At 70.3% G+C, this 57,671-nt stretch carries 44 protein-coding genes and 2 pseudogenes (2 of these 46 cut by a window edge); 16 read left to right on the forward strand and 30 right to left on the reverse strand.

The genetic code is table 11. From position 1 onward, the window contains the following. Positions 1-185 carry the start of a peroxide stress protein YaaA gene (gene yaaA / locus H9L41_RS20485; protein WP_187523554.1) on the reverse strand. Its footprint begins 610 nt before the window's first position, so the window shows 185 of its 795 coding nt (coding positions 1-185); its start codon is at positions 183-185; its stop codon lies beyond the left edge, outside the window. Positions 186-530: 345 nt separating this feature from the next. On the opposite strand from yaaA, the gene H9L41_RS20490 reads away from it, so the two are divergent. Further along, positions 531-1,436: an HD domain-containing phosphohydrolase gene (locus tag H9L41_RS20490; protein WP_051318717.1), complete on the forward strand. Its 906-nt coding sequence runs from the start codon at positions 531-533 to the stop codon at positions 1,434-1,436. A 512-nt stretch (positions 1,437-1,948) separates the two neighbouring features. Here the strand turns inward: H9L41_RS20490 and H9L41_RS20495 are convergent. From H9L41_RS20495 to H9L41_RS20530, 9 genes and pseudogenes are all read right to left on the reverse strand, one after another. Continuing rightward, positions 1,949-2,215: a TOBE domain-containing protein gene (locus H9L41_RS20495; RefSeq protein WP_187523555.1), complete on the reverse strand. Its 267-nt coding sequence runs from the start codon at positions 2,213-2,215 to the stop codon at positions 1,949-1,951. 32 nt (positions 2,216-2,247) lie between these two features. After that, the gene (locus H9L41_RS20500; protein WP_187523556.1) at positions 2,248-3,048 is read right to left on the reverse strand and encodes an ABC transporter ATP-binding protein; all 801 of its coding nucleotides are present in this window, start codon (positions 3,046-3,048) and stop codon (positions 2,248-2,250) included. A gap of 215 nt (positions 3,049-3,263) precedes the next feature. Continuing rightward, on the reverse strand, positions 3,264-4,148 hold the full coding sequence (locus tag H9L41_RS20505) for a carbohydrate ABC transporter permease (protein WP_308417297.1): 885 nt from the start codon (positions 4,146-4,148) through the stop codon (positions 3,264-3,266). Continuing rightward, positions 4,141-5,052 carry a carbohydrate ABC transporter permease gene (locus H9L41_RS20510; protein ID WP_028444834.1) on the reverse strand — a complete coding sequence of 304 codons (912 nt, stop codon included), beginning with the start codon at positions 5,050-5,052 and terminating at the stop codon, positions 4,141-4,143. The genes H9L41_RS20505 and H9L41_RS20510 overlap by 8 nt, the downstream gene beginning before the upstream one ends. A 159-nt stretch (positions 5,053-5,211) precedes the next feature. After that, positions 5,212-6,453, reverse strand: coding sequence for an ABC transporter substrate-binding protein (locus H9L41_RS20515; protein WP_028444833.1), 1,242 nt, complete (start codon positions 6,451-6,453; stop codon positions 5,212-5,214). Positions 6,454-6,868: 415 nt separating this feature from the next. Then, positions 6,869-7,096, reverse strand: a complete 228-nt coding sequence (locus H9L41_RS25205) for a sensor histidine kinase (RefSeq protein WP_308419543.1) — start codon at positions 7,094-7,096, stop codon at positions 6,869-6,871. Positions 7,097-7,401: 305 nt separating this feature from the next. Then, positions 7,402-8,343, reverse strand: a pseudogene (locus H9L41_RS25210) (sensor histidine kinase N-terminal domain-containing protein); the annotation flags it as partial. Between the two features lie 159 nt (positions 8,344-8,502). Then, complete coding sequence (locus tag H9L41_RS20525; protein WP_211236810.1) at positions 8,503-11,226, reverse strand: bifunctional acetate--CoA ligase family protein/GNAT family N-acetyltransferase; 2,724 nt, start codon at positions 11,224-11,226, stop codon at positions 8,503-8,505. Between the two features lie 73 nt (positions 11,227-11,299). Beyond that, entirely contained in the window at positions 11,300-11,506 is a 207-nt protein-coding gene (locus tag H9L41_RS20530; RefSeq protein WP_028444830.1) for a heavy-metal-associated domain-containing protein, read from the reverse strand. A gap of 200 nt (positions 11,507-11,706) precedes the next feature. On the opposite strand from H9L41_RS20530, the pseudogene ppa reads away from it, so the two are divergent. The 3 genes and pseudogenes from ppa (at position 11,707) to H9L41_RS20545 (ending at position 15,531) form a co-directional block, all read left to right on the forward strand. Further along, positions 11,707-12,230: pseudogene (ppa, locus tag H9L41_RS20535) on the forward strand (inorganic diphosphatase). A 587-nt stretch (positions 12,231-12,817) separates the two neighbouring features. Then, complete coding sequence (locus H9L41_RS20540; protein ID WP_028444828.1) at positions 12,818-14,830, forward strand: M13 family metallopeptidase; 2,013 nt, start codon at positions 12,818-12,820, stop codon at positions 14,828-14,830. Positions 14,831-15,006: 176 nt separating this feature from the next. Continuing rightward, positions 15,007-15,531, forward strand: coding sequence for a hypothetical protein (locus H9L41_RS20545; protein WP_051318716.1), 525 nt, complete (start codon positions 15,007-15,009; stop codon positions 15,529-15,531). Positions 15,532-15,590: 59 nt separating this feature from the next. On the opposite strand, the gene H9L41_RS20550 is transcribed toward H9L41_RS20545, so the two are convergent. The 3 genes from H9L41_RS20550 to H9L41_RS20560 all read right to left on the reverse strand — a co-directional run bounded on the left by H9L41_RS20550 (position 15,591) and on the right by H9L41_RS20560 (position 18,062). Beyond that, positions 15,591-16,706, reverse strand: a complete 1,116-nt coding sequence (locus H9L41_RS20550; protein ID WP_028444826.1) for an alkene reductase — start codon at positions 16,704-16,706, stop codon at positions 15,591-15,593. Between the two features lie 193 nt (positions 16,707-16,899). Continuing rightward, on the reverse strand, positions 16,900-17,322 hold the full coding sequence (locus H9L41_RS20555; RefSeq protein ID WP_034606060.1) for a VOC family protein: 423 nt from the start codon (positions 17,320-17,322) through the stop codon (positions 16,900-16,902). Further along, positions 17,319-18,062: an SDR family oxidoreductase gene (locus H9L41_RS20560; RefSeq protein ID WP_028444825.1), complete on the reverse strand. Its 744-nt coding sequence runs from the start codon at positions 18,060-18,062 to the stop codon at positions 17,319-17,321. The genes H9L41_RS20555 and H9L41_RS20560 overlap by 4 nt, the downstream gene beginning before the upstream one ends. 100 nt (positions 18,063-18,162) lie before the next feature. Here H9L41_RS20560 and H9L41_RS20565 point away from each other — a divergent pair, with 100 nt between their 5' ends. Both H9L41_RS20565 and H9L41_RS20570 read left to right on the forward strand, forming a co-directional pair. Further along, positions 18,163-19,077 carry a LysR family transcriptional regulator gene (locus tag H9L41_RS20565; RefSeq protein WP_028444824.1) on the forward strand — a complete coding sequence of 305 codons (915 nt, stop codon included), beginning with the start codon at positions 18,163-18,165 and terminating at the stop codon, positions 19,075-19,077. A gap of 242 nt (positions 19,078-19,319) precedes the next feature. Further along, positions 19,320-20,354: an aldo/keto reductase gene (locus H9L41_RS20570; protein ID WP_028444823.1), complete on the forward strand. Its 1,035-nt coding sequence runs from the start codon at positions 19,320-19,322 to the stop codon at positions 20,352-20,354. A gap of 305 nt (positions 20,355-20,659) precedes the next feature. On the opposite strand, the gene H9L41_RS20575 is transcribed toward H9L41_RS20570, so the two are convergent. The 13 genes from H9L41_RS20575 to H9L41_RS20635 all read right to left on the reverse strand — a co-directional run bounded on the left by H9L41_RS20575 (position 20,660) and on the right by H9L41_RS20635 (position 34,778). Further along, positions 20,660-21,367 carry a class I SAM-dependent methyltransferase gene (locus H9L41_RS20575; protein WP_051318715.1) on the reverse strand — a complete coding sequence of 236 codons (708 nt, stop codon included), beginning with the start codon at positions 21,365-21,367 and terminating at the stop codon, positions 20,660-20,662. 1 nt (position 21,368) lies between these two features. Beyond that, positions 21,369-22,292 carry a glycosyltransferase family 47 protein gene (locus tag H9L41_RS20580; RefSeq protein ID WP_028444822.1) on the reverse strand — a complete coding sequence of 308 codons (924 nt, stop codon included), beginning with the start codon at positions 22,290-22,292 and terminating at the stop codon, positions 21,369-21,371. 261 nt (positions 22,293-22,553) lie between these two features. Next, positions 22,554-23,498 carry a UDP-glucuronic acid decarboxylase family protein gene (locus tag H9L41_RS20585; RefSeq protein WP_034606057.1) on the reverse strand — a complete coding sequence of 315 codons (945 nt, stop codon included), beginning with the start codon at positions 23,496-23,498 and terminating at the stop codon, positions 22,554-22,556. 212 nt (positions 23,499-23,710) lie between these two features. Next, entirely contained in the window at positions 23,711-24,607 is an 897-nt protein-coding gene (locus H9L41_RS20590) for a hypothetical protein (protein ID WP_028444820.1), read from the reverse strand. After that, the gene (locus tag H9L41_RS20595) at positions 24,604-25,374 is read right to left on the reverse strand and encodes a class I SAM-dependent methyltransferase (protein ID WP_051318714.1); all 771 of its coding nucleotides are present in this window, start codon (positions 25,372-25,374) and stop codon (positions 24,604-24,606) included. The genes H9L41_RS20590 and H9L41_RS20595 overlap by 4 nt, the downstream gene beginning before the upstream one ends. Then, positions 25,371-26,015 (reverse strand): class I SAM-dependent methyltransferase, encoded by a 645-nt coding sequence (locus H9L41_RS20600; protein ID WP_034606053.1) that lies wholly within the window; start codon positions 26,013-26,015, stop codon positions 25,371-25,373. The genes H9L41_RS20595 and H9L41_RS20600 overlap by 4 nt, the downstream gene beginning before the upstream one ends. 281 nt (positions 26,016-26,296) lie before the next feature. After that, complete coding sequence (locus H9L41_RS20605; RefSeq protein ID WP_187523557.1) at positions 26,297-27,544, reverse strand: HlyD family type I secretion periplasmic adaptor subunit; 1,248 nt, start codon at positions 27,542-27,544, stop codon at positions 26,297-26,299. Between the two features lie 85 nt (positions 27,545-27,629). After that, complete coding sequence (locus H9L41_RS20610) at positions 27,630-29,312, reverse strand: type I secretion system permease/ATPase (protein ID WP_034606049.1); 1,683 nt, start codon at positions 29,310-29,312, stop codon at positions 27,630-27,632. Continuing rightward, positions 29,312-30,253 carry a glycosyltransferase family protein gene (locus tag H9L41_RS20615; protein WP_084299906.1) on the reverse strand — a complete coding sequence of 314 codons (942 nt, stop codon included), beginning with the start codon at positions 30,251-30,253 and terminating at the stop codon, positions 29,312-29,314. The genes H9L41_RS20610 and H9L41_RS20615 overlap by 1 nt, the downstream gene beginning before the upstream one ends. A gap of 85 nt (positions 30,254-30,338) precedes the next feature. Next, positions 30,339-31,439, reverse strand: coding sequence for a CgeB family protein (locus H9L41_RS20620; RefSeq protein ID WP_187523558.1), 1,101 nt, complete (start codon positions 31,437-31,439; stop codon positions 30,339-30,341). A gap of 192 nt (positions 31,440-31,631) precedes the next feature. Beyond that, positions 31,632-33,233 (reverse strand): class I SAM-dependent methyltransferase, encoded by a 1,602-nt coding sequence (locus tag H9L41_RS20625; protein ID WP_169730138.1) that lies wholly within the window; start codon positions 33,231-33,233, stop codon positions 31,632-31,634. After that, the gene (locus H9L41_RS20630) at positions 33,218-33,913 is read right to left on the reverse strand and encodes a class I SAM-dependent methyltransferase (RefSeq protein ID WP_028444815.1); all 696 of its coding nucleotides are present in this window, start codon (positions 33,911-33,913) and stop codon (positions 33,218-33,220) included. The genes H9L41_RS20625 and H9L41_RS20630 overlap by 16 nt, the downstream gene beginning before the upstream one ends. 25 nt (positions 33,914-33,938) lie before the next feature. Continuing rightward, the gene (locus H9L41_RS20635; RefSeq protein WP_028444814.1) at positions 33,939-34,778 is read right to left on the reverse strand and encodes a class I SAM-dependent methyltransferase; all 840 of its coding nucleotides are present in this window, start codon (positions 34,776-34,778) and stop codon (positions 33,939-33,941) included. Positions 34,779-35,045: 267 nt separating this feature from the next. Here H9L41_RS20635 and H9L41_RS20640 point away from each other — a divergent pair, with 267 nt between their 5' ends. The 10 genes from H9L41_RS20640 (at position 35,046) to H9L41_RS20685 (ending at position 40,903) form a co-directional block, all read left to right on the forward strand. Next, positions 35,046-35,429 (forward strand): hypothetical protein, encoded by a 384-nt coding sequence (locus H9L41_RS20640; RefSeq protein ID WP_028444813.1) that lies wholly within the window; start codon positions 35,046-35,048, stop codon positions 35,427-35,429. A 734-nt stretch (positions 35,430-36,163) separates the two neighbouring features. Further along, positions 36,164-36,400, forward strand: coding sequence for a hypothetical protein (locus tag H9L41_RS20645; RefSeq protein ID WP_187523559.1), 237 nt, complete (start codon positions 36,164-36,166; stop codon positions 36,398-36,400). Positions 36,401-36,483: 83 nt separating this feature from the next. Continuing rightward, positions 36,484-36,822, forward strand: coding sequence for a hypothetical protein (locus H9L41_RS20650; protein ID WP_157461858.1), 339 nt, complete (start codon positions 36,484-36,486; stop codon positions 36,820-36,822). Between the two features lie 139 nt (positions 36,823-36,961). Beyond that, complete coding sequence (locus tag H9L41_RS20655) at positions 36,962-37,456, forward strand: cupin domain-containing protein (RefSeq protein ID WP_028444812.1); 495 nt, start codon at positions 36,962-36,964, stop codon at positions 37,454-37,456. 25 nt (positions 37,457-37,481) lie between these two features. Further along, positions 37,482-38,270, forward strand: a complete 789-nt coding sequence (locus H9L41_RS20660) for a hypothetical protein (protein ID WP_028444811.1) — start codon at positions 37,482-37,484, stop codon at positions 38,268-38,270. Positions 38,271-38,383: 113 nt separating this feature from the next. Next, complete coding sequence (locus tag H9L41_RS20665) at positions 38,384-38,746, forward strand: GFA family protein (protein ID WP_028444810.1); 363 nt, start codon at positions 38,384-38,386, stop codon at positions 38,744-38,746. Between the two features lie 50 nt (positions 38,747-38,796). After that, the gene (locus tag H9L41_RS20670; RefSeq protein ID WP_051318713.1) at positions 38,797-39,291 is read left to right on the forward strand and encodes a DUF6265 family protein; all 495 of its coding nucleotides are present in this window, start codon (positions 38,797-38,799) and stop codon (positions 39,289-39,291) included. Positions 39,292-39,427: 136 nt separating this feature from the next. Beyond that, a complete protein-coding gene (locus H9L41_RS20675) occupies positions 39,428-39,796 on the forward strand; it encodes a hypothetical protein (RefSeq protein WP_051318712.1) in 369 nt (122 codons plus the stop codon). Then, complete coding sequence (locus H9L41_RS20680; RefSeq protein WP_211236808.1) at positions 39,793-40,281, forward strand: antibiotic biosynthesis monooxygenase family protein; 489 nt, start codon at positions 39,793-39,795, stop codon at positions 40,279-40,281. The genes H9L41_RS20675 and H9L41_RS20680 overlap by 4 nt, the downstream gene beginning before the upstream one ends. Before the next feature lie 76 nt (positions 40,282-40,357). After that, entirely contained in the window at positions 40,358-40,903 is a 546-nt protein-coding gene (locus H9L41_RS20685; RefSeq protein WP_028444808.1) for a hypothetical protein, read from the forward strand. 18 nt (positions 40,904-40,921) lie between these two features. Here H9L41_RS20685 and H9L41_RS20690 read toward each other — a convergent pair whose 3' ends face one another. The 4 genes from H9L41_RS20690 to H9L41_RS20705 form a co-directional block, all read right to left on the reverse strand. After that, on the reverse strand, positions 40,922-41,983 hold the full coding sequence (locus tag H9L41_RS20690) for a glycosyltransferase family protein (RefSeq protein WP_028444807.1): 1,062 nt from the start codon (positions 41,981-41,983) through the stop codon (positions 40,922-40,924). A 238-nt stretch (positions 41,984-42,221) separates the two neighbouring features. Further along, positions 42,222-45,773 carry an O-linked N-acetylglucosamine transferase family protein gene (locus tag H9L41_RS20695; RefSeq protein ID WP_169730137.1) on the reverse strand — a complete coding sequence of 1,184 codons (3,552 nt, stop codon included), beginning with the start codon at positions 45,771-45,773 and terminating at the stop codon, positions 42,222-42,224. Positions 45,774-45,906: 133 nt separating this feature from the next. Continuing rightward, a complete protein-coding gene (locus H9L41_RS20700) occupies positions 45,907-50,037 on the reverse strand; it encodes an O-linked N-acetylglucosamine transferase family protein (protein ID WP_051318710.1) in 4,131 nt (1,376 codons plus the stop codon). A 490-nt stretch (positions 50,038-50,527) separates the two neighbouring features. Then, positions 50,528-57,671, reverse strand: the 3' portion of a protein-coding gene (locus tag H9L41_RS20705; RefSeq protein WP_187523560.1) for a hypothetical protein. 4,955 nt of this gene lie beyond the right edge of the window; the window shows 7,144 of its 12,099 coding nt (coding positions 4,956-12,099); the start codon falls outside the window, past its right edge; its stop codon occupies positions 50,528-50,530.

The raw sequence follows: 57,671 nt of genomic DNA on the forward strand, positions 1-57,671 counted from the left end.
GAGACGTTGAGCGCAGCCAGCGGCTCGGAGATCGACATCAGGCTGCCGATCTCGGCCGGGCTCTTGCGCTTGAGGATCTCGATCAGCTCGGCCGAGCGCTCGACGAAGGCCGGCCGGGTATGGCGCTCGACGTGGGGCGGGGTGTCGTAGTCGAGGGTCTTGGCGGGGGACAGGACGAACAGCATGGGGCGACTCGTGGCGGAAACGGCCGCGATTCTACCGCGCCGCCGGCCGCGATCCGCTCCGCTATAACTATCGAGAAAGCGGCTCGACATCCAACTCCGCGATCCGCCCGGCTGAGCCGGGCGCTTTGGTGCGATGCACATCGACGACTCATCGCCGATTAATTCCACTGCCCCGCACTGGCCGCCACCGGGGTTCCCGCGAAGTCGCAGGGGGGGTGGTCCAGAGGGGATCTCGCTGACGCGAGATGCGTACCTTTTTCCAACAGCCGGGCAGGAAGGCGTGCGTAAGCGCCGCTCCGTCCGGCCGACCAAGCATCCATCCCACCCTGTCCTCCGGAGCATCCCATGGCCCGCCCTGCCCTCGTCGAACCGCTGCTCAAGAGCCTCTACGTGATGGCGGCCATGGTGGAGGCGCGCGACCCGTACACCGGCGGCCACCTGTGGCGGGTGTCGCAGTTCTCGCGGCTGCTGGCGCTCGACCTGGGCCTGCCGGCCGCCGACGTGGCGCGCATCGCGCTCGGCGGCTTCCTGCACGACCTGGGCAAGATCGGCGTGCCCGACGCGGTGCTCAACAAGCGCGACAAGCTCGACGACGCCGAGTACGCGGTGATCCGCACCCATCCCGAGATCGGCATGCGGCTGCTGGCCGGCCATCCACTGGCCCGCCTGGTCGAGGCCGCGGTGGCGATGCACCACGAGACGCCGGACGGCCGCGGCTATCCGGCCGGCCTCCAGGGCGAGGCGATTCCGCTCGACGCGCGCATCGTCGGCCTGACCGATGCCTTCGACGCGATGACCAGCAACCGGCCCTACCGCCGCGGCATGCCGATCGAGCGCGCGCTGGCGATCATCGGCGAGAACCTGGGCAGCCAGTTCGATCGCGCGCTGGGCGAGCGCTTCATCGCGCTCGGCGGCCGCGGCGCGCTGGAACACATCGTCGGCCATACCGAACCCGGCATCCCGCTGTTCGAATGCCCGATGTGCGGCCCGACCATCGTGGTGCGGCGCGGCCAGGCGGCCGGCGAGACGGTGTACTGCCGCGCCTGCGGCAACGAGGCCGAGGTCGAGCGCAGCGGCGGCACGGTGAATGTGCACGGCACCGGCCGGATGGGCGACGCGCGTGCGCTCGAGCCGGAGATCGACGAATTGCTGATCGACGAACTGTCGGCCGAGGCGGGCCGCTACCTGGCCGTCGCCCGGCCGCCGCGCGGGCCGCTGGGGTGGTTGCGCGGAGCGTTGGGCGGGGGCTGACGGGCATTCGCCGTTTGCAGGCTAGAGGGGAGCGGCTTTCCGTCCCGTCTCCCGCGCGCGAAGACTCAACGGCTGCGCTTCCAATAGCTGGTACCCACCCTGAACCACCGCTCCCTCACCCTACCCTCTCCCGGAGGGAGAGGGTGGCGCAGTGAAATGTCGCGGCCAGTCGTCATGCCTGCCTTGCCCGCCGAATTCAAACCGTGTCCCTGCGAGACCGCCCTGTCGTCCCCTCCTCCCGCCGGGAGAGGGTTAGGGTAAGGGAGCGCCCGTCGAACGCCACATAACCGGTCGAGCGTTCTCGCCACGCACGGGAGAGGGGGCTACCAGTGCCAGGCGCCGCCAGGGTGTAGGGACGAGTCCCAAAAAATAGGGCGCGATTCGCATCGCGCCCCTCGGAGTGAGACCCTGATATTCGCTGCCGGGGCAGCGGCGGCATCAGCACCGCCTGCGGAACCGGCCATCCGGCCGGCCCCCGCATTCCTTTCGCCTTCTCGGGCGATTCCGCCCGCTCAGGCGATGCGGTTCTCGCTGGCCGGATCGAACAGCAGCGTGCGCATCGGATCGAGCACCAGCTGCACCTGCTGGCCCGGCAGGCCGGCGCCCTGCGGGTGGCAGCGCGCCACCGCCTTGACGCCGTTGAGCATCACCGTCGCCAGCGTGTCCGGACCGGTCGGCTCGACGATCTCGATCTTCGCTGCGATGGTCTGCAGGTCGGGCTGGTCGCGGTTGGCGCTGGCCGGGTCGGTCAGCTGCTCGGGCCGCACGCCGAGGATCACCTGCTTGCCGACGAAGCCGCGCTGCGCCTCGCTCAGGGGCCGAGCAGCACCTTCTGGCCGTCGAGCGTCACCGTCGCGCGGCCGCCCTCCTCGCCCAGCGTGCAGGGGATGAAGTTCATCGACGGCGAGCCGATGAAGCCGGCGACGTAGAGATTGGCCGGCGTGTCGTAGATCTGCTGCGGCGAGCCGAACTGCTTCACCTCGCCGTCCTTCATCACGGCGATGCGGTCGCCCAGCGTCATCGCCTCGATCTGGTCGTGGGTGACGTAGACGATGGTGGTGCCGAGGCGCTGGTGCAGCAGTTTGATCTCGGTGCGCATCTCGACGCGCAGCTTGGCGTCGAGGTTGGACAAGGGCTCGTCGAACAGGAACAGCGTCGGGTTGCGCGCCAAGGCCCGGCCCATCGCCACGCGCTGGCGCTGGCCGCCCGACAGCTGGCTCGGCTTGCGGTCGAGCAGGTGTTCGATCTGCAGCGTCTTGGCGACGCGGCCGATGATCTCCTCCTGCTCCTTCTTCGGCACCTTGCGGATGTCGAGGCCGAAGGCGATGTTCTTCTTCACGCTCATGTTCGGATAGAGCGCGTAGCTCTGGAACACCATGGCGATGTCGCGATCCTTGGGCGACAGCTTGTTGACCACCTGGTCGCCGATCACGATGTCGCCCGAGCTGATGTCGTCGAGGCCGGCGATCATGTTGAGCAGCGTCGACTTGCCGCAGCCCGACGGCCCGACCAGGATCAGGAACTGGCCCTTGTCGATCTCGATGTCGATGCCCTTGAGGATGTGGGTGTCGCCGTAGCTTTTCTTGACGTTGCGGATGCTGAGTGCGCCCATGTGTCTCTCCTGTTAGGTGTGAGGCGTGAGGGGTGAGGTGCTGACCCCATCCCCCACCCGGCCTCCCCCTTGAAGGGGGAGGAGCGGGGCGCGCCAATTTCGTTCGTCAGTGATCGTCTTTCGTCTCGCGATGCGGCTCCCTCCCCTTCAAGGGGAGGGCTGGGGCGGGGATGGGGTCGACACCTCACCCCTCACGCCTCACCCCTCACACGCCGTCAGCCCTTGACGGCCCCAGCCGTCAGCCCGCGCACGAAATACTTGCCGCCGACCACGTAGACGAACAGCGTCGGCAGCGCCGCGATGATCGCGGCCGCCATGTCCACGTTGTATTGCTTGACCCCGGTGCTGGTGTTGACCAGGTTGTTGAGCGCCACCGTCATCGGCTGGCCCTCGCCCGAGCTGAACACCACGCCGAACAGGAAGTCGTTCCAGATCTGGGTGGTCTGCCAGATGATGCAGACGCCCACCGTGGGGATCGAGATCGGCAGCAGGATCTTGAAGAAGATGCGGAAGAAGCCGGCGCCGTCGATGCGCGCCGCCTTCACCAGTTCGTCCGGCACCGTCACGTAGTAGTTGCGGAAGAACAGCGTGGTGAACTGCAGGCCGTAGATCACGTGCACCAGCACCAGCCGGCCGGTACTGCTCTCGATGCCGGCCATGCCCAGCACCTGGGCCATCGGCAGGATCACCACCTGGAACGGCAGGAAGGTGCCGATCAGCAGCGCCATGAAGAAGGCGTCGGAGCCGCGGAAGCGCCACTTGGACAGCACGTAGCCGTTGAAGGCGCCGACCAGGGTCGAGATCAGCACCGCCGGGATCACCATCTTCAGGCTGTTGGAGAAGTAGCCGCCGACGCCGTTGCAGTCGACCCCGGTGCAGGCCGAACCCCAGGCGGTGCGCCAGGCGTCGAGGTTGAACGCGCCGGGCAGCGACAGCAGGTTGCCGGCGCGGATCTCGTCGAGCGTCTTGAAGCTGGTCGACAACATCACGTACAGCGGCGCGAGATACCACAGCGCCATCAGCACCAGGATCGCGTAGATCACATAGCGGCCGAAGCCGGCGCCGCCGCGCGCGGACGAGGCATGGGCGAGATCAGCCACGGCGCTCCCTCCTCAGTTCGGAATACAGGAAAGGCATCACCACCGCGCAGGCGGTGAACAGCATCATCATCGCACTGGCGGCGCCGAGGCCGAGCTGGCCGCGGGTGAAGCTGTGCTGGTACATGAAGATCGACGGCAGGTCGGTGGCGAAGCCGGGGCCGCCGCCGGTCAGGGCCATCACGAGGTCGAAGCTCTTCACCGCGATGTGGGCCAGGATCATGAAGGCGCTCAGGAACACCGGGCGCAGGCTGGGCACGATGATGCGGGCGTAGATGGTCGGCAGCGAGGCGCCGTCGACCTGGGCCGCCTTGATGATCGAGTCGTCGATGCCGCGCAGGCCGGCCAGGAACAGCGCCATCACAAAGCCCGAAGACTGCCACACGCCGGCGATCACCACCGTGTAGATGGCGTAGTCCGGGTTGACGATCCAGTCGAACACGAAGCCCGAGAAGCCCCAGTCGTGGGCCAGTTTCTCGATGCCGAGGCCGGGATTGAGGATCCACTTCCAGGCGGTGCCGGTGACGATGAAGCTCAGTGCCATCGGGTAGAGGTAGATGGTGCGCAGCGCACCTTCGAAGCGGATCTTCTGATCGAGCAGCACGGCCATGATCAGGCCGACGGCGAGGCTGACGAAGATGAACAGCAGGCCGAACACGGCCAGGTTCTGCATCGAGGCCCACCAGCGCTCGTTGGCGAACAGCGCCTGGTACTGCACCAGGCCGGCCCATTCGTACTTGGGCAGCATGCGCGATTCGGTGAACGAGAGCCAGGCGGTCCAGCCGATGAAGCCGTAGAAGCCGACCAGGCAGGCGATCACCGTGGGGGTGATGACCAGCTTGGGCAGGATCACGTCGGCGAAACGGCCGAGCGAAAATCCCGGCGCGCCTTGACGGGCAGCGGTCATGGCGAATCCTTTGGACGGGGTTGGAATACAGGCGTTATAGACGCCGTGTGACGGACGATACGTCTGGATGCCCGCCGCGGCGCACCGCGGCGGTGCATGGCTGCCGGCATCGAACGATGCCGGCAGCCGTTCACTCCTCGCTGGCGCGAGTGATTGTCATTATTTGGCCTTGGCGGCGGCGAGCAGCTTCTTCACCGCTTCCTGGCTGGTCATGTTGGAGTTCATGAACGAGGCGATCACGTCCTGGGTCGCGCCCTGCACCGCCGGCGGCATGGCCATCTGGTGCGCGAACGAGGGGACCAGGCCGCCCGACTTGTTGGAGGCGACGAAGTCGGCAGCCGACTTCTTGGCGCAGTCGTCGAACTTGCTCATGTCGTGGCCCAGGCGGACCGGGATCGAGCCCTTGTTCTGGTTGAACACTTCCTGGAAGGCCGGCGACATCACCGTCGAGGCGAAGTCGTTGGTGGCCTTCTGGTCCTTGTTCTTCTGGGCGAACACGATGAACGAGTCGATGTTGAAGGTGTAGGCCTTGTCGGTGCCCGGCGCGGCGACGCACAGGTAGTCGGTGCCCGGCTTCTTGCCGGCGGCGGCGAATTCGCCCTTGGCCCAGTCGCCCATGAACTGCATGGCGGCCTTGCCGTTGATGACCATCGCGGTGGCGAGGTTCCAGTCGCGGCCCGGCGCGTCCTTGTCGATGTGCTTGCGCACCATGCGCAGGGTGTCGAAGGCCTTGATGGTGGTCGGGCTGTCGATGGCCTTCGGATCGAGCTGGATGAAGGCCTTCTTGAAGTAGTCGGCGCCGCCGACGCCGAGGGCGACCGATTCGAACACGGTCGCGTCCTGCCACGGCTGGCCGCCGTGGGCGACGGCGATGAAGCCGGCCTTCTCGATCTTGGTGGCGGCCTCGTCGAACTCGGCCCAGGTGGTCGGCACCTTGGCGCCGGCCTTCTTGAACACTTCGGGGTTCACCCACATCCAGTTGACGCGGTGCACGTTGACCGGCACGGCGACGTAGTGGCCCTTGTACTTCATCACGTTGGCGACCACCGGCGGCAACAGGCTGTCCCACTTCTCGGCGTTGGCGACCGGGTCGAGCCAGGCCAGCACGCCTTCGCCGCCCCATTCCTGGATCGCCGGACCCTTGACCTGGGCGGCGGTGGGCGGGTTGCCGGACACGACGCGGGTCTTGAGCACCGTCATCGCGTTGTCGCCGGCGCCGCCGGCCACGGCGAAGTCCTTCCAGGTATGGCCCTTGGCCGACATCATCTTCTTGAGTTCGGCCACCGACTTGGCTTCGCCGCCGGAAGTCCACCAGTGCAGCACTTCGACTTCGCCGGCGACGGCATTGAGGGAGAACGCGCAGGCGGCAGCCAGCGCAAGGGTAAGGCGACGCGGTTTCATCTTGTCTCGCTCCGTTATGGAATGGGCCCCTGCATCGATGCAGTGGGGCGGAGCGAAATATAGTCAGCCTTGTAAGCCTTGTGAAGGCTTTTTGTAAGTTTTCAGTAAGTTTTCATCGTGCAATGCACCATGAAAATGCAGAGCCTCGTTTGCATGCCTCGTTTCGATGCGATGCTGCGCAGCAGCACGAAATGGAAAGGGCGATGTAAGAAAACGACAAACGGCTCGGCCAGCGAGTTGGCAGAGACGGGGCCCAAGGGTTTCGTAGGTCGGGCTTTATGCCCGACAGCGGCCTCGATCGGCGGCGCTGTCGGGCATAAAGCCCGACCTACGGCCACCGGTCATCGCTCGTCAACACCATGGGATCGCCACGATTCGCGGCTGAAGCCGCTCCTACAGGGATGCGACGGCGCGGCTAGCCGCTCAGCCGGAACCGCACCGTCACCGCCAGCCCCTGCGGCTCGGCGTCGGCCAGCGTCACCGCGGCGTGATGGCGGCGGGCGATCTCCTGCACGATGGCGAGGCCCAGGCCGCAGCCCTTGCCCTGCCCTTCCATGCGGCCGCGGTAGAAGCGCTCGAACACCCGCGCGCGTTCCGAGGCCGGGATGCCGGGACCGGTGTCGCGCACCTCGACCATCGCCATGCCGCCCTCGTCGCGCACCCGCACGCCGATCTCGCCACCCTCGGGGTGTACTGGATCGCGTTGTCGACCAGGTTGGCCAGCAATTCGCGCAGCAGCGACTCGTGGCCGGCGATCACCAGCTTGTCGGGCGCCTCGTCAAGGCCGAGGTCGAGCCCGCGGGCCAGCGCGCGCGGCACCGCTTCGGCGGTCACCTCGCGCGCCAGCCGGGCCAGGTCGATCGGCGCCAGCGCGAGGCCGGCGTCGGGCTCGGCGCGCGCCAGCGCCAAGAGCTGGTTCACCAGCCGGATCGCCCTCGCCACGCTGGTCTCGACCTGCTCGAGCCTGCGGGTGACGGCCTGCGCGTCGGGCTCGGGCCGCGCCAGCTCGACCCGTGCCAGTTCGGTCTGCGACTTGAGGCCGGCCAGCGGCGTACGCAACTGGTGGGCCGCGTCGGCGATGAAGCGGCGCTGGCCGGCCACCTGGGTGTTCACCTCGGCCAGCAGGGTGTTGATGGCCGAGGCCAGCGCACGCACCTCGGACGGCGCGTTCTCGACCTCGAGCGGCGCCAGGTCGCGCGGCGAACGGTTCTCGACCAGCCGGCGCAGGTGGCGCAGCGGCGACAGGCCGCGGCTGATGCCGGCCCACACCAGCACGCTGGTCAGCGCCATCAGCAGCGACAGCGGCGCCACCGTGTCGACCAGGATGCTGCGCGCCAGCTCGGCGCGCAGCGCGGTGCTCTTGGCCACCTGCACCAGCATGGTCTGCGGCCGTTCCTCGGTGCCGGCGCGCAGGTAGAGCGCCGCCACCCGCACCGGCCGGCCGCGCATGGCGCCGTCGTAGAACATCGGCCGGTTGTAGGCGCGCGGCAGGCTGCCGGGGGTGATCGGCAGGTCCTTCTCGCCGAGGATGAAGGCGCCGGGCGGGGTGCTGACCATGTAGTAGAGCCGGTCGGCCGGATCCTCCTCGAGGATCTCGCGCGCCGCGCGCGGGAAATCGATGTAGAAGCCGTCGCCGAACGGCTTCACCTGCCGCGCCAGCGCGCGCGTCGATTGCGCCAGGCTGCGGTCGATCACCTCGTTGGCGTAGCGCAGCGCGACCGAGTAGGCGACGAAGGCGGCGGCCAGCCAGAGCACCAGTTGGGGCAGCAGCAGCCAGACCAGCAGCTGGCGGCGGAGGGAGAGTTTGCGGGGGCGGGCATGGGCTGGTGGAGAGCGGGGCGTGAAATGTAATGGGAAGGGGGAAGAGAGAAGGGGGAAGAGTAACCCCATCCCCACCCCAACCCTCCCCTTGAAGGGGAGGGAGTCGGGCAGCGACGGTGATGGCGATCGCTGACGGTTGGAGCCGATGCGCTCCGCTCCTCCCCTTCAAGGGGAGGCTGGGAGGGGGATGGGGTTACTCTTCCCCCTTCTCTCTTCCCCTTCCCGCTACTAAAGCTGCTTCACCACCCACTTCAAGCTCGCATCCTCATGATGCGCCCGCACGTCGAACCCCAGCTTGCGCATCAAGCCCAGCATGGCGGTGTTGGAACCGAGGATGTCGCCCTCGATGGTCGACAGCCCGGCGTCGCGTGCGGCGTTGAACAGCGCTTCCATCAGCTGCGAGCCGAGTCCCATGCCCTGCCAGCGGTCGCCGATCGAAATGGCGAACTCGCAGCTGGCCGCGTCCGGGTTGGCGGTGTAGCGCGCCACCCCGGCGATGCGCTCGGCGCCGGCCTCCTCCACCGTCGCCACCAGCGCCATCTCGCGCGCATAGTCGAGCTGGGTGAAGCGCACCAGCATGCCGGGCGACAGCTGCTTGAGCGTGTTCATGAAGCGGTTGAACCGGCTCTGCTCCGACAACTCCTCGCCGACGAAGCGCTGCAGCTCGTCGGCGTCCTCGGGCCGGATCGGCCGGAAGACGCAGGCGGCGCCCGACTTGAGCCGGCCGCGCGCCAGCAGGTGGGCCGGATAAGGGTGCACCGCCATGTGGTCGTAGCGGCGGAAGCCGGCCGGCAGCGGCGCCACCACGATGCTGGCGTCGACCGCCAGCGCGCCGTGCTCGTCGGCCACCAGCGGGTTGAGGTCGAGCGACACCATCTCGGGCAGCTCGCACACCAGCTCGGACACCCGCAGCAGCACCGCCTTCACCGCCTCGACGTCGGCCGCCGGATGGTTGCGGAAGGCGGCCAGGCCGCGCGCGACGTGGGTGCGGCGGATCAGGCTGGCGGCGATCATGTCGTTCAGGGGCGGCAGCGTCACCGCCACGTCGCCGAACACGTCGACCATCAGGCCGCCGGCGCCGAAGGCGATGGTCGGGCCGAACACCGCGTCGCGCGCCACCCCGACCATCAGCTCGCGGCCGTAGCGCTTGCCGTGCATCTTCTGCACCACCAGGCCGCGCACGCTGCCGGCGGGCAGCCGCGCCTGGGCGTTGTCGAGCATGGCGCCGGCCGCCTCGGCCACCTGGCCCAGCGTGTGCAGGTCCAGCACCACGCCGCCGATGTCGCTCTTGTGGATCAGGCCGTCGGCGTCGATCTTCAGCGCCACCGGCAGGCCGATGCGGCAGGCCGCCGCCACCGCCTCGTTGACGGTGGCGGCCGGCAGCGTCGGCGGATGCGGGATGTGGAAGGCGTCGAGCACTTCCAGCGTCTCGGCGGTGTTGAGCAGGCTGCGGCCGGCCGCCAGCGCCTGCCGCACCACCGCGCGGGCGCGGGCCACGTCGGGCTCGCCGCGGCTGGCCAGCGGGCCGGGCGTCTGCAGAGACAGTTCCTGGATGTAGCTCCAGGCCGCCAGGCTGGCGAAGGCCTCGACCGCGTGCTCGGGCGAGAAGAAATAGGCCATGCGGGCGCGGTCGAGCAGCTTGCGCGACAGCGCGATCTTCTTGTCGCCGAGCCAGGCCAGCATCAGCAGTTTGCCGTGGCGGCGGCGCAATTCGATCATGCGCTCGGCGGTGGCCAGGTGATCGGTGCCGGCCTGCGGCGTCAGGATCACCAGCACGCCGTCGCAGCCGGGATCCTCGAGGCAGGCCTCGGTCGCCGCCACGAAGCGCTCGGGCGGCGCGTCGCCGAGGATGTCGACCGGGTTGTCGTGGCGGCCCAGCGGCGGCAACGCCTGGTCCAGCCGCGCCACGGTGGCCGGCGCCAGCCGCGGCAGCTCGATGTTGAGCCGCTGCGCATGGTCGACCGCCATGCGGCCGGCGCCGTAGCCGTTCGAGATCACCGCCAGCCGGCGGCCCCTGGCGCGAAAGTCGGCCGCCAGCATGCGCGCGGCGATGCTGAGCTGGACCATGTTCTGCACCCGCAGCACGCCGACCCGGCGCAGCGCGGCGTCGAAGGCCTCGTCGCCGCCGAGCAGCCGCTCCGAATGGGTGCGCACGGCATGGCCGATCTCGTCGGCCGGGCTGCGCTCGATCGGCTCGCGGCCGACCTTGAGGCAGACCACCGGCTTCTGCCGCGCCACCGCGCGCAGCGCGCTCATGAAGCCGCGCGCCTCGCCGACGTCCTCGAGGTAGAGCAGGATGCCGTGGGTCTGGCCGTCCTGCGCCAGGAAGTCGAGGATCTCGCCGAAGTTCACGTCGGCGGCGGCGCCGAGCGAGATCACGCTGGAAAAGCCGACCTCGTGCGCCTCGGCCCAGTCGAGGATGGCGCTGGCCACCGAGCTCGACTGCGCCACCAGCGCCAGGTTGCCGGGCTTGACGTGGCCCTGGTAGTTGGCCGCGATCAGGCCCTGCGCCGGCCGCATCATGCCCAGGAGGTTGGGGCCCAGCAGGCGCAGGCCGTGGCGTGCGGCGATCGCCACCGCCTCGTCGAGCAGCTCGCGGTTGCTGCGGTCGACCGCCAGGAAGTCGCGCGACAGCACCAGCGCGGTCTTCACGCCGCGCCCGCCGCATTCGCGCACCAGCCCGGGCAGCGTGCGCGCCGGGGTGGCGATCACGGCGAGATCGATCGCGCCCTCGGGCACGTCGGCGATGCGGGCGTAGACCTGCTCGCCGAACACCGCGGCGTGGCGCAGGTTGACGCCGTGCAGCCGGCCCTTGAACGGCGCGTCGAGCAGGTTGCGGAACACCCGCGCGCCGACCGAGCCCTCGGTCTCGGACGCGCCGATCACCACCACGCTGCTCGGCATGAACAGCGGGGTGAGGTAGTGGGCTTTCATCGCCAGCCAGCGATCCATGGGACGGGCCTGTGCCTTGGTCGATCGATGCAGGGAGCTTAGACCAGCCGGACCGGGCGCCTGCTGACGCCGGTCAAGCGGTCACCGTGTAGCCGGCGTCCTCGATCGCGGCGCGGATGCGCGCCAGGTCGACCAGGCCGGGGTCGAAGCGCACTCGCGCGCTGCCTTCGGCCAGCTCGACCGCCACGCTTTCCACCCCGGGCAGCGCCTTGAGCGCGCGCTCGACCGACGCCGCGCAACCGCCGCAGCTCATGCCTTCGATGCCGAATCGCTGTTCCATGTATTCCGCTCCAGATCGTCCGATGCTGCGCACTATACCCGCCGCGGCGGCCGGCCGTCGGCAGCGGGGCAAGGCCCGGCCGCGGGCCCCGTCGCGGCCGCGGCGATGCCGTGCCGGCATGAACGGCATGATTACGCCGGCCCGCGGTTATAATTCCGCGGTTTCGTTTCCCCACCTTTTGGACAGATAGGACCCCGATCATGATCCTCGACCGCGTTCCCGCCGGCCGCGACGTGCCGAACGACTTCAACGTCGTCATCGAAATCCCCGCCAACGCCGCGCCGATCAAGTACGAGCTGGACAAGGAAACCGGCGCGATGTTCGTCGACCGCTTCATGGGCACGGCGATGTTCTACCCTGCAACTACGGCTACGTGCCGCAGACGCTGAGCGAAGACGGCGATCCGGTCGACGTGCTGGTGGTGACGCCGTTCCCGCTGAGCCTGGGCGTGGTGGTGCGCTGCCGCGCGCTGGGCGTGCTGAAGATGGAAGACGAGTCGGGCATCGACGCCAAGCTGATCGCCGTGCCGGTCGACAAGCTGTGCCCGATGTACAAGGACGTGCGCAGCACCTCCGACCTGCCGGCGCTGCTGCTGGAGCAGGTCAAGCACTTCTTCGAGCACTACAAGGACCTGGAGAAGGGCAAGTGGGTCAAGGTAACCGGCTGGGACGGCATCGAAGCCGCCCACAAGGAACTGGTCGACGGCGTCGGACGCTACAAGTAAAGCTGCTGGCGTCGCATTGCCCTTCGGCTGCAGTGCGACGCCCGGCACAGCCGGGCTGCAAGTGACTTCACAGCAGCTCGGCAGCTTTACTGTAGCTCCCTGATTCACCCCTACTCCCCCGCCCTCGCCGCTCCGGGGTCCCCGCAAAGTCGAAGACTTTGTGGGGTGGACCAGAGGGAGCCTCGCTGGCGCTCGTTCGCTCTCCGTAGCGCTCTACAGCTAGGCATGTCGCTGCGCTCATGCCGCGACCGTCGCCATTGCCGCTGCATCGGTTCGAGGCGTAGGAGCGGCTTCAGCTGCGAATGGCCGATGCTTCGCCACCGCCTTTCGTAGGTCGGGCTTTACGCCCGACAGCGGCGTCTCCATGCAGCGCAGTCGGGCATGAAGCCCGACCTACGGCTCGGCTCCTCCGCTTCCATTCGCCTGGGCGACATCAGTTCCATCTGTCGCGCCGACGCATCGAATTTATGCAGCCCATCCAGGCATGCGACGCTTCATCACATGCCGGTCGCGCAGCCGTGGCGATTGCCGCATAAGCTCCCGATCGCCGCGCCACCCCTTGCGGCGCAATCAGGGGACATCCACCGATGCAGCTCACACGTCTTGCCGGCGCCATCGCGCTGGCCCTTCCGCTTTGCGTCTTCGCCGCGCCCAAGTCGGGCATCGTGCGCGACAACTTCGATCCTTCGGTCCGCATCCAGGACGACCTCTACGCTGCCATCAACGGCGGCTGGGAGAAGCGCACCGAGATCCCGGCCGACCGCATCAGCTGGGGCGCCTTCCACGAGCTGCGCGACCTGTCCGAACAGCGCGTGCGCGAGATCGTCGAGCAGGCGGCCAGCGACCGCGACGACCCGGCCGCCCGCCAGATCGCCGATTTCTACGCCAGCTTCATGGACGAGGCGCGCGCCGACCAGCTCGGCGTGGCGCCGCTCAAGCCGCTGCTCGACCAGATCGCCGCCGCGCACGACCGCGCCGCCGTCGTCCGCCTGCTCGGCCAGCTGCAGCCGGCCGCCATCGGCCTGCCGCTGCGCGTCCGCGTCGACCAGGACAGCAAGGATTCGAGCCGCTACCTGCTCGAACTGCGCCAGGGCGGCCTGGGCCTGCCCGACCGCGACTACTACACCGAGAAGGACGCCCGCTTCGTCGCCGCGCGCGCGGCCTACCGCAACTACCTGGTCACCCTGTTCACGCTCGACGGCGACACCGCGGCGCAGGCGGCCAAGCGCGCCGACACGGTGTTCGCGCTCGAGGCGAAGATCGCCAAGGTGCAATGGAGCAAGGTCGACAACCGCGATCCGGAAAAGACCTACAACAAGCTCGACCGCGCCGGCCTCAAGCGGTTGACCGCCAAGTTCGACTGGGACGCCTTCCTGGCCGCCGCCGGCGCCGCCAAGGTCGCCGAGGCCAACCTGGCCCAGCCGAGCTACGCCCGCGCGCTGGCGACCCTGCTGGCCAGCGAGAAGCCGGCCGCCTGGCGCGACTACCTGCGCGCCCGCGCGCTCGACGGCTATGCGCCCTTCCTGTCCAAGCCCTTCGTCGACGCCAGCTTCGTCTTCCACGACCAGACCCTGACCGGCGCCAAGGAACTGCGTCCGCGCTGGAAGCGCGGCGTGGCCCTGGTCGAGGGCGGCCTGGGCGAGTCGGTCGGCAAGCGCTACGTCGCCAAGTACTTCCCGCCGGCGGCCAAGCAGAAGATGGAGACCCTGGTCGGCAACCTGCTCAAGGCCTACGCCCAGAGCATCGACAAGCTGGCCTGGATGAGCCCGGCCACGCGCGAGCAGGCGCACGCCAAGCTGGCCAACTACATGGTCAAGATCGGCTACCCCGAGCAATGGCGCGACTACGACGCGCTGACGGTGCAGGCCGGCGACCTGGTCGGCAACGTGCAGCGCAGCGCGCGCTTCGACTACGACTACGAGCTGGCGCGGCTGGGCCGGCCGGTCGACCGCGCCGAATGGGGCATGACGCCGCAGACGGTGAACGCCTACTACAACCCCTCGCTCAACGAGATCGTGTTCCCGGCCGCCATCCTGCAGCCGCCGTTCTTCGACGCCGAAGCCGACGACGCGGTCAACTACGGCGGCATCGGCGCGGTGATCGGCCACGAGATCAGCCATGGCTTCGACGACCAGGGCAGCAAGTTCGACGGCCGCGGCAATCTGCGCAACTGGTGGCAGGAGCAGGATCGCCAGGCCTTCGGCGGCCTGACCGCGCGGCTGGTGGCGCAGTACGGGCGCTACGAGCCGCTGCCGGGCCGCTTCGTCAACGGCAAGCTGACGCTGGGCGAGAACATCGCCGACCTGTCCGGCCTGCAGATCGCCTACAAGGCCTACCGCCTGAGCCTCGAAGGCAAGCCGGCGCAGACGATCGACGGCTTCGACGACGACCAGCGCTTCTTCATCGGCTTCGCCCAGGTCTGGCGCAGCAAGACCCGCGACGAGCGCGCCTTGCAGTTGCTGACCATCGATCCGCACTCGCCGTCGCACTTCCGCCCGATCGGCGCGGCGGTGAACTCGGACGCCTTCGCCGCCGCCTTCGGGGTGAAGCAGGGCGACCGCATGTACAAGCCGGAGAGCGAGCGCATCCGCATCTGGTAAGCCGGCAAGCCGCACCGGAGAACGGGCCATCCTCGGATGGCCCGTTTTGCATGACGCATCGGCATTTGCGGGCGTCGGTACAAATTCGATGCGAATCAACCACTTGCCGACCACCTTCACGGGCTCGTCATACAGCCGTGGCTAATATGCGGCTTTTCGCCAACCGGGAGGCCCGCATGATCCGCTACGAGAAGACCGCGCAGGGACGCGACGAGATCGACCGGCGCAGCCACGGCCTGCCCGCGCGGGCGCGCCGGCTGCTGCTGCTGATCGACGGCCGGAAGGATCTGACCGAACTGGCCAGCGTCACCGGCCTCGGACTCGACACCGACGAGCTGCTGGCGCAGCTGCAGGCCGGCGGTTTCATCGCGGTGGTCGGCGCCCCGCGGCCGATGCCGCCGACGCCGGCCGCCGTGGCCGCACCGATGCCGACCGTGGCGCCGCGGGCCGAGGGCGCGGCGGTCGACGCCGCGCCGGCCGACCCGGCGGACTGGATCGAGGTCAAGCAGCTGATGCTCGACAGCACGCGGCAATACCTGGGCCTGATGGGCGCCGACCTCGGCCGCCGCATCGAGGCCGCCCAGGACGCCGACGGCCTGCGCAGCTGCATGGCGCGCTGGAGCCTGGCGCTGCGCGAGAGCCGGCAGGGGCAGGCGGTGGCCGGGACCTACCTGGAACAGGCGCGGGCGGTGCTGGGCTGAGCGGCGTTACAGTTCATAGGCATGACGGTTCCAAGGCCCTGCCCTGCGACGTCACCCCGTCATCCAGCAACCACCGCCGCCTCATCCACCCAGGCCGGATAATCGATATACCCGCGCGCCCCGCCGCCGAACAGCGTGCCGCGATCCAGCTCCGCCAGCGGTAGCCCCTCGCGCAGCCGCCGCGGCAAATCCGGATTGGCGACGAAAAGCCGGCCGAAGGCGACCAGATCGGCCAGCCTCGCGTCGAGCACCCGCCGCGCCTTGGCCAGGTCGTAGCGTCCCGCATAGATCAGCGTGCCGCGGAAACGCCGGCGGAAATCCTCGCGCAAGGCCCAGGGGAAATCGGGCGCGCTGTCCCAGTCGTCCTCGACGATGTGCACATAGGCCACGCCGAGCGCATCGAGCCGGTCCAGCGCCGCGCCGAACAGCCCGGCCGGATCGGGATCGTGCATGTCCTTGAACGGCACGAACGGCGACAGCCGCACGCCGACGCGGTCGCGGCCGATCGCCGCGCTCACCGCCTCCACCACCTCGCTCATGAAACGCAGCCGATTCTCGATGGAACCGCCATAGGCGTCGTCGCGCCGATTGCTGCTCGACTGCAGGAACTGGTCGACCAGGTAGCCGTTGGCGCCGTGGATCTCGACCAGGTCGAAGCCGGCCTCGCGCGCGCAGCGGGCGGCGTGGGCGAACTGGCCGACGATGGCGCCGATCTCCTCGATCTCCAGTGCGCGCGGCATCGGCACTTCGGCCATGCCGCCGACGCCGTCGTCGCCGACCAGCCAGACCGCGGTATCGGCCGGCTTGATCGCCGACGGCCCGGCAGGCGGCCGGCCGCCGTGGAAGGCCGGGTGCGATACCCGGCCGGTGTGCCACAGCTGCACGGCGATGCGGCCGCCGGCCGCGTGCACCGCCTCGGTCACGCCGCGCCAGGCGGCGATCTGCGCCGCGGTGTAGAGGCCGGGCGAGCCGGAATAGCCCTGCGCGCCGGGGCCGACCTGAGTGGCCTCGGTCACGATCAGGCCGGCGCCGGCGCGCTGGGCGTAGTAGGCGACCGCCAGCGGCGACGGCAGCTCGGCCGCGTCGGCGCGCGAACGCGTCATCGGCGCCATCACGATGCGGTTGGGCAGGGTCAGCGGGCCGAGCGCGGCGGGGGTGAACAGGGGGTGGGTCATCGTGGCAGGCTCCTGGGCGAGAGATGTGGATTCAGGGGTGGCGATCGGGATTCACCGCGGAGGACGCCGAGGACGCGGAGGGAAGCACCCGAGGAATCGCGTAGTACGACATCTGCGCCGACGCACGCCTCCGCGTCCTCGGCGTCCTCCGCGGTCAAGCCGTTCAGCATCGAACGACCCCGCGCAGCAGCCCTCAATAGGTCTGCTCGCGGCCGAGCCGGCCGCCGGCGCGATCGGCCGGCGCATCGATCTCGAGCAGCAGGCCGCCCGGCAGCCGGGCGAACAGCTGGGCGGTGCGGCCGTCGGGCGAACGCGCCTGGTGCGCCAGCAGGCCGGCGGCGGCCAGCCGCGCGGCGACCCGGCTGCCGGGCGCCTCGACGCGGAAGGCCAGGTGGGCGAAGCGGGCCAGGCCGCAATCCGGCTCGGCCGCCTCGACCAGGTGCAGGCAGGCGCCGTCGGCGCCGTACAGCCAGTGGCCGGGAAAGCCGAAGTCGGGCCGCTCGCCGCGGCGCAGGCCAAGCAGGTCCTCGAACAAGGCGGCGCTGGCCGCGCTGTCGCGGCTCAGCAGCGCGACGTGGTCGAAGCGGGCCGCTGCGGCGTGGTTGCGCGCGCTCACAGCAGTCCCCCGCCCTCGACGTCGAGCACCGCGCCGGTCATGAAGCCGTTGCGCATCGCCAGCAGGTAAGCCGCCGCGATCTCCTCGGCGCGGCCGACCCGGCCGACCGGCAGTCCGCCGCCGATTCGCTCGAACAGCGCGTCGCGCGCCGGCCCGGCCAGGTGATGCCAGGCTTCGGTATCGGTCACGCCGGGCGACACCACGTTGACGCGCAACGGCGCCAGCTCGCGCGCCAGCGACTTGGCCAACGCCTCGGCGGCGGCGTTCATGGTGCTCTTGACCAGGCTGCCGGCCGAGAAGCGGCGCGACAAGAGGCCCGAGGTCAGCGTGATCGAGCCGCCCGGCCGCAGATGGCCGAGCGCGGCCTGGGCCGCTTCGAGCTGGCCCCAGAACTTGACGTCGAAGGCGGCGCGCGCGGCCGCGACATCGAGTTCGGCGAACACAGGCGAGCTGTTCGACGAGCCCTTGGGCGAGGCGAACTGCGGCCCGACCGTCAGCACCAGGTGATCGAAATCGCCGATACGGCCGAACAGCGCGTCGAGGCTGGCGCGCTCGGTCACATCGACGTGTTCGGCCCGCGCGCCGAGCCCGGCCGCCGCCGCGGCCAGCCGCTCGCCCTCGCGGCCGGCGACGATCACCGCGGCGCCGTCGGCACGGGCGGCGGCGGCCACCGCGCGGCCGATGCCGCTGCCGCCGCCGATGACGACGACGGTCTGTTCGCTGAGGGTGGATCGGGTCATGGCGCTGCTCCTTGCGGGTTGGAATGCGGCCATTGTCCGCAACCGAACACGGCGCGATAATCCGGTCGATATTTGTTTATTCATCAATCCATATTTGACAATGATCGCGCTCGACGACCTGCGCCTGCTGATCCGCATCGAGGAACTGGGCAATCTGTCGGCCGCCGCGCGCCAGCTCGGCTGGCTGCCGGCCTCGGCCAGCGCCGCGCTCAAGCGGGTCGAGGGCGAGCTCGGCGCGCGGCTGTTCGAACGCACCACCCGCAGCATGCGGGCGAGCCCGGCCGGCCGGCATTACCTGGCCGCCTGCCGCGAGGCGCTGGCGGCGCTCGAAGCCGGCGCCGAAGGGCTGGCGCAGGACCGCGCCGCGCTGGCCGGCACGGTGCGCATCGCCGCGCCGAGCGACCTCGGCCGCACCTTGCTGCGCGACTGGCTCGACCAGTTGCAGGCCGCCCATCCGCAGCTGCGCGTCACGGTGCGGCTCGGCGACCAGCTGAGCGACCTGCTGCGCGACGACGTCGACTTCGCGCTGCGCTACGGCCAGCTGGCCGATTCGGCGCTGCTGCGGCGGCCGCTGGCGAACGTGCGGCGGCTGGTGGTCGGCGCGCCGGCTTACTTCGCCCGCCGCGGCCGGCCCGCCTCGCCGGCCGAGCTGGCCGATCACAACTGCCTGGTGCTGCTGCGCGGCGATGCGGCGATCGACGGCTGGACGCTGCTGGCCGACGGCCGCGAGACGGTGGTGAACGTCGCCGGCGATCGCCAGTCCGACGACGGCGCGCTGCTGCGCGACTGGGCGCTGGCCGGCCACGGCCTCTGCTACAAGAGCTGGTTCGACGTGGCCGGGGACGTCGCCGCCGGCCGGCTGGAGGCGGCGCTGCCGGCCGCCAGCGCGCCCGAGGTCTCGCTGCAGCTGGTGAGCCTGGCGCGCCGCCACCGGCCGCGCCGGCTCGAAGCCTGCGCCGACTTCCTGGCCGAGCGCTGCGCCGAGTTCGCGGCGCGGCATCCGTTCCCGGCATAGCCGGGGCGGGTTCCAGGGCGGCGGCAGGTCGGAAGCCAGGGCCTGCCGCGCGCACCGGGCATTCCGACGGCGATCTCGGCCAAGGACGCTGCCGGAATGAATTCCGATCTACATTTTCAGGGCGCTCCCCCACTCCATCGGCCTGCCGGCGGCGTCACCCCATCGGCGGCGCTGCCGGAAATCGAATTCCGTCCCGCATCCGGTCACTGAACCACCCGATCCAACCACCTGGAATTCCCGCCATGCACACCACCCAGCTCGGCCGCAGCGACCTGCGCGTCTCGCGCCTCTGCCTCGGCACCATGACCTTCGGCGAGCAGAACAGCGAGGCCGAATCGCATCGCCTGCTCGATCTCGCCCGCGACCGCGGCATCGACTTCGTCGACGTCGCCGAGATGTACCCGGTGCCGGCCCGCGCCGAGACCCAGGGCCTGAGCGAGGCCTATGTCGGCAGCTGGCTGGCGCGCCAGCCGCGCGACAAGGTGATCGTCGCCAGCAAGGTGGCCGGCCCCGGCCGCGGCCTGCGCTGGCTGCGCGACCCGCTGACCTGCGACGGCGGCCAGATCGCCGCGGCGCTCGAAGCGAGCCTGCGCCGGCTGCGCACCGACTACATCGACCTGTACCAGATCCACTGGCCGGCCCGCAGCGTGCCGATGTTCGGCGCCAGCCAGTACGAGCCGGCCGACGAAAGCGGCCGGCCCGGCATCCACGAGCAGCTCGAAGCGCTCGGCCGGCTGGTGGCGGCCGGCAAGATCCGCTACGTCGGCGTGTCCAACGAGACGCCGTGGGGGGTGTCGGAATTCGTCCGGCTGGCCGATCTGCATGGCCTGCCGCGCATCGCCAGCATCCAGAACGCGTTCAGCCTGGTGAACCGGACTTTCGAGAACGGCCTGGCCGAGACCTGCCACCGCGAGCAGGTGAGCCTGCTCGGCTACAGCGCGCTGGCCTTCGGCCACCTGAGCGGCAAATACCTCGACGACCCGCAGGCGGACGGCCGGGTGCGGCGTTTTCCCGCCTTCGGCCAGCGCTACACCAAGGAATACCTGGCGCCGGCGGTGGCGGCCTATGTGCAGCTGGCGCGCGAGCATGGCCTCGCGCCCGCGCAGATGGCGCTGGCCTGGGTGGCGAACCGCTGGTACATGGGCAGCCTGATCCTCGGCGCGACCACGGCGGCGCAGCTGGAGGAGAACATCGCGGGGGCGGAGCTGAAGCTGTCGGACGAGGTGATGGCGGGGATCGAGGCGATCCATCGGCGCTGGCCGAATCCGGCGCCGTGAGGCGGTTTGCCGACTCCGCCCGATTGGCGTCGAACTCATGCGACAACCGTGATGACCACGGTTTTTTAAGCCCCGCTCCCTCCGGGAGAGGCACCCATTCCTGCGCAGCAGGAATGGGGAGGCGAGGGAGCGGCGGTTCAGGCAAACACTGCCGGCTCAAGGATGACGACGGTCAGCTATCACTCAACCGCCGCTCCCTCACCCTGCCCTCTCCCGGAGGAAGAGGGTGGGCCGCGTCACCTTCATACGGCACAGCAGAACGATTGCCGTATGAGATGGAGATCGATCAGGCCCAAGCCGATACTTCAATCGCGCCCCGCCTCGACGTAAAGGCTCTCCTGCTGCCGCATCGCCTGGTCGAGCGCCGCCAGCGCCGGATCGCCGCCTTCGCGGAACGCCCGCCGCACGATGCCGCCGGCCGGGAAGCCGGCCTGGCGCAGGGCGTGGGTGAGTTCGTCGAAGTCGTAGATCCAGCAATGCCCCCAGTAGAAGAACAGCTGGTTGAACATGAAGCTGCGCCGCGTCGGCACGTTGCGCGAGCCGTGTTCGGTCAGGTAGCGGTGCTGGGCCTGGAACAGCGTCTGCTCGGGATCGAGATAGCCGGCGATGTAGCGCGCCAGGTCCGGCGTGCTGATGCGGATGGTGCCGCCGGACCGCAGCAGCCGGCGCATCTCGGCCAGCCAGCGCAGGCCCTCGGGCCAGGGCAGGTGTTCGATGAAATGCTCGCTGTAGATCCAGCGCAGGCTGCCGTCGGGCAGCGGGAAAGGCTGGGCGGCGTCGTGCTGCAGGTAGTAGCGGTCGGCGCCGACACGGCACAGCCGGCCCGGCGCGCTGACGGCACCGTTGCTGCCCACCAGCTGCATCGCGTCGGTATTGAGCCAGCCCGCCTGCAGGTTGACGCCCGAGCCGCAGTGCAGGCCGGCCACCGGGTGGGCCGCCAGCCAGGCGGCGACCGCCTGCGGGCCGTCGGCCAGCGTGGCGATCTCGAGCGGAACGGCGACGCTATCGCTCATCTCAGGCTCCTTCCGTGGCGGCCAGCCACTGCGCCAGCGCCTGCCGGCCGCGCGCGGCCAGCTCGCGCTTCTTCGCTTGCCACCATTGGTAGACCTCTCTTTGCAATGCCTCGATACGCGCCGGCTCCTCGGCGCGCTGGCGGCGGAATTCGGCCAGCATCGCCGGCAGCTCGGACCAGTCGTCCAGCAGCGGGAACGGCACGCCGCCCATCGCCGCGGCGTCGAGCAGGAAGGCGTGCGGCCGGCTGATCGGGATGCAGCCCAGTTCCAGCGCGTCGTACAGCCGCAGCGTCTCCGGCGCGTTGCCGGCCGGGCACGGCGCGAACACGCAGTCTTCCATCATCGCGGCGTACATGCCGGGCTGCCAGCCGCGCGAGAAGCCGGCAGTGGCGTACAGCACGCAGTCGCCGCCGCACTCGGCGCCGGCCGCGGCGAAGTCGGCCCGCTCGTTGCCGTGCGCCGCGCCGTTGTCGAGCCAGCCGATGAAGGCCGCCAGGTTGCGCCGCAACGCCACCGGCTTGAGGCTGTCGGCCCGGCGCGGGCCGATGCCGGTGCGGTAGCCGAACGGCACCCATACGGTCGGCACCCGGCTCAGCGCGTCGGCGTGCGCCTCGGGCGTGTAGTAGGGCCGCAGCACCAGTTCGACGTGGGCATAGGCATCGCGCGCGTCGCTGCAGTGCTCGTCGCCCAGGTGCAACAGGGCGACGCGGTGGCCGCGCTGCTTGAGCCGCTCGAGCTGGCCCCACCACTCGTCGCGCAGCGACACCAGCAGCATGCGCGGCGGCGCGAGGAAGGGCTGGCCCTCGTGGGCGACCTGCACCGACAGCCGCCAGCGCGGATCGGCCAGCAGCGTGTCGTGGACGAAATGGCTTTCCAGCACGTAGTTGAGCGTGCGGGCGTTCCAGGCGACGTCGAGGGTCTGCATCACGGTCCTTCGTAGAACTCTTGCTGGTTCGGGCGCGGCCGGCGTGGTGGCTGCCATGTCCATCGATCGGCTACCCGCCCCGCAGGTCGGGCTATACGCCCGACGGCGACTTCGTTCGACAGCGCTGCCGGGCGTAAGGCCCGGCCTACGGCGGCGGCACGGTCGACGGCACGGTGGTGTAGGAGCGGTTTCAGCCGCGAATCGCGATCGTGCCCGCCCGGCCATTCGCGGCTGAAGCCGCTCCTACGGGGACTGCGGCATTCAGCTGGCCAGCAGCTTGCGGAAATACGCGATGGTCTCGCGCAGGCCGTCTTCCAGCGCCACCGTCGGCTGCCAGCCGAGCGCGGACTGGGCCAGCGCGATGTCGGGCTTGCGCTGCTTCGGATCGTCGGCCGGCAGCGGCTTGTGGACCAGCTTCGAGGCGCCGCCGACCTGCTTGAGGACCAGCTCGGCCAGCTCCAGCATGGTGAATTCGCCGGGGTTGCCGATGTTGACCGGGCCGGTGAAGCCGGCCGGGCTGTCCATCAGCCGCAGCATGCCCTCGATCAGGTCGTCGACGTAGCAGAACGAGCGCGTCTGGCTGCCGTCGCCGTAGATGGTCAGGTCCTCGCCCTTGAGCGCCTGCACGATGAAGTTGCTGACCACCCGGCCGTCGTTCGGATGCATGCGCGGGCCATAGGTATTGAAGATGCGCATCACCTTGATGTCGACGCGGTGCTGGCGGTGGTAGTCGAAGAACAGCGTCTCGGCGCAGCGCTTGCCCTCGTCGTAGCACGAGCGGATGCCGATCGGATTGACCCGGCCCCAGTAGCCCTCGGGCTGCGGATGCACCTCGGGATCGCCGTAGACCTCGCTGGTCGAGGCCTGCAGGATGCGCGCACCGGTGCGCTTGGCGAGGCCCAGCATGTTGATGGCGCCGTGCACGCTGGTCTTGGTGGTCTGCACCGGGTCGTACTGGTAGTGCACCGGGCTGGCCGGGCAGGCCAGGTTGAAGATGCGGTCGACCTCGACGAACAGCGGGAAGGTGACGTCGTGCCGCATCAGCTCGAAATGCGGCTGGCCGATCAGGTGGGCGACGTTGCGCTTGGAGCCGGTGAAGAAGTTGTCGACGCACAGCACGTCGCGGCCGGAGGCGACCAGCCGGTCGCACAGGTGGGAGCCGAGGAAGCCGGCGCCGCCGGTGACCAGGATTCTTGGATCGTCCATCATGATTGTTCTTCCCTTTTCGTCTCGTCCTTCGGAAATCCGTTTGTCTTGCCGGACCGGTATGCCGTCGTGCGATCGACCTGTCCCGACAACCGCCGGGGCCGCGCCAGGTAGGTCGGGGAGCGCCGTAGCAGCGGCTTCAGCCGCGAATGGCCGCAGCGCCGCCCCACCGGGTTCGCGGCTGAAGCCGCTCCTGCAGGTCCTGTCCCGCCTCAGCCGAAACGCAGCCCGACGATGCGTTCGAACAGTTTTTCCATGCCGGCGAAATGCAGGAACCAGGCGTTGTTGTGGAACTGCACGTTGAACGCCAGCTGGAACAGCTCCCACGGCACCTCGCCGCCGGCGTCGAGCAGCGGCGGGTAATACAGCGCGCAGGCCTCGTAGAAGATCCAGTTGTAGCGCGGGCTGATCGGATGCAGCCAGCCCTCGTCGAGCAGGATCGCCGACAGCGGGTGCTGCTCGTAGCAGCGCGTGCGCTGCACGTGGGCGTAGGCGCGCTCCAGCAGCGCGCGGTGCGGTCCGGGCTCGAGCACCAGCACGCCGGTCTGCACGATGCGGGTGGCCGGCGTGTCGAGCTGCTCGAACTGGCGGTAGATGAAGCGGTGGTAGTCGTCCCAGGCGGTCTCGACCGCATCGAGGCTGGCCGCCAGCGCGGCGCGATCGAGCGGCGGGCGCAGGCCCTCGGGCGTGCGTTCGAGCCGGATATGGTGCTCGGCCGGCGAATGCTGGGCGTAGTTGAGCGTGCCGCCGACGCGGCCCGGCGGCACCGCGGCGGCGATCGGCGGCGCGGCCGGGTTGATGACGATGTCGGCGTCGACCCAGACGATGCGGCGGTAGGCGGCCGACCACGGCTGCGACAGGATCAGGCACTTCTGCCAGGCCACCGAGCGCGCCTGCGCCTCGGGGCTGGTGTCGAGCGGATGGGCGATGGCGACGATGTCGTAGCCGTGGCGCTCGGCGTAGCGCTCCCAGCTCTGCCGCGCCACCTGCTGCCAGCCGCGCAGGTAGCGCTCGCCGACCGCCAGCGTGACCAGCGCGACCTCGGCGGTCGACGCAGCGGCGCCCGGCACGAAAGCCTGGCCGGCATGTTCGAGCAGGTGGACCGTCATGGCTGCGCCCAGGCCACCAGCCAGCTCATGGTCTCGGGCCGGCCCTCGGTCACCGCCAGCCAGCGGTCGGCGCTGGGCAGCGTGCGCAGCCAGGTGTCGCGGTTCGGGTCGCGCGGGCCTTCCTCGATGCGCTCCAGCCGGTGGCTGGCCGCCAGCCGCTCGATCAGCAGCGGGGTGATGCTGCGGTTGGCGAAGTCGTGGCACTCGACCACGATGTCGCACTGCGCCAGCGCCGGCAGCCGCGCCGGGTCGAGCAGCTCCATCTCGCCGCCCTCGCAGTCCATCACCAAGAGCGTCGGCCCAGGGCCGGCGATGGCGGCGCCGAGGCCGGCCAGGTCGCAGGCGCCGGCCACCCGCAGCCGGCCGGCCACGCCGTTGCGCTCGGCGGCGGCGCGGCAGATCGCCTGCGCGCGCTCGTTCATCTCGAAGGCGATCACCTCGGCCTGCGCCAGCTTGAGCGCCAGGCCGATGGCGTAATAGCCCTCGGCCGCGCCGACGTTGACCACCCGGCGATGTTCGCGCCGCAGCAGCCGTTCGAACACGCCATGCAGCTCGGCCTCGTAGCAGCCCAAGAGCTTGGGCAGCTTGTCGCCGTCGCCCCAGGCGACCTCGGCCAGCAACTGCATGCCGAGGAAGGGGCCGGTCTGCACCACGCCGCCGGTCAGGTCGAAATAGTGCTCGGTCATTTCCAGCCGGCGCAGCGCGTTGGCCAGGCCGCGCGTCTGCGCCATGGCGTTGCGGTGGGCCTGTTCGAGGTCGGGTTTCATGCGGGCTCCGCGCGGCGCCGGTAGACGCCGATGAAGGTGTTGCTGGAGATGTGCTCGCTGCTGGCGTCGACCGGCAGCCGGCCGAGCGCCTCGACCTCGAAGCGGGCGGCCAGCGCGGCCGCCACGTCGAAGCCGTCGTCGACCCAGCCGCGGTCGGTCGGCACCGCGCGGCGGTTGTTGTTGACCACCATCAGCCGGCCGCCGGGCTTGAGCGCGGCGTGCAACCGCTCGATCTCGCCGGCCGGGTCGAACACGTGCTGGATGATCCAGCAGGCCACCGCGCCGTCGAAGCGCAGGCCGTCGGCCAGCAGCGCCTGGAAGAAGCCCGGCGCGCAGGCGGCGAAGCGGTCGTGCTCGACATAGCCGGGCGCCAGCTGGCGCATCTCGCGGCTGAGGTCGACGCCGAGCACCCGGCCGGCCGGCCGCGCGTCGAGCCAAGCCTTGGCGAGGCGGCCGACGCCGCAGCCGAAGTCGAGCACGAAGCCGTGCTCGGGGAAGGCGGCCACCATCTGGTCGCGCAGCCACGGCGTCTCGCTGGCCCAGCGGCTGTCGGTATCGAGCCCGCGCTCGGGCGTGAGGATGATGCGGCGCGCTTCCTCGAGGTTGTTCACGTGGAAGACGGCGTCGGAATAGATGGCCATGAGGACGGACTCCTAGCGGGCCGCTTGGGCGACGGGTGAAGGGGAACGGGGCATGCCGGCCCGGGCTGCAAGACTCCGTAGCAGCGGTTTCAGCCGCGAACGGCGATTCGCGCTACGCCCGGCATTCGCGGCTGAAACCGCTCCGACGAAAACCGGCAGGTCGGACTTCAGTCCGACCGCGCCGTTGCCGGAGATCGCCGTCGGATTGAAATCCGACCTACGGAACGTGCCACAGCCTGCGCTGTTCGGATGGAAACGGGCGTCGATACGCGTAGTCACGCTCAAGGCTCCCGGAACGCCGAGCGCAGCGAATCGACGATGGGCTCGAGCAGGTAGTCGAGCAGCGTGCGGTCCTCGGTGCGGAAGTACAGCACCGCCTGCATGCCCGGCAGCAGGCCTTCGACGCCGGCTTCGCGCAGCGAGGCGGCGTCGAGCTCGACCTTGACCGGGTAGTAGGACGGCACCGCCTCGCTGCCGACCGCGTCGGGCGCGACGTAGACCACCTTGCCCATCACCCGCGGCGTGGTGCGGTGGTTGTAGGCGGTCAGGCTGACCTCGACCGGCTGGCCGAGGCGGATATGGCGGATGTCCTTCGGCGCCACGCCCGAATCGAGCTGCAGCGGGCTGTGCGCCGGCACCAGCTCCATCAGCGGCGCGCCGGCGCCGACCACCATGCCGGCGGACTGCACGCGCAGGTTCATGATGCGGCCGTCGGCCGGCGCCACCACCGTCATCTTGCGCTGGGCATCCTCGATCGGCCGCAGCGACTGCTGCAGCTCCTCCAGCCGCAGCTGGCTCTCCTTGAGCTCGGCGGTGGCGGCCTGCACGTAGCCGCCCTTCATCTCCTCGATGCGCCAGGCGTAGTCGAGCACGCGCTGGTCGGCCCGCAGCATGTCGCTCTCCAGCTCGTTGACGCTGGCGCGGTACTCGGCGGCGCTGCGCTCCAGGCCGGTCACCCGGGTCTTGGCGACGAAGCCGGCGTCGGCCAGCTTGCGGTTGGCGTCGGCCTCCTCGCCCAGGAGGCGACCGGCCTCGCGCTGCGAATCGACGCGGCGGCGCAGCACGCCGGTCTCCTGCTTCACGCTGGCCTGCTGCGCTTCGAAAATGGCGATCTGGTGGGTCAGCGCATTGCGGCGGGTCTGGAACACCCGCCTTTCCTGGTCGAGGATGTCGGCCCGGCGCGGCTTGCCGCGCTCGGCCTCGAGCTCGGCCGGGTAGCGCAGCTCGGCCGCCAGCACCTGCTCGGCACGCAGCCGCGCCTGCTTGGCCTGCTCGGCGAAGATGCCGATCAGGTAGGTGTCGTAGGTCGCCTGGGTGCGCGGATCGTGCATGGTCAGCAGCGGCTGGCCGGCCTTGACCACGTCGCCGTCGCGCACCAGCACGCCGGCCACCGTGCCGCCGCCGGCATGCTGGATCGGCAGCCGGGTCTGCTCGGTGCGCACCGTGCCGTTGGCGATCACCGCGCCGGCCAGCGGCGCCAGCGCCATCCACAGGAAGCCGCCGCCGATCAGCAGCGCGATCAGCCACATGCCGCCGTGGATCAGCCGGCCGGGGTCGCCGGCCAGGTCGAGGTCGGCGTCGGGGTGAGCCAGTCCTGTACGCGTTTCAGCATGGTCAGGCCCTGCTCTCTGCCGGGTTCGGCGCCGAATACTGGGCCGCCACCGCGGCCACCGTGTCGAAGGCTTCGACCGCGCCGCTGCGCAGGATCAGCAGCTTGTCGAAATGCTGGAACAGCGAGGGCTTGTGCGCGATCACCAGCAGCGTGACGCCGTCGCGGCGCAGGCCGGCGAAGCATTCGAGCAGCGCCAGCTCGCCCTCGGCGTCGAGATTGGAATTCGGCTCGTCCAGCACCACCAGGCGCGGATCGCCGTACAGCGCGCGGGCCAGCGCGACGCGCTGGCGCTGGCCGCCCGACAGCCCGGCGCCGCCCTCGCCCAGCGGCGTCTCGTAGCCCTGCGGCAGCCGCAGGATCATGTCGTGCGCGCCGGCGCGCTGGGCGGCGCGCACCACCGCGTCGGAATCGATCGCGCCGAGCCGGGCGATGTTCTCGCCCACCGTGCCGGCGAACAGCTCGACGTCCTGCGGCAGGTAGCCGACGTGGCGGCCCAACCATTCGCGCGGCAAGCCGGCCATGTCGGCGCCGTCGAGCCGCACCGTGCCGGCCAGCGGCTTCCACACGCCGAGCAGCAGCCGCGCCAGCGTGGTCTTGCCCGAACCGCTGGGGCCGGCGATGCCGATCTGCTCGCCCGCCCGCGCCATGAAGCTGATGCCGCGCAGCACCGGCCGGTTGCCGGCGCCGAGCGTGAACACCAGCTGCTCGACCGCCACGTCGCCGCGCGGCGGCGGCAGTGCCACCTGGTCGACCGGATCGACCGCGTCGACGGTGAGGAACTGGCGCAGCCGGCCGTAGGCGTTGCGCGCCTCCGACAGGAAGCTCCAGCTGCCGATCAGTTGCTCGACCGGCGCCAGCGCGCGGGCCGAGATGAAGGTGGCGGCCAGCATCACGCCGGGCGAGGTGTGCTCGTCGAGGATCAGCAGCGCGCCGATGCCCATCATCAGCACCTGCAGCAGCTGGCGGGCGAAGCGGGTGAGGCTGGCGAAGAAGCCGACCACGAAGCTGGCGCCGACCTGCTGGCGCAGCACCTCGAGGTTGTGGCGGCGCCAGCGCGCCAGCACCGCGCCGTGCATGCCGAGCGCGGCGACCACCTCGGCGTTGCGCAGCGCGGCGTCGAAGAAGCGGTGGGTGGTGAGCGTGCCGGTCTGCATGCGCTCGAGCGCGGCGCGGCTGAGCACTTCGTTGAACAGGCCGATCGCCAGCAGCAGCAATGCGCCGGCCAGCGAGCACCAGCCCAGCACCGGCGAGAACAGGAAGATCAGCGCCAGGTAGACCGGCAGCCAGGGCGCGTCGAACAGCGCGTACATGCCGGTGCCGGTAAGGAAGGTGCGCACCGCGCTCAGGTCGCGCAGCGCGGTCTGGGCCTGGCTCGCCAGCGGCTGGGCGGCCTCGGCCAGCACCCGGCCGGCGATCACCTCGCCCATGCGGCGGTCGATGTAGACGCCGGCGGCGACCAGGAGGCGCGAGCGCAGCACCTCGAGCACCATCATCAAGAGCAGCGCGCCGACCACCCCGACGGTGAGGAAGAACAGCGTGGGATTGCTGCGCGAAGCCATGACGCGGTCGAACACCTGCATCATGTAGATCGACGGCGCGAGGATCAGCAGGTTGATGAAGAAGCTGAACACCGCTGCGTAGGCGAACAGGCGGCGGGTTTCCAGGATGGCGCTGCGCAGGGGCATCAGGCAGCCACTCCGAAGCGGTCTTTCAGCAGTTGCAGCACGGTTCTCGCTCTCGCCTCGTAGCTATGCCGTTCCAGCAGCTGGCCGCGCTGGGCGCGGCCGATGCGTTCGGCGTTTTGCGGGTAGTTAAGCAAATCGTCCGCCAGGGCGGCAAGCCCGGCATGGTCGTCGTACAGCAAGAGGTGGTCGAACAGTTCGTCCTCGCCGTTGCCGACCCGGTTGGTGACCAGCGGCGTGCCGCTGGCCTGGGCCTCGAAGTAGCGCATGTTGACGTCGTTGGCGTGGCTGACGTTGAGGATGAAGTGCGACTGGTTGTAGACCCGGTTCATCTCCTCGCCCCAGGCCTGGCCGACGAAGCAGTTGGGCAGCCGCGCCCGCAGGAATTCCAGCGCTGCGGCGCGCGCCGGGGTGTTGATGTTGCCGACGAAGCACCAGTCGTAGCGCTTTTCGACGCCTTCGAGCGGCCGGATCAGGCCGGGGCTGGCGGCCAGCGGCAGCCAGGGGATGCCGAGTTCGAGCGCGCGGTCGCGCTGGGCCGACAGCGCCAGGTCGAAGCCGCGCAGCTTGTCCCAGCGCGTCATCGGCGAACCGAGCAGGCGGTCCATGCGATGGACGTCGATGCACCAGTAGAGGCTCGGGCAATCGAGCTCGGGCGTCGGGTAACCGAGGTCGTCGTCGATCGACAGGCAGGCGTCGACGTCGCGCGGCAGTTCGCCGTAGCCGCGGAAATACAGGCCGGCCTCGCCCATGGCCATCGGCGGGTAGTGCACGACGTCGACGCCGACCGCGCGCAGGGCGGCGTCGAGATGGCTGCCGGTGGTGTCGGCGCGGTGCAGGCGGTCGTAGACGACGGCCAGGCGCAGGGGGCGGCGCTGCTGGGCGGCGAGGGTGTCGGATGTGGTGATAGGGCCAGGCGGGGCGAGGTCGACTTCGAGCGTCATCCAGCCTGCTTCCCCGGCGAGGTCAGCAAGCGGAGCAGCGATCGAGCCCTCTTCCACCCGCATTTCTTCCTCCACCGGCGCGCCCTCACCCTCTCCGTTCCTGCCTTGCTGGAACGGGTGCCTCTCCCGGGGGAGAGGGGTGAGTGCAGCGACACCTCCACGCTCGCGACTTCGGCGAAGGAAGACGACGCGGCGTCCGAAGCAGCCCGCGACAGCCCCCTCTCCCCCGGGAGAGGGCAGGGTGAGGGACGCCGGTCGAGTCCTCGCCTGACGATATTTCGTCAATAAGCTGCGCGTTCCCGCCAACCGGCAGAGCGGCATCGGCGATCGCGCCGTCTTCCGCCGCCTCCGCCTTCAGCAAAGTCGCCAGCAAGCCCGCCGCATCGCGCCGCCGCATCGCCGCCAGCGCGCGCCGGCCCAGCTCGCGCCGCGCCGCCGGATCGGCGACCAGGGCCGCGCAGGCATCCACCAGCCCGTCGTAAGGCACCGCGCACAGCCCGTCGCGCAGGTCTGCGGGCAATTCGGTCGCGTCGTCGCACTCGGCCACCACCGCGCGGCCATTGGCCAGCAGGTAGCTGACCCGCACCAGTTCGAAGATGCGCGCGCCGCGGTTGTGCAGGTTGAGCACCAGCTTGGCCCCGCCGATCAGCGCGTCGCGCTCGGCGCCGTAGACGCCGTAGGCATAGCGCACGTGCAGGCCGCGCGCGCGCAGCGCGTCGAGGATGGCCTGGCGGCGCGGGCTCATGGTGCCGTAGAACAGCACGTCGACTTCCTCGGCCGGCTGCACCGCGATGCGGCCGAGCTCGGGCACCCAGCCGACCGGCAGCAGCCGGCCGCGGCCGCCCTGGCTACGCAACCAATCGAGGTTGCGCGCGCTGTAGTCCCATACCTCGTGGCGCAGCAGCAGCTTGAGCTGCGGGTGCTCGGCCAGCGCCAGGCCCGGCAGCTGTTCCAGGTTGTAGATCACCGCGTCGCCGGGCAGCGCCGGCGGCGCCGCCAGCCACGGCAGCAGGTGGAAGCCCAGCACCAGCGGCCGCCGTCCCGGCAGCAGGTGGTTCAGCACGATCGGCGCGTCGCAGCCGAGCCGGCGGAAGGCGTGGTGCAGCGTCTCGGCCACCTCGCGGAAGGCGCCGATGTGCGGGTAACCGGCCGGCGCCAGCAGCAGGATCTGCCACGGTCGGCTCATCGCGACCTCTGAGCAAATCGCATGACGAGCGCCAGCGAGGCCCCCGCTGGCCCACCGCGCAAAGTCTGCGACTTGGCGGGGCCTCCCGAGCGGCGAGGGCGGGAGGTGCGGAATAGATCAGCGATCGACGGTCGATTCATATTCGATGGTTCGCACCCGGCTTTGCCGGGTGTTGAGCTGAAGTTGGCATTCCTAAGCAGGCTCCAGCACCAGGTAGTGCTGCAGGCTGAAGAATTCGTTGATCTCGCCGTTGTCGTTGGCGCGCACCGTGAGCCGGCCGAAGCCGATGTCGAGCGGTGCGCGGCCATTGCAGCGGCCATAGGCCTCGGCCAGGCTCGGGTCGAGCGCATGATGCACGCTGCGCACCTTGTAGCCGGTCTCCTCGACCATGCGGCGCGCATCGGCCAGCGCGAAGAAGCGCAGGTGGGTGACGTCGAGGATGCCCATCGCCTCGTACTGGAAGCGGCCCTCGGCCATGCGGTTGAGCAGGCCGAGGTTGCGCGCGTTGGGCAGGCTGACCAAGAGCCGCGCATCCGCCGCCAGCCAGGGCCGCAGCCGCCGCAGCGCGTCCCACGGGTCGACCATGTGTTCGAGCACGTCGGCCAGCAGCACGGTATCGATGGCGCCGGGCGCCAGGCCGGCGCGGGCGAAGTCGACCTCTTCCAGCAGGCCGGTGAACACCCGGTCGAGCCGGCCGGCCGCCTGCGCCGCCGCGCCGCGGTGCGGCTCGATGCCCCAGGCGCGCGCCGCGGGGAAGCGCGACTTGACCAGCGCCGAGCTGGCGCCGGCGCCGCAGCCGACGTCGAGCATCAGCCGCGGCGGCCGGTCGATCAGGTCGACCAGTTGCTGGCGGGCGATCTGGTGGTAGGGCGTCACGGCCGGGTCGGAGTGCGACAGGCTGTGCCACACCGGCGCCGGCGGGCTGCCGGCCGGCGCGGCCAGCAGCGGCTTGAGCAAGGCGGCCGCATCGCGCCGGCGCATGGCGGCGAAGCCGCGCCGGCCCAGCGCGGCGCGGCCGGCCTCGTCGCGCAGCAGCGCCAGGCAGCGCTCGACCAGGCCGTCGTAGGGCGCCAGCGCCAGGCCTTCGCGCAGGTCGGCCGCCAGCTCGGTCTCGGCATCGCCCTCGGCCACCACCGCGCAGCCGTTGGCCAGCAGGTAGCTGACCCGCACCAGCTCGAACACCCGCGCGTCGTTGCGGTGGACGTTGAGCACCAGCCTGGAGCGCGCGATCAGCGCGTCGCGCTCGGCGCCGTAGACGCCGAACAGCGCCGCCACCGTGGCGCCGGCCGCCCGCAGCGCGTTCAGCACCGCCTCGCGGCGCGGGTTGAGCGAGCCGTAGAACAGGACGTCGATGTCCTTGTCCTGCTCGTCGGCCGGGGCGATGCGGCTCAGCTCGGGGGCGTAGGCGATCGGCAGCCGGCGCGCCGCGATGCCGCGCTGGGCCAGCCAGGCGATGTTGCGCTCGCTGTAGTCCCACACCTCGTGGCGGCGCAGCGCGGCCAGCAGCGCGTCGTTGACCAGGTGGGAGCCGTCGATCAGCTGTTCGAGGTTGTAGACGATGGTCTCGGGCGGCAGCCAGGGCGCCTGCGGCAGGTAGGGCAGCAGGTTGGCGCCGAGCACGATCGGCCGACGGCCCGGATCGATGCGGTTGAGCACGATCGGCGCGTCCTCGCCGAGCCGGCGCAGGCCGTGGTGCAGCGTCTCGGCGATCTCGCGGAAGGCCGCCACGTGGGCATAGCCCGGCGGCGCCAGCAGCACGATCTGGAACGGGCCGCGGCTCATGACTTGGAGCACCACAGCACGCCGAGGCCGTTCCACCACATCGCCTGGTCGCCGTTGTAGCGCGCCGGCAGCTCCATCAGCGTGCGCCAGCGGCGGGTCGACCTGGCCATCCAGTCCTCGCTGGCCGCCTTGGCCTCGGAGCCCGAATCGTCGGCGCGGCGCCAGTCGTCGACGATCACCAGCGCCTCGTCGGCCAGCAGCGGCTCGACCAGCCGCAGCGCGTCGTACTGGCTGGCGTAGTCGTGCGGGCCGTCGAAGAAGTAGCCGCCGACCGGGTGGTAGACGTGCTGCTCGGTCAGGCAGCGGCGGAAGTCGCCGTGGAAGAAATTGACCCGGTCGGCCAGCTGGTGCGCCGCCAGGTTGGCGCGCAGCGTGGCCAGCGTGTTGCCGTGGTCGCCGAACTGCGAGAAGTCGTCGCAGGCGTAGCACGGCCGCGCCGGCTGGCCGGCCAGGGTGGCGATCAGCGACTTGCCGTGGAAGGTGCCGATCTCGAGCCAGGCCTCGCCCGGCGGCAAGAGGCCATATGCAAGGTTGAGCAGCCGCAGTTTCTTGGGCGAGCTCATGCCCTGGACCTCGGGGCAGGGGTCGAACAGCCGGCGCAGTTCCGGGTCTTCGAGCGCCGGGCTGGGCTGGCTGGCGACGGCGGGACTGAAGCGTTGCTGGAAGCGTTCGAGGAACAGGGCGTGGTTCATGGGCGGGCCTGGGAAGGGCGGGGAATCAGGACGCGGCGCGGGCGAACAGGTCCATGCCGCAGCGCCAGCGGTCGTTGGCCTGGTAGGCCAGCACCTCGAAGCCTTCGCGGCGCAGCAGGCCGCTGAGCGAGGCGCGGGTGAAGTTGTGGTAGTGCTCGATCTCCCACCAGTAGGGGTTCACGCCGTGGCGATCCATGATGCGCCAGGAGTAGGCGTCCATATTGGGGCAGGAGATGAAGAGTACCCCGCCCTCCCCCAGCAGCGCACGCGCGCGCCGCAGCGCGGCGATCGGGCTGGGCAGGTGTTCGAGCACGTCGGCCATCGAGATCACCTGGGCCTGGCCGACGAAATCGCTGCCGAGGAAATCGGCCTGCTGGGCGCGGTAGCCGAGCTCGCGCAGCCGGTTGGCGGTCTCGGCGCGGATGTCGAGGCCGAGCGCGGAGAAGCCGTATTCCTGCGCGGTCGACACCAGCGCGCCGTTGCCGCAGCCGACGTCGAGCCACAGCTGCTCGCCGCGCCACAGCACGTCGAAGCCGCCGAGCAGGCGGATCGCGGTCTCGACCACCGGTGCCCACTTCTTGCGGTCCTGGTCGGAGTAGGTCTCGGCGGTCGGCACGCCGTCGGCGACCTGGTTGCCGTGGGCCTGCGAGAAGATCCGGCCGAGCGCGGCCTCGCTCCAGGTGTAGGCGGTGTGGACATGGCCGCAGGCGGTGCACTGGCGCCAGTGCAGCGTATCGGGCAGTCCCTCGCGCCAGAGCGGATGGCGGCGGCAGGGCGCATCCACCACGAGCTGGCTCTGCGCCGCGTCGGCGAGGCAGAGCGGGCATTGGTCGACGGGGTGGCGGTAGGGGTCGGGGGTGGGCATGGGTTCGTTATCGGCGAGAAACGCGGGGGCTGCAGGGGATTGCGTCGGCTTGCGGCAAATATCCCGGCCGTCACGGTCCGCGACCGGAGGGGCACAAACCTACAAACCGGTCAGGCTCGGCGCGCTGCGGCGAGACGGACACAGGCCGTCTCGCCAAAAGCGGTTTGCCCGGCCTTTCGACCGGCCGTGCCAGAACGCCGGGGGACAATCGTGCTATACAGCGCCGCGTATTGCATCCCACCAAACCCATGGTCAGAAAGAATGAGCATGAAAAAGACGCATCTGCTTGCCGCCCTGTTGTCGATCGCCGTCTACGCGCAAGACGGCGTTCCCGCCGAAGCCCCCGCAGCACCTAAAGACCCGCTGAGCAGCATCCTGCTGGACGAAACCGCACTGCTCGGGAAATGCGATTCGCAGGAATTCGTCCGCTGCCTTGGCATCGACAAGTCGGTATGCACGAACGCGATCTCCGCGAGCGTTCAGCTCGAGAACAAGGCGATGACCGAAGAATTGGCCGGGAAGGAGCTGACCGAAGCCCAGGTCAATTTCAACCGCGGCAGGATCATGGGCAGGTTCATGATCGATTTCATTGTCAAATCGAAAACCGATTTCATGAAATTCCAGACCTGCGCCAGCAAATTGAATGGCTGATTGCGCGATCGGATCCGGTCTAGCCGGGATCCGGCCGGACGACCAGCCATCGCCACCCTGTTGCAGGTTATCTGGACATCAATACGGCTGCCCGCATGAATGACATCACGTGGGATGCGATTGTCGCCGCGCTTGCATCCGAGGACCTGGAGACATGCGTCCAGGCAGTGGAACGCCTTGGCGCGGAAGCCGGGACCGAAGACATTTCGAAACTGCTCGCGCGGCGCGGGAGCGACGACTCTTCGTCAGGGAAGCGGCGGCATGGCCACTCGCAAAGTTGGCAGGCCCGACGGTCCTTGCCGAGTTGTTTGCCGCATACAACCTCGGCTTCGACGAAGGATTCGATAACGATGGCTTCTCTACGGCGTTGATCGGGATTCCCGCGATGCACGGGGTGGAAGCACAGCGAGCCCTGGAGCGTATAGTCGAGTCCGGCCGAGAAGCCCATGCGCGGTCATGCGTCATGGTTACTCGAGTTCTGCGATGAAGAACCCAAAGCTGAACGGGAACGGCACCGACGCTAACATCGGGGCACCTGCAGGACGGAATCATCCGCGGAACCCCACCTGGCTTCGCCTCGCCGCCTTCCTCCGGTATCGCATTCGCAGCGGCGCCGCAGGTATGCTCTGCACAGGCCACCTCCCGCATGATTTGCATGCCGCCATTCGCCCTCCATGTCGAAAGTCAGATTCTTGAAAATGCCCGGGTCGCGCCCTGATATTCCGGACCTGCCGATGTGGGTATTCCTGGCCGGTTTATATTTGATAGCCGGCGGTGGATATTCTCTTTTCACGGGAGAGTGGTTTGCCGGATTCCCCCTGCAGTTCGATCTTTTAGAAGCCATACTTCCTGCGAAATTCGGAATCTATACCGAAGCATTGGTGGCGATCCTGATGGGTCTCTCCATCTCGGTCCTTCCATTCATCACGAAAAAAACCAATACCGACGACGATCGGACAGAAGAAAACTGACCATCCCGCACGCCTCGAATGGCAGTCCCTCGAGCAATCATCCGCAGCCTGCCTGAGCACATCGAATAACCGAAAGTCTCCCAATGTCCGCTCCACCCGAAACCGATCGGCTCTACGCGCTCGCCTCGATTGCCGGCACCGTGATCGGCCTGCTGTTCGGCAGCGCGATGTTCGCCACCCACCGGGGCCATCCCATGTCGATGTCCGTCGCGAGCAGCGCGGCGGCCGGCGCGCTGGCAGGCCTAGTGTTGCCAGTAGCCGCGATGGACTTCGTCGAGGGATCCATCCACTTCTGCTGCTCCTCATTTCGGTCGGATTCGCCCTCCCCCTGGACACCGACATACCGGACGAAGCCGTCACCGATTGGCGGAACCCAGCCTGGCTGCGCTTCGCGGCTCTTTTCGGCACCGTATTCGCGATGACACGCTGGATATTCTGGCAATGGCTGTGAGGCCTTGCTTGGCGAGGCATGTACGCTGGCCGGAAACACGCCGTCCAACAGCCCGGCCCCGAGCTCCCTGAGTACAGCACCCACGATCGGCCCCAATGGAGGACAACCCGATGAAACCCCTGATGAACCTCGACGAAGTCGAGTTCGACGACGTCGAAGAGAACGGTTACTACACCTCGAGCCGCGGCCAGATCAGCGATCACATCGGCGCGCGCCAGCTCGGCTACAACCTGACCGTGCTGCCGCCGGGCAAGGCCCAGTGCCCCTTCCACAGCCATCACGGCGAGGAGGAGATGTTCCTCATCCTGGAGGGCGAAGGCGAGCTGCGCTTCGGCGACCGGCGCTACCCGATCCGCCGGCACGACGTGATCGCCTGCCCGACCGGCGGCGCCGAGGTCGCGCACCAGATCATCAATACCGGCACCACGACCATGCGCTACCTGGCCTTGTCGACGGTCGCCGAGCTCGAAGCCTGCGAATACCCCGATTCGCAGAAGGTGCTGATCGCCGCCGGCAAGCGCAGCGAACGCGGCCTGCGCAAGCTGTTCCGCGCCGAGAACACGGTCGACTACTACGACCGCGAGCGCACCGACGAGCAACAGTGATGCGGCCCGTACCCGGAAGGAATCCATGACGGCGGCGGCGTACCAGGCGCTGAGAAGCAAGGGCTACCGCCTCGCCGGCGGCCTGGACGACCTGCAGCAGCGCGCCTGCGTCTACCACCACCTGTACCAGGACTCCGGCCGTCGCAACGTCTTTCCGCTGATCGCGGCCCATGGCGCGCTGTGGGCGGCCGGCTACTTCCGCCGCGGCATGCTGGCCGGCCAGCTGCTGTCGCTGCAGTACCTGGCCCGCCCCGCGCGGCGGCGGGCGCAGTTGCAGGCGCTGGCCGACTTCGCCGACCGGTTCCGCGACATCAACCGCCGGGTCTGCGCCGAATCGTATGCGCTGTACCACTACACCAGGCAGTACGGCGCCGGCCCGGTCGGGTCGAGCATGGGGGAGGCCTTCACCGAGGCGCTGCTCGCCTGCCACGCGTCGAACGCCGGCGGTACGCCGTTCGCACCGGAGCAGCGGGAAGCGCTGTTCCGCGAGTTCTTCCTGTGGGAGCAGGCGCATATCGTCGCGCCGTCGGTCACCGCCGCCTACGCCGGCTTCCACTGGCCCGCGATCAGGTACCTGGCCTTGCGGCCCACGGTGGAGTTCGCCTATTTCGGCCAGGCCCACGGCCTGCCGTTCGCGGATTTCTCGTCGCGGCAGGAGCGGGTCGAGAAAGGGTTGCAGGCCTACCGGCGCGCCGAGGCGGTCGGCCTCGATCGGGTCGAGCAGGCGCTGCGCGATTACCGGCTCATGCCGCGGGCGTTCTTCCACGATTCGATCGCCTATTATCGGCAGGTGGAGCTGGCGTGCGCAGGCTAGCCGCCTGACCCGGCCGGCGGGCGTCTTCCGCCGGCGGTCTGCGCCGCCGGCCGCCCGTCCCGTCCAACATCGGCCGTCGCGGCATCGCCTGCCGTGCGGCCCGGAGAATCCCCATGCACCAAGGTTCCTGCCACTGCGGCGCGGTCCGGCTCACCCTGCCGTCGACGCCGGAAGTGGCCACCTCCTGCAACTGCTCGCTGTGCCGCCGCCTCGGCGGCCCCTGGGTCTATTACGAGTTCGGCACGGTCCACATCGAAGGGCATCCGGAAGCCACCGAGGAATACATCCAGGGCGACCGGACGCTGCGCACCGTCCGCTGCCGCACCTGCGGCTGCGTGACGCACTGGGAGCCGCTGTCGCCGGCCCCGGGCGCCAAGCACGGCGTCCACCTCGGCAATTTCGATCCCGCGCTGATCGCTTCGGTCCGGGTTCGCCGCTTCGATGGAGCCGATACATGGACATTCCTCGACGAGTAGTCCGGCACGGCGCCGGATTCGCCACGCCACAACGCGCCGTCGTTCCCTCGATGCCCAGGGCGCGCGCCCTGCCCGTCCTGGCCGCCGCGCTGCTGGCGCTGGCCGGGCCGGCCCGCGCGGCGGACATGCAGGCGTCGTCGCTGGCCTGGCTGGCCGGCTGCTGGGCCGCCGAGCACGGCGAAGCCGGCTCCGGCGAGCACTGGCTGCCGCCGGCCGGCGGCACCTTGCTCGGCGTCAGCCGGACGGTGCGCAACGGCCAGACCGTGGCGCACGAGTTCATGCAGATCCGCAGCGATGCCGAGGGCCGGCTGGTCTATATCGCGCTGCCGTCGGGCCAGCGCGAAGCGACCTTCACGGCGACCCTTCTCGATGCGCAGCAGGTGGCGTTCGAGAATCCGGCGCACGACTTCCCGCAGCGCATCGTCTACCGCCTGCAGCAGCCGGACCGCCTGCTCGCGCGCATCGAAGGCACGCGCAAGGGCATCGCCCGCGCGGTCGACTTCCCGCTGCGGCGCGTACCATGCGAGCCCGTGGCGGAGCGCTGACCGGCCGAGGCCCGGCCATCCCGCCGAACGGATGCCGCCTGCGGCCAGCCGATCGGCCGCACACGACCAGTCCGCGACGCCCGGACGGAACCCGCAAGGATCGACGCCGCCCCGCCGCGGCGCAGGAGGAAACGCAATGAAGACACCGATCGCCGCCGCACTGCTGGCCGGCCTGCTGGCCCTGCCCTGCCCCGCCCTGGCCGCGGACATGGTGCCGGGCATGGACAACGTGCCGCTGGCGCCGGGCCTGACCGCGCCGCCCGACGCCGCCCTGGTCTACGACGCGCCGGGCGGCCGCCAGGTCGAAGCCGAGGCGACCGGCGCGGTCGCGGTGGAACAGGTGCGGGCGTTCTACGCCGCTACCCTGCCGCAACTGGGCTGGACCATGGTGACGCCCGCGCGCTACCGGCGCGAGATGATGCAGCTGGACATCACCATCCAGCCCGACCCCATGCGCCGCCAGACGGCCGTGCTGTTCATGCTGATGCCGCAGGCCGCGCCGTGACGACCGTCCCCAGGCGGTCCGCGCCCGCCGATGCCGCGACGCGGCGGGATGCCGTCGCGCCGGCCACGGGCGCTCGCTGCCCGCCCGATCCACCCGAAGCACAGCAAGGACATGCAGCCATGACATCGACCGGCCCCGGCTTCGCCGTGCTGTACCGCTGGCGGCTGCATGCGGGAATGGAGCAGGCCTTCGTCGACGCCTGGTCGCGGGTCTCGGCCGATCTGCTGGCCGCCGGCTCGCTCGGCTCGCGCCTGCATCGCGGCCCCGACGGCCTGTGGTACAGCTATGCGCAATGGCCGAGCCCACAGGCGCGGTCGCAGGCCTTCGAGCGCGCGCCGATCGACCCCGAGGCGAGCCGCCGGATGCGCGAGGCCATCGCGGAAAGCCTGCCCGAGATCGTGCTGGAGTCGGTCGCCGATTTCATGGTGCTGCCGGCGAGCACCGGTTGCAGGGCGGCGGCGGGCAAGGTTACGTTCGGTGCCTAGACAACGGCGGTCCGCGCCGACGTCCATCCCGATCATCCGGCGGCCACCGCCGCAGCCTAACCGAGACCCGCAAGCCATGTCCTTCGTCCCCGCGACCTTCTCCGCCCCACGCGAATGGCGGCATCCGCTGTTCCAGCTGCAGGTCCTGGCGCCCATCCACGCCGAGCCCGACTACGAGGCGGTGATGACCAGCGCCGACGCGATCCGCCATGTATTCGGGCGGGACAGCGACTGGCCCGATCCGCAGATGAGCTTCGAGGAAAACCGCGGCGACCTGGAGCGCCACGAGACCGAATTCGAGCAGGACGTCGCCTATGCCTACGCCATGCTCGACCCGGCCGGCGAGCGCTATCTCGGCTGCGTCTACATCCGGCCGATCAAGTCCCGGATCGAGGGCGATCTGCGCCAGCAGCGCTACCAGGCGCAGACCATCTTCTGGCTGTCGTCGCTGCATGCGCAGATCGACGCGCAGCAGACGCTCGACATCCTGAAGGCCTGGATCGCGGATGGCTGGCCGTTCGAGCGCGTCGCCTTTCCCGGCCGGGAGATCGATTGGCCGACCTGGGAAGCCATGGCGCGGGACGCGACGCTGGCCGAGCCGGCCGCCGCGGAACCGCGCTGAAGCGAGCGTCGCCGCCCGCTACGCCGACGCCAGTTCGCCCACGCCCCGCAATTCCGCCACCACGCCCAGAAAGCGCCGCGCCACCGCCTCGCAGCCGTATTCCGCCCTCACCCACTCGCGTCCCGCCGCCGCGATGGCGGCCGCCAGCGCCGGCTCGTCCGCCAGCCGCTCGACGCATTCGGCCGGCCGGGCGAAATCGACCGGCACGTAGTGGCGCCACGGCTGCGGCGCCACCGGCAGGGCGAAGCCGTATTGCTCGACGTCGAGCATGAAGGTGAGGCAGCCGGCCGCCAGCGATTCCCACAGCCGCCAGCTGTCCCAGCGCAGGATCACCGGGTCGTGCACGAAGGTGTAGTGCGAAAAGATCGCCTCGTGGCGCGGGTCGCGGAATTCCTTGTGTTTCAACAGGTTGGAGAAGAATTCGCCGCCGTAGGCCAGGCAGCCGAACGAGTGCTTGAGCCGTTCGAAATAGTCGTGGTGATGGTGATGCTTGACCGCCGGCGCGTTGTCGCTCGACAGCGTCTCGTCGACCCGGTAGCGCGCCTTGAGGTGCGGCAGCAGCGCGAGGTCGAGCGCGTTGCGCACGCCCTGGCGCAGCGAGGGACGGAAGTTGCGCAGGATCACCGCCTCGCGCGCCTCGAACGGCGGCACCTCGGCGGTCAGCGCCTCGACCTGGGGCGACAGGCCGAAGGCCCAGGGGATGCGGCGGCCGGCCATCTGCAGCCAGCGGCTCTCGTGGGTCATCAGCGCCGGCACGCCGGCCGGCGGGAAGATGGTGTTGTTGGCGTCCGACATGCTGAGGATCAGCCGCGGCCCGTCGAACTGCTCGACCAGCCGCAGGTAGTCGGGCCCGCACTGCTCATTGGTCAGCACGAACACGTAGAGCCACGGGCCGCGCTCGTGCACGCTGCGGGTCTGGAACAGCGCCGGCACCACCAGGTTGCTGTAGACCGGCACGCCGAGCCGGGCCAGGCCGCTGGCCAGCGCCTCGGCGCAATGGGCGAACGGCGTGAGCGCGCGCTCGTGGAAGTAGAAATAGACGCCTTCGTAGCCGTCCAGCCGGGTTTCGGTCGCGTTCAAGGTGTTCGTTCTCCGAGTCGATCCATCTGCTGCTGCCGCGAATGTCCATCGCGAGGGACGGCGGGCGCGCATGGCAGGTCGGAATTCATTCCGACCTACAACGGCATGCAAGCCTTCCACTGCGAGGCTGCGCGCCACCTAGGTCGGGCTTTACGCCCGACGGCGCCCTCGGCCGGCGGCGCTGTCGGGCGTAAAGCCCGACCTGCATTCGGCCCCCGCAGCCGAGACGTCATCGCCATCAATGCCCCGCCGCCTCGTCCCACAGCCGGTCGTACAACGCCTCCAGATCGTCCACGAAACCGGCCGTATCGAACAGCGGCGTGCTGCGCCGGTTGGCGGCCAGCTTCTGCTTCAGCGCCGCCAGCCGGGCTGGCGACTGCGCCAGCGCGATCGCCTCGCGCTTGTAGGCGTCCCAGTCCGCCATCACCAGCTCGGGCAGGCCGACCGCGTGCAGCAGGCTGGCCCCCACGCGCGAGGCGAAGGTCTCGCCGGCCACGCTGAGCACCGGCACGCCGGCCCACAGCGCGTCGCTGGCGGTGGTGTGGGCGCCGTACCAGCGGGTGTCGAGGAACAGGTCGGCATGCGCATGCCGCGCCAGGTGGTCGGCCTTGGCGCGCTTGCCGGCGAACACCAGCCGGTCCGGGTCGATACCGCGCGCATCCATCTCGCGCCGCAGGTTGAGCCGCGCATCGGGATAGCCGTCGATCAGCCACAGCACGCTGTCCGGCACCGCGGCGAGGATTTCCATCCACAGCCCGAACACGAAGGGGTCGAGCTTGTAGTGGGTGTTGAAGCAGCAGAACACGAAGGCGCCGTCGGGCAGGGCGCAGTCCTCGCGGCTCGGCGCGGCGGCGATCTCCTGGCCGTCGTCGTTGACCTGGTAGCAGTGCGGCAGCCAGCCGAGCTTCTCCTGGTAGTCGGCCTGCGCCGCCGGCGGCGTGACGATGCGGTCGGTGACCACCGCGTCGATGAAGTCGGCGCCCATGCTGCCCGGGTAGCCGAGCCAGGCCAGCTGCAGCGGCGCCGGCCGGTGGGCGAAGATCGCCGGCCGGCTGTCGCGGGTATAGCCCTTGAGGTCGACCAGCACGTCGATGCCGTCGGCGTGGATGCGCCGTGCGCACTCGGCCGGGCCGTAGGGGCCGAGCTCGACGAAGCGGTCGCAGTCGGCCGCGATGCGGGCGCGGTAGGCGCTGCCGTCGTCGGGGCCGAAGGAATAGGCCCAGACCTCGAAGCGCGCGCGGTCGTGGCGGCCGAACAGGCCACGCATCAGGTGAGCGGTGGCGTGGTTGTGGAAATCGGCCGAAACGTAGCCGATGCGCAGCTGCGCCGGCCGCGGCCCGGCCTTGCGCGGCGGCAGCGGCACCACATCGCGCGCCAGCTGGCGCGCATGGCGCTGGGCGATGCGCAACTGCTCGGCCTCGCTGATCGGGCACGGGAAGGACAGGAAGGGGAACGGCGGCGGCGCGGTAGCGCTGTCGTCCAGCGCCAGCGCCGGTTCGACCACCGTCTCGCGCAGCCGCTCGAAGCCCTGCCAGTCGCACAGCTTCTGCGCCACGTGCAGCGCATCGACGCGGCTGGCGATGTCGTCGGGGAAGCGCCGCAGGATCTCGGCATAGCTGCGCCGCGCGGCTTCGAGGTCGTTGCGCAGCTGCGCCACGCCGGCCAGGTTGATCCAGGCGGCGTGGTAGTCGGGCTGGCGCGCCAGCGCCTCGCGGTACTGCAGCTCGGCCTCGTCGAGCCGGCCCAGCTGCTGCAGGCCCAGCGCCAGGTTGTAGCGCGCGCGCACGTGGTCGGGCTGGTCGACCAGCAGCGCCTGGTCGTTGTCGATCGCATCGCGGTAGCGCTCGAGCTTGTGCAGCACCACGCCGCGGTTGTAGCGCGCCTCGGCCAGCTTGGGCGCGGCGGCCAGCGCGGCGTCGAAATCGGCCAGCGCCGGACCGGGCCGGCCGGCCTCGGTATGCAGCTTGCCGCGCGCATTGAGCAGACCGGCCTCGGCCGGCCAGCGCCGCAGCGCCTGCTCGGCCGCCGCCAGCGCGTCCGCGGCGCGGCCCTCACCGTCGAGCGCGTTGACCAGGCCCACCCACGGCAAGGTCCAGTCGGCACGCAGGGCGATGGCGGCGCGGTAGGCGGTCTCGGCCTCGGCGTGGCGGCCGAGGTCGACCAGCAGGTTGCCGAGGTTGTTGTGCAGCTCGGGATTGCCCGGCAGCAGCGCCTCTGCGCGGCGGTAGGCCTCGAGCGCCGCCTCGGCGCGGCCTGCGGCGCGGCGCACCACGCCGAGCACCATCCAGCCCATGCCCTCGGCGGGCCGGTCGGCGGTCACCGCCTCGGCCTGCGCCAGCGCCTCGCGGTGGCGGCCCTGGCGCGAAGCCAGCAGCGCCTGGTTGATGCGCTCGACCGTGGCGGCGTCGGGGCCGGGCGCGACGGCCGGCGCGGGCCGCGCCGCCGCCGCCGCCGGCGTCGCCCCGCCCGCCAGCGCGCGCAGGTCGGCCGCCAGCCGCGCCACCACGCCGGCCCAGTCGCCGGCCTCGGCCTGGCGGTAGAGCTTGAGCGAGGGGTACCAGGGGCTGTCGGTCCGCTCCATCAGCCAGCGCCAGTCGGGCACTTTCGGCAGCACGATCCAGCCGGGCCGGCCGAGCGCGCCGGCCAGGTGGGCCGTGGCGGTGTCGGAGCTGACGACCAGGTCGAGCGCACTCATCAGCGCAGCGGTGTCGGCCAGGTCGCGCGCCTCGGCGGCCAGGTCGAGCACGTTGGGCGGCAGCGCCAGGCCTTCGAGGTCGCGGCGGCCGTCGCCGTGCTGCAGGATCACGAAGGTGACGCCGGGCAGGTCGAACAGCGGCAGCAGCGGCGCCAGCCGCGGCGAGCGGATCTTGTCGTTGCGCACGCGCGGATTGCCGGCCCAGACCAGGCCGACGCGCAGGCCCTGGCGCGGCAGCCGCGCCGACCAGTAGCCGGCGCGCGCCGCGTTGGCCGGCAGGTAGCCGGCCTCGGTGCCGAGGCCGTCGAGCGTCAGGCCGAGCTTGAGCGGCAGGCTCATCAGCGCGACGTGGCAGTCGTAGGGCGGGATCGGCTCGCCCTGCACCAGCAGCGCAGCCACGGCGGGCAGCTCGCGCACCAGCGGCAGCAGGTCGGCCTGCACTTCGAGCATGACGCGGCCGCCGCGCCGCGCCAGCTCGGGCAGGAAGCGCAGGCACTGGATCGCGTCGCCCAGGCCCTGCTCGGCGTGGACGAACACCGTGCGGCCGTCGAGCGCGCCGCCGTCCCACTCGGGGCCGGGCAGCGCGCGCGGCTCGGGCTGGCGGCGGCGCCAGCGCCATTCGTATTCCTGCAGGCCGCTGCGGTAATTGCCCTGGTGCAGTAGCGCCAGCGCGTAGTCCCAGTGCGCGTCGGCGTTGTCGGGCGCCAGCGCGACCGCCTGCGCCAGCGTGTCGGCGGCCTCGTCGATGCGGCCGACCGCGTGCAGCGCGCCGCCGAGGTTGGCCAGCGTCTGCGCCGCCGCCGGCTGCAGCTTCAATGCCTCGCGGTAGAGCGGGATCGCCTCCTCGTTGCGGTCGAGATCCTTCAGCGCATTGGCCAGGTTGTTGTAAGCGTCGGGCTGGCGCGCGTCGAGCGTCAGCGCATGCCGGTAGGCGGCGATGGCGGCCTCGGCGTCGCCGCGGCGGCGCGCGGCCATGCCGCGCAGGATCCAGGCCTCGGCGCGTTCACCGGCCTGGCGCGCCAGCCGCTCGGCCTCGTCGGCCCGGCCGGCCTGCCAGGCGGCGATCGCCTGCCTCAGTGTTTCGTCTTGCCGCACGCACATCTCCGTTCTAGCCATCGAAATCGGCATCCTGTTTCACCGCGGAGGACACCGGGGACGCGGAGGAAAGGACAACCCATCGCTCCGCGTCCTCGGCGTCCTCTGCGGTGAAGATTTTCATCCGGCCGCATCAAGCCGCCGTCTCGTCCCACAGCCGGTCGTACAGCGCCTCCAGGTCGCGCACGAAGCCGGCGGTGTCGAACAGCGGCGTGGTCGTGCGGTTGGCCACCAGCTTGGCCTTCAGCGCCGCCAGCCGGGCGGGCGACTGCGCCAGTGCGATCGCTTCGTCGCGGTACGCCCGCCAGTCCGCCATCACCAGCTCGGGCAGGCCGATGGCGTGCAAGAGGCTGGCGCCGACGCGCGAGGCGAAGGTCTCGCCGGCCACGCTGAGCACCGGCACGCCGGCCCACAGCGCGTCGCTGGCGGTGGTATGGGCGCCGTACCAGCGGGTGTCGAGGAACAGGTCGGCGTGCACGTGGCGTGCCAGGTGCTCGGGCTTCATCAGCTTGCCGGCGAACACCAGCCGCGCCGGATCGATGCCGCGCGCCGCGGCCTCGCGCCGCAGGTTCTGCCGCGCCTCGGGATAGCCCTCGATCAGCCACAGCACGCTGCCCGGCACCGCGGCCAGGATCTCCAGCCAGACGGCGAAGGTCGCCGGGTCGAGCTTGTAGTGCGCATTGAAGCAGCAGAACACGAAGGCGCCGGCGGGCAGGCCGCAGTCTTCGCGGCTCGGCGCGGCAGCGATCTCCTGCTCGTCGTCGTTGACCTGGTAGCAGTGCGGCAGCCAGCCGAGCTTTTCCTGGTAATCGGCCTGTGCGGCCGGCGGCGTGACCACCGGGTCGACCACCGCGGCGTCGATGAAGTCCGCCCCCATGCTGCCCGGGTAGCCGAGCCAGGCCAGCTGCAGCGGCGCCGGCCGGTAGGCGAAGATCGCCGGCCGGCTGGCGCCGGTATAGCCCTTGAGATCGACCAGCACGTCGATGCCGTCGGCGCGGATGCGGCGTGCGCACTCGGCCGGGCCGTAGGGGCCGAGCTCGACGAAATGGTCGCAGTCGGCCGCGATGCGGGCGCGGTAGGCGCTGCCGTCGTCGGGGCCGAACGAGTAGGCCGACACCTCGAAGCGCGTGCGATCGTGGCGGCCGAACAGGCCGCGCATCAGGTGGGCGGTGGCATGGTTGTGGAAATCGGCCGAGACGTAGCCGACCTTGAGCCGCGCCGGCCGCGGCCCGATCGCGCGCGGCGGCAGCGGCTCGATGTCGCGCGTCAGCTGGCGGGCGAAGCGCTGGGCGATGCGCAGCTGCTCGGCCTCGCTGATCGGGCACGGGAAGGACAGGAAGGGGAACGGCGGCGGCGCGGCGGCCTCGCCGGCCAATGCCAGCGTCGGCTCGACCACCGTCGCGCGCAGCGCGTCGAAGCCCTGCCAGTCGCACAGCTTCTGGGCGACGTGGACCTGGTGCACCCGGGTCGGCAGGTCGTCGGGCCGCTGCGCCAGCGCGATGCGGTATTCGGCCAGCGCCTCGCCGTAGCGGTTGGCCAGGTTGTGCAGGTTGCCGATATTGGCGTGCAGCACCGGATCGGCCTCGCCGCGCCGCTCGGCCTCGCGGTAGCAGGCCATCGCCTCGTCGTAGCGGCCCAGTCCGTGCAGCAGCGCGCCGAGGTTGGCATGCAGCGAGGCCAGCTCGGGCTTGAGCGCGATCGCCGCGCGCAGCGCCGCCATGGCGGCATCGCTCTCGCCGCGGCGGTTCTCGCAGTCGGCCAGGTTGGCCCAGGCCTCGCCGTGGTCGGGGAAGCGCGCCAGCTCGTCGCGGAAGGCCTCGGCCGCCTCAGCCAACCTGCCCTGGCCGCGCAGCAGCAGGCCGAGGTTGCGCGCCGCGTTGCGCAGGCCGGGATCGAGCGCGCGGGCGCGGCGGTATTGCGCCTCGGCTTCCGCCGCCGCCTCGCCGCTGCCGACCAGCGCATTGGCCAGGTTGAGCGCGGCCGCCGCCGAGTCCGGCGCCAGCGCGACCGCGCGGCGGCCGGCGGCGACCGCCTCGGCCGGGCACCCCAGCTTGTGCAGGCTGTTGGCCAGCCCGCTCCAGCCGGCCGCGCTGTCGGGCCGCAAGGCCAGCAGCGATTGGTATGCCGCGCGGGCGGCGTCCTCGTCGCCGCGCTCGCTGTAGAGGTTGGCCAGGTTGTGGTAGGCGTCGGCATAGTCGGGCGTCAAGGCCAGCGCCGCGCGGTAATCGGCCTCGGCCGCCTCGTCGCGGCCCAGCCGGCGGCGCGCCACGCCGCGCAGGGTATGGCCATCGGCGCGCGGCTGCAGCGCCAGCGCGCGGCTGGCCGAAGCCTCGGCCGCCTCGGGCCGGCCGGCCTGCAGCGATTCGGCCGCCCGCTGCAGCAGCGCGGCGGCCTGCGCCGCCGGATCGCGCTCGCCGAGGTATTGCCGCCACATCTGCCGCAGCGCCGCCTGCCAGTTGCGGGCGAAGCGCGCGCCGTCGAGCAGCGGCGAAGCCTGCATGCGCGCGCGCAGCCCGCCGCGCAGCGCCGCCAGCCGCACCGAATCGCCGGCCAGCCGCGCCACCAGCGCGAGGTAGGACTCGGCGTCGGGCACGATGGTCTCGGTCAGCCCGGCCGCGGTCAGGTGGCTGACGCTGTGGCGCGCGGCGAAGCGGTCGCCGCCGAGCGTGACCACCGGCACGCCCATCCACAGCGCCTCCAGCGTGGTCAGGCCGCCCGAGTAGGGGAAAGGGTCGAGCGCCAGGTCGATCTCGTTGTAGCGCGCCAAGAGCTGCGGATGGGCGATGCGGCCCTCGAAGCGCACGCGCTCGGCCACGCCCTCGGCCTCGAACAGCTGGCGGTAGCGCATCGCCACGCCGGGCTCGTCGAGCTGGCGGGTGACCAGCAGCAGTTGCGCATCGGGCAGCCGCCGCAGCAGCTCGCCCCATAGCGCGACCACCTCGGGCGTGACCTTGACCAGGTTGTTGAAGCAGCCGAGCGTGATATGGCCGCGGGCCAGCATCGGCAACGGCCCGACCGCCGGCGCGTAATCGGGCGGCGCGTAGCCGACGTAGCAGTCGGGCAGCCGCGCGATGCGCTCGCGGTAGTCGTCCTCGCAGCCGGGCGGCGTCTCGCGCGGGTCGGAGATCAGGTAGTCCATCGCGGCGAGGCCGGTGGTGCCGACATAGCCGGCCCAGGTCGCCTGGATCGGCGCCGGCTTCATGGCGAAGACGGTCAGCCGGTTGCCGGCGGTGTGGCCGGCCAGGTCGATCAGGATGTCGATCGCGTCGGCGCGGATCTGGGCGTCGAGCGCCTCGTCGTCGATGCGGCGGGCGTCGCGCCACTGGGCGACGCGCGCGCGCAGCCAGTCGGTCAGCGCGTCCTCGCGGCCGGTGGTCGAGTAGCAGGTCAGCGCCACCTCGGCCGGGTCCAGGCTTTCCAGCATCGATTGCAGGAAGAAGCCGACCGGGTGGCGGCAGAAGTCGCCCGACACCAGGCCGATGCGCAGGCAGCGCTCGGGCCGGCGGTCGGCCGGCTCGGGCGCCGGCCTGGCCCGCTTGCGGCCGTGCAGCGCGTCCCAGGCCAGGTGCTCGCGCAGGAGGCTCGCGCGGTTCTGCCGCGGGTCGACCTGCAGCGTGAACAGCAGGTTGCTGTGGGCGCGGTGGAAATCGGGCTGCAGCGCAATCGCCTTGCGGTAGGCGATCGCCGCCTCGGCCGGGTGGCAGTAGTCGCGCAGCGCGTTGCCGAGGTTGTAGTAGGCGTCGGCGTAGTCGGGCTTGAGCGCCAGCGCGCGCTGGTAGGCGACGATGGCCTTCTCGAGCCGGTAGAGGTCGTACAGCGTGTTGCCCAGCGTCAGGTAGGCGTCGGGAAAGTCGGGCTCGCGCTCGATCAGCGGCCGCAGCACCGCCAGCGCCTCCTCGGGTTGCTCGGATACCCGCAGCGATTCGGCCAGGCTGTTCTCGGCCTCGCGCCAGTGGGGCCGCAGCGCCAGCGCGGCGCGGTAGGCCGCCGCGGCGCCGGCCGGGTCGCCCTGGCGCAGCAGCAGGTTGCCCAGATTGACGTGCGCATCGGCGTAATCGGGCGCCAGCTCGATCGCACGGCGGTAGCAGCGCACCGCCTCGCCGCTGTCGCCGTCGGCGCGGCGCACCACGCCGAGCAGCGTCCAGCCGTCGGCGCGGGCCGGCTCGGCGCGCAGCGCGGCCTCGCACAATGCGGCCGCCGCGGCGTAGTCGCGCGCCATATAAGCGGCATGCGCCGCCACGAAGCCGTCCGCCTCGCCCACCATGTCTGCCCCGCTCCCTCATTCTGATTTCATCGCCCGAGCCATGCCGGCGCCGCGGTTCCAGGTCGCGCAGGTCGGGATGGACTCCCGACGGCGATCTCGAATCCGGTCGCTGCCGGGAATCCATCCCGAGCTACGAACTCGTGCTTTCGCCGGCATGAAAAAGGCACACCCTCGCGGGTGTGCCTTAGCTTAGCCAAGCGCTCCGTCCGTCGCCAGCGCGGCGCGGATGCCGCCGTCCTCTTCGCTTCCCGACTCCCCGCGCCGCCCGATGAGCCGGGCGGCGCGAGTCTGCGACGACTGGATCAGATCCAGAAGAAGTCGTTGTCGTCGAGGTTGGCGATGCTGACCCCCGGCAGGGTGATCAGGATGTCGGCCGTACCGTCGCCGTTGGTGTCGATCGACAGCACCTTGGTCGTATCGTTGAAGTTGGCTTGCGAATGACCGGTATTGGTCAGCGCCGCCGATCCGACGAAGGTGAAGTTGCCGCCCGTCAACAGGCCCGACATGAACAGCGTGTCGCTCGACGCGTTGAAGTTGGTGATGGTGTCGCCGCCCTCGTTGGTGGCCGCGTAGACGAAGCGGTCGTTGGCCGTGGTGCTGCCGGTGAGCACGTCCGCCCCTGGCCGCCCTTGATCCAGGCGCCGCTGGTGCCCGACACCGTGATGGTGTCGACGCCGGCGGTGCCGACCACCGATTCGACGCTGCTGATCGTGAGCGAGCCGCTGGTCAGCATGGTCACCGTGTCGAGGCCGGCCGAACCGACCACCGACTCGACCTGCGAGATCGCCACGCCGGAGCCGGTCAGCAGGGTCACCGTATCGACGCCGGTCGAACCGACCACCGACTCGACCAGGGTGATCCGCAGGCTGCTCGCGCCGAACAGCGAGATCGTGTCGGTACCGGCGGTGCCGACCACCGACTCGACGCCGCTGAGCGCCACGCTGGCCGCGGTCAGCAGGGTCACCGTGTCGGTGCCGGCGCTGCCGAGCACCGATTCGACCAGCGTGACCGCGATGCTGCCCGCGGTCAGCAGCGTGATCGTATCGACACCGGCGGTGCCGATCACCGAGTCGATCAGGCTCACACCGAGGCTGCCGGCCGTCAGCAAGGTCACCGTATCGATGCCGGCCGTACCGAACACGTGCTCGACCAGACTCACCCGCAGGGCGCCGGCCGTCAGCAAGGTCACCGTATCGGTGCCCGCGCTGCCGACCACGCTGTCGACCAGGCTCACCCGCAGGGCGCCGGCCGTCAGCAGCGTCACCGTATCGACGCCGGCCGTACCGACCAGGCTATCGATCGTCGACACCGTCACCGCGGCCGCCGTCAGCAGCGTCACCGTGTCGACGCCGGCGGTACCGATCACCGACTCGACCAGGGTCATGCGCAGGCTGCCGGCCGTCAGCAGCGTCACCGTATCGGTGCCCGCCGTGCCGACCACGCTGTCGACGTTGGACAGCGCCACGCTGGCCGCCGTCAGCAAGGTCACCGTGTCGGTGCCGGAGGTACCGATCACCGATTCGACCAGGGTCACCGTCACCGCAGCCGCCGTCAGCAGGGTCACCGTATCGGTGCCCGCGCTGCCGACCACGCTGTCGATCAGGCTGGCGCGCACGCTGCTCGCCGTCAGCAAGGTCACCGTGTCCACGCCCGCCGTGCCGACCACGCTGTCGACCAGCGAAACCGCCACTGCCCCTGCCGTCAGCAAGGTCACCGTATCGGTACCGGCGCTGCCCACCACGCTGTCGACCAGGCTCGTCCGCAGACTGCCTGCGGTCAGCAAGGTCACCGTGTCCACGCCCGCCGTACCGACCACGCTGTCGATATTCGACAGCGCCACCGCGCCCGCCGTCAGCAGCGTCACCGTATCGACGCCGGCGCTGCCGACCACCGATTCGACCAAGGTCACGCGCAGGCTGCCGGCCGTCAGCAGCGTCACCGTATCGGTGCCCGCCGTGCCGACCAGGCTGTCGACCGCCGAGACCGCGACGCTCGCCGCCGTCAGCAGCGTCACCGTATCGGTGCCGCTGGTGCCGACCACCGATTCGACCAGGGTCACCGTCACCGCGCCGGCCGTCAGCAGGGTCACCGTATCGGTGCCGGCGCTGCCGACCACGCTGTCGACCAGGCTCACCCGCAGGCTGCCCGCGGTCAGCAAGGTCACCGTATCGACGCCTGCCGTACCGACCACGCTGTCGACGTTGGACATCGCGACGGAACCTGCCGTCAGCAAGGTCACCGTATCGACGCCGGTGGTGCCGACCACGCTGTCGACCAGGCTCACCCGCAGACTGCCCGCCGTCAGCAAGGTCACCGTATCCACACCGGCCGTACCGACCACGCTGTCGACATTCGACAGCGCCACCGCGCCCGCCGTCAGCAGCGTCACCGTATCGACGCCAGACGTACCGACCACCGACTCGACCAGCGTCACGCGCACGCTGCCCGCCGTCAGCAGGGTGATGGTATCGGTGCCAGCCGTGCCGACCACGCTGTCGACCAGGCTGATGCGCAGGCTGCCGGCAGTCAGCAGGGTCACCGTATCGGTGCCCGCCGTGCCGATCACGTTGTCGACCAGCGACACCGTCACCGCACCCGCGGTCAGCAGGGTCACGGTATCGGTGCCGGCGCTGCCGACCACGCTGTCGACCACGCTGACCGCCACGCTGCCGGCCGTCAGCAAGGTCACCGTATCCACGCCGGCCGTACCGACCACGCTGTCGACGGTGGAGATCGCCACCGCCGCAGCCGTCAGCAAGGTCACCGTATCGACGCCGGCGGTACCGACCACCGATTCGACCAGGGTCACGCGCACGCTGCCCGCCGTCAGCAAGGTCACCGTATCGGTGCCCGCCGTACCGACCACGCTATCCACATTAGAAACGGCCACCGCGGCCGCGGTCAGCAGCGTCACCGTATCGGTGCCGCTGGTACCGACCACCGATTCGACCAGGGTCACCGTCACCGCGCCGGCGGTCAGCAGGGTCACCGTATCGGTACCCGCGCTGCCGACCACGCTGTCGATCAGGCTCACCCGCAGGCTGCCCGCCGTCAGCAGCGTCACCGTATCCACGCCGGCCGTACCGACCAGGCTGTCGATGTTCGACACCGCCACCGCGCCCGCCGTCAGCAGCGTCACGGTATCGACGCCGGTGGTACCGACCACGCTGTCGACCAGGCTGATGCGCAGGCTGCCTGCAGTCAGCAAGGTCACCGTATCGACGCCGGCCGTACCGACCAGGCTGTCGACGTTCGAGACCGCCACGCTGCCCGCTGTCAGCAGCGTCACCGTATCGACGCCGGCGGTTCCGACCACCGACTCGACCAGGGTCACCCGCACGCTGCCCGCCGTCAGCAGCGTGATGGTGTCGGTACCGGCGGTACCGACCACGCTGTCGACGTTGGAGACCGCCACGCTACCGGCCGTCAGCATGGTCACCGTATCCACGCCCGTGGTGCCGACCACCGATTCGACCAGGCTCACCGTGATGGCGCCGGCCGTCAGCAGCGTCACCGTATCCACGCCGGCACTGCCGACCACGCTGTCGACCAGGCTCACCCGCAGGCTGCCCGCCGTCAGTAAGGTCACCGTATCGACGCCGGCCGTACCGACCACGCTGTCGACATTCGACAGCGCCACCGCGCCCGCCGTCAGCAGCGTCACCGTATCGACGCCCGTCGTGCCGACCACCGACTCGACCAGGCTGGTCGCGATGCTGCCCGCGGTCAGCAGGGTCACCGTGTCGGCGCCGGCCGTACCGATCACGCGGTCGACGGCCGAGACCGCCACGCTGGCCGCGGTCAGCAAGGTCACCGTATCGGTACCCGAGGTACCGACCACCGACTCGACCAGGGTCACCGTCACGCTGCCAGCCGTCAGTAGCGTCACCGTATCGGTACCGGCACTGCCGACCACGCTGTCGATCAGGCTCACCCGCAGGCTGCCCGCCGTCAGCAGCGTCACCGTATCGACGCCGGCCGTACCGACCAGGCTGTCGATGTTCGACACCGCCACGCTGCCCGCGGTCAGCAGCGTCACGGTATCGACGCCGGTGGTGCCGACCACGCTGTCGACCAGGCTGATGCGCAGGCTGCCCGCAGTCAGCAAGGTCACCGTATCGACGCCGGCCGTACCGACCACGCTGTCGACGTTCGAAACCGTCACCGCGGCCGCCGTCAGCAGCGTCACCGTATCGACGCCGCTGGTACCGACCACCGACTCGACCAGCGTCACGCGCACGCTGCCTGCAGTCAGCAGCGTCACCGTATCGGTGCCCGCCGTGCCGACCACGCTATCCACATTCGAAATCGCCACGCTGGTGGCCGTGAGCAGCGTCACCGTATCGGTACCCGAGGTACCGACCACCGATTCGACCAGGGTCACCGTCACGCTGCCGGCGGTCAGCAGCGTCACCGTATCGGTGCCGGCGCTGCCGACCACGCTGTCGACCAAGCTGACGCGCAGGCTACCCGCCGTCAGCAGGGTCACCGTATCCACACCGGCCGTACCGACCACGCTGTCGACGTTCGACAGTGCCACCGCACCGGCGGTCAGCAGCGTCACCGTGTCGACGCCGGTGGTACCGACCACCGACTCGACCAGGCTGGTCGCGATGCTGCCGGCCGTCAGCAGCGTCACCGTGTCGGTACCTGCCGTGCCGACCACGCGGTCGACGGCCGAGACCGCCACGCTGGCCGCGGTCAGCAGCGTCACCGTGTCGGTACCCGAGGTACCGACCACCGACTCGACCAAGGTCACCGTCACGCTACCTGCAGTCAGCAGCGTCACCGTATCGGTACCTGCCGTGCCGACCACGCTGTCGACCAGGCTGACGCGCAGGCTACCCGCCGTCAGCAGCGTCACCGTATCCACGCCGGCCGTACCGACCACGCTGTCGACGTTCGACAGCGTCACCGCGCCGGCTGTCAGCAGCGTCACCGTGTCGGTACCCGCCGTACCGACCACGCTGTCGACCACGCTCACCGCGATGCCGGCCGCCGTCAGCAGCGTCACTGTATCCACGCCGGCCGTACCGACCAGGCTGTCGACCAGCGAGACCGCCACCGCGCCCGCCGTCAGCAGCGTCACCGTATCGACGCCAGACGTACCGACCACCGACTCGACCAAGGTCACGCGCACGCTGCCCGCCGTCAGCAGGGTGATGGTATCGGTGCCAGCCGTGCCGACCACGCTGTCGACCAGGCTGACGCGCAAGCTACCTGCCGTCAGCAGCGTCACCGTATCGGTACCCGAGGTACCGACCACCGATTCGACCAGCGTCACCGTCACCGCGCCGGCGGTCAGCAGCGTCACCGTATCGGTGCCGGCACTGCCGACCACGCTGTCGACCAGGCTCACCCGCAGGCTGCCTGCGGTCAGCAAGGTCACCGTATCGACGCCGGCCGTACCGACCAGGCTGTCGATGTTCGACACTGCCACCGCGCCCGCGGTCAGCAGCGTCACAGTATCGACACCGGTGGTGCCGACCACCGAGTCGACCAGGCTGACGCGCAGGCTGCCCGCCGTCAGCAGGGTGATGGTGTCCACACCCGCGGTGCCGACCACGCTGTCGACGTTCGAAACCGTCACCGCGGCCGCCGTCAGCAGCGTCACCGTATCGACGCCGCTGGTACCGACCACCGACTCGACCAGCGTCACCCGAAGGCTGCCCGCCGTCAGCAGCGTGATGGTGTCGGTACCAGCGGTACCGACCACGCTATCCACATTCGAAACGGCCACGCTGCCGGCGGTCAGCAGCGTCACCGTATCGGTGCCGGCATTGCCGACCACCGATTCCACCAGGCTCACCGTGATGGCGCCGGCCGTCAGCAGCGTCACCGTATCCACGCCGGCGCTGCCGACCACGCTGTCGACCAGGCTCACCCGCAGGCTGCCCGCCGTCAGCAAGGTCACCGTATCGACGCCGGCCGTACCGACCACGCTGTCGACATTCGACAGCGCCACCGCGCCCGCCGTCAGCAGCGTCACCGTATCGACGCCCGTCGTGCCGACCACCGACTCGACCAGGCTGGTCGCGATGCTGCCCGCGGTCAGCAGGGTCACCGTGTCGGCGCCGGCCGTACCGATCACGCGGTCGACGGCCGAGACCGCCACGCTGGCCGCGGTCAGCAAGGTCACCGTATCGGTACCCGAGGTACCGACCACCGACTCGACCAGGGTCACCGTCACGCTGCCAGCCGTCAGTAGCGTCACCGTATCGGTACCGGCACTGCCGACCACGCTGTCGATCAGGCTCACCCGCAGGCTGCCCGCCGTCAGCAGCGTCACCGTATCGACGCCGGCCGTACCGACCAGGCTGTCGATGTTCGACACCGCCACCGCGCCCGCGGTCAGCAGCGTCACCGTGTCGTTGCCGGCCGTACCGACGATCGACTCGACCAGGCTCAGCGCCACGCTGCCCGCGGTCAGCATCGTCACCGTGTCGACGCCGGCCGTACCGACCACGCTGTCGACGTTCGAAACCGTCACCGCGGCCGCCGTCAGCAGCGTCACCGTATCGACGCCGCTGGTACCGACCACCGACTCGACCAGCGTCACGCGCACGCTGCCTGCAGTCAGCAGCGTCACCGTATCGGTGCCCGCCGTGCCGACCACGCTATCCACATTCGAAATCGCCACGCTGGCGGCCGTGAGCAGCGTCACCGTATCGGTACCGGACGTACCGACCACCGACTCGACCAAGGTCACCGCCACGCTGCCTGCGGTCAGCAGCGTCACCGTATCCACGCCGGCACTGCCAACCACGCTGTCGACCAGGCTGACGCGCAGGCTACCCGCCGTCAGCAGGGTCACCGTATCCACACCGGCCGTACCGACCACGCTGTCGACGTTCGACAGCGCCACCGCACCGGCGGTCAGCAGCGTCACCGTGTCGACGCCGGTGGTACCGACCACCGACTCGACCAGGCTGGTCGCGATGCTGCCGGCCGTCAGCAGCGTCACCGTGTCGGTACCTGCCGTGCCGACCACGCGGTCGACGGCCGAGACCGCCACGCTGGCCGCGGTCAGCAAGGTCACCGTATCGGTACCCGAGGTACCGACCACCGACTCGACCAGGGTCACCGTCACGCTGCCTGCAGTCAGCAGCGTCACCGTATCGGTACCTGCCGTGCCGACCACGCTGTCGATCAGGCTGACGCGCAAGCTACCCGCCGTCAGCAGCGTCACCGTATCCACGCCGGCCGTACCGACCACACTGTCGACGTTCGACAGCGTCACCGCGCCCGCCGTCAGCAGCGTCACCGTGTCGGTACCCGCCGTACCGACCACGCTGTCGACCACGCTCACCGCGATGCCGGCCGCCGTCAGCAGCGTCACCGTATCCACGCCGGCCGTACCGACCAGGCTGTCGACCAGCGAGACCGCCACCGCGCCCGCCGTCAGCAGCGTCACCGTATCGACGCCAGACGTACCGACCACCGACTCGACCAAGGTCACGCGCACGCTGCCCGCCGTCAGCAGGGTGATGGTATCGGTGCCAGCCGTGCCGACCACGCTGTCGACCAGGCTGACGCGCAAGCTACCTGCCGTCAGCAGCGTCACCGTATCGGTACCCGAGGTACCGACCACCGATTCGACCAGCGTCACCGTCACCGCTCCGGCGGTCAGCAGC

Origin of the sequence: Chitinimonas koreensis (genome assembly GCF_014353015.1) — a bacterium.
GTDB lineage: Bacteria > Pseudomonadota > Gammaproteobacteria > Burkholderiales > Chitinimonadaceae > Chitinimonas > Chitinimonas koreensis.

Excerpts from the sequence above, each read along its gene's own strand:
- H9L41_RS20510 (WP_028444834.1), bottom strand. The coding sequence starts at position 5,052 with ATGACCGCTGCCCGTCAAGGCGCGCCGGGATTTTCGCTCGGCCGTTTC.
- H9L41_RS20570 (WP_028444823.1), top strand. The coding sequence starts at position 19,320 with ATGCACACCACCCAGCTCGGCCGCAGCGACCTGCGCGTCTCGCGCCTC.
- H9L41_RS20515 (WP_028444833.1), bottom strand. The coding sequence starts at position 6,453 with ATGAAACCGCGTCGCCTTACCCTTGCGCTGGCTGCCGCCTGCGCGTTC.
- H9L41_RS20635 (WP_028444814.1), bottom strand. The coding sequence starts at position 34,778 with ATGCCCACCCCCGACCCCTACCGCCACCCCGTCGACCAATGCCCGCTC.
- H9L41_RS20545 (WP_051318716.1), top strand. The coding sequence starts at position 15,007 with ATGATCCGCTACGAGAAGACCGCGCAGGGACGCGACGAGATCGACCGG.
- H9L41_RS20575 (WP_051318715.1), bottom strand. The coding sequence starts at position 21,367 with ATGAGCGATAGCGTCGCCGTTCCGCTCGAGATCGCCACGCTGGCCGAC.
- H9L41_RS20525 (WP_211236810.1), bottom strand. The coding sequence starts at position 11,226 with ATGGATCGCTGGCTGGCGATGAAAGCCCACTACCTCACCCCGCTGTTC.
- H9L41_RS20540 (WP_028444828.1), top strand. The coding sequence starts at position 12,818 with ATGCAGCTCACACGTCTTGCCGGCGCCATCGCGCTGGCCCTTCCGCTT.
- H9L41_RS20640 (WP_028444813.1), top strand. The coding sequence starts at position 35,046 with ATGAAAAAGACGCATCTGCTTGCCGCCCTGTTGTCGATCGCCGTCTAC.
- H9L41_RS20560 (WP_028444825.1), bottom strand. The coding sequence starts at position 18,062 with ATGACCCGATCCACCCTCAGCGAACAGACCGTCGTCGTCATCGGCGGC.
- H9L41_RS20665 (WP_028444810.1), top strand. The coding sequence starts at position 38,384 with ATGCACCAAGGTTCCTGCCACTGCGGCGCGGTCCGGCTCACCCTGCCG.
- H9L41_RS20620 (WP_187523558.1), bottom strand. The coding sequence starts at position 31,439 with ATGAGCCGACCGTGGCAGATCCTGCTGCTGGCGCCGGCCGGTTACCCG.
- H9L41_RS20645 (WP_187523559.1), top strand. The coding sequence starts at position 36,164 with ATGTGGGTATTCCTGGCCGGTTTATATTTGATAGCCGGCGGTGGATAT.
- H9L41_RS20550 (WP_028444826.1), bottom strand. The coding sequence starts at position 16,706 with ATGACCCACCCCCTGTTCACCCCCGCCGCGCTCGGCCCGCTGACCCTG.
- H9L41_RS20655 (WP_028444812.1), top strand. The coding sequence starts at position 36,962 with ATGAAACCCCTGATGAACCTCGACGAAGTCGAGTTCGACGACGTCGAA.
- H9L41_RS20530 (WP_028444830.1), bottom strand. The coding sequence starts at position 11,506 with ATGGAACAGCGATTCGGCATCGAAGGCATGAGCTGCGGCGGTTGCGCG.
- H9L41_RS20490 (WP_051318717.1), top strand. The coding sequence starts at position 531 with ATGGCCCGCCCTGCCCTCGTCGAACCGCTGCTCAAGAGCCTCTACGTG.
- H9L41_RS20670 (WP_051318713.1), top strand. The coding sequence starts at position 38,797 with ATGCCCAGGGCGCGCGCCCTGCCCGTCCTGGCCGCCGCGCTGCTGGCG.
- H9L41_RS20700 (WP_051318710.1), bottom strand. The coding sequence starts at position 50,037 with ATGGTGGGCGAGGCGGACGGCTTCGTGGCGGCGCATGCCGCTTATATG.
- H9L41_RS20605 (WP_187523557.1), bottom strand. The coding sequence starts at position 27,544 with ATGTGGCTGATCGCGCTGCTGATCGGCGGCGGCTTCCTGTGGATGGCG.
- H9L41_RS20590 (WP_028444820.1), bottom strand. The coding sequence starts at position 24,607 with ATGACGGTCCACCTGCTCGAACATGCCGGCCAGGCTTTCGTGCCGGGC.
- H9L41_RS20650 (WP_157461858.1), top strand. The coding sequence starts at position 36,484 with ATGTCCGCTCCACCCGAAACCGATCGGCTCTACGCGCTCGCCTCGATT.
- H9L41_RS20595 (WP_051318714.1), bottom strand. The coding sequence starts at position 25,374 with ATGAAACCCGACCTCGAACAGGCCCACCGCAACGCCATGGCGCAGACG.
- H9L41_RS20675 (WP_051318712.1), top strand. The coding sequence starts at position 39,428 with ATGAAGACACCGATCGCCGCCGCACTGCTGGCCGGCCTGCTGGCCCTG.
- H9L41_RS25205 (WP_308419543.1), bottom strand. The coding sequence starts at position 7,096 with ATGGCGATGGTCGAGGTGCGCGACACCGGTCCCGGCATCCCGGCCTCG.
- H9L41_RS20600 (WP_034606053.1), bottom strand. The coding sequence starts at position 26,015 with ATGGCCATCTATTCCGACGCCGTCTTCCACGTGAACAACCTCGAGGAA.
- H9L41_RS20580 (WP_028444822.1), bottom strand. The coding sequence starts at position 22,292 with ATGCAGACCCTCGACGTCGCCTGGAACGCCCGCACGCTCAACTACGTG.
- H9L41_RS20630 (WP_028444815.1), bottom strand. The coding sequence starts at position 33,913 with ATGAACCACGCCCTGTTCCTCGAACGCTTCCAGCAACGCTTCAGTCCC.
- H9L41_RS20500 (WP_187523556.1), bottom strand. The coding sequence starts at position 3,048 with ATGGGCGCACTCAGCATCCGCAACGTCAAGAAAAGCTACGGCGACACC.
- H9L41_RS20585 (WP_034606057.1), bottom strand. The coding sequence starts at position 23,498 with ATGGACGATCCAAGAATCCTGGTCACCGGCGGCGCCGGCTTCCTCGGC.
- H9L41_RS20610 (WP_034606049.1), bottom strand. The coding sequence starts at position 29,312 with ATGCCCCTGCGCAGCGCCATCCTGGAAACCCGCCGCCTGTTCGCCTAC.
- H9L41_RS20685 (WP_028444808.1), top strand. The coding sequence starts at position 40,358 with ATGTCCTTCGTCCCCGCGACCTTCTCCGCCCCACGCGAATGGCGGCAT.
- H9L41_RS20565 (WP_028444824.1), top strand. The coding sequence starts at position 18,163 with ATGATCGCGCTCGACGACCTGCGCCTGCTGATCCGCATCGAGGAACTG.
- H9L41_RS20660 (WP_028444811.1), top strand. The coding sequence starts at position 37,482 with ATGACGGCGGCGGCGTACCAGGCGCTGAGAAGCAAGGGCTACCGCCTC.
- H9L41_RS20615 (WP_084299906.1), bottom strand. The coding sequence starts at position 30,253 with ATGACGCTCGAAGTCGACCTCGCCCCGCCTGGCCCTATCACCACATCC.